Source organism: Geomonas paludis (assembly GCF_014193585.1).
GTDB lineage: Bacteria > Desulfobacterota > Desulfuromonadia > Geobacterales > Geobacteraceae > Geomonas > Geomonas paludis.
The window spans coordinates 1-56271 of record NZ_BLXY01000012.1 but is presented as its reverse complement, the minus strand read 5'-3'; the positions used below and the strand labels follow the sequence as shown (position 1 = coordinate 56271).

General features: G+C 63.3%; 50 protein-coding genes, 1 pseudogene and 1 riboswitch (1 of these 52 only partly in view). Of the genes and pseudogenes, 33 read left to right on the top strand and 18 right to left on the bottom strand.

Going from position 1 to position 56271, the window contains the following annotated elements; translation table 11 throughout:
• Together H7687_RS18470 and H7687_RS18465 are read right to left on the bottom strand one after the other, a co-directional pair.
• A protein-coding gene (locus tag H7687_RS18470; protein WP_183350129.1) for a sigma-54-dependent transcriptional regulator crosses the window boundary here: on the bottom strand, nucleotides 1–879 show its 5' portion. Its footprint begins 489 nt before the window's first position; only the first 879 of its 1368 coding nucleotides appear in the window; its start codon is at nucleotides 877–879; its stop codon lies off the left edge, out of view.
• A gap of 15 nt (nucleotides 880–894) precedes the next feature.
• Nucleotides 895–2367: a sensor histidine kinase gene (locus H7687_RS18465; protein WP_246404995.1), complete on the bottom strand. Its 1473-nt coding sequence runs from the start codon at nucleotides 2365–2367 to the stop codon at nucleotides 895–897.
• Between the two features lie 176 nt (nucleotides 2368–2543).
• Here H7687_RS18465 and H7687_RS18460 point away from each other — a divergent pair, with 176 nt between their 5' ends.
• Nucleotides 2544–2732 (top strand): hypothetical protein, encoded by a 189-nt coding sequence (locus H7687_RS18460; protein WP_183350127.1) that lies wholly within the window; start codon nucleotides 2544–2546, stop codon nucleotides 2730–2732.
• On the opposite strand, the gene H7687_RS18455 is transcribed toward H7687_RS18460, so the two are convergent.
• A complete protein-coding gene (locus H7687_RS18455) occupies nucleotides 2729–3580 on the bottom strand; it encodes an HDOD domain-containing protein (protein ID WP_183350125.1) in 852 nt (283 codons plus the stop codon). The genes H7687_RS18460 and H7687_RS18455 overlap by 4 nt on opposite strands.
• Nucleotides 3581–3728: 148 nt before the next feature.
• Between H7687_RS18455 and yihA the strand changes: the two genes are divergently transcribed.
• The 11 genes and pseudogenes from yihA to H7687_RS18395 all read left to right on the top strand — a co-directional run bounded on the left by yihA (nucleotide 3729) and on the right by H7687_RS18395 (nucleotide 14109).
• Nucleotides 3729–4364: a ribosome biogenesis GTP-binding protein YihA/YsxC gene (gene yihA / locus H7687_RS18450; RefSeq protein ID WP_183350123.1), complete on the top strand. Its 636-nt coding sequence runs from the start codon at nucleotides 3729–3731 to the stop codon at nucleotides 4362–4364.
• A gap of 249 nt (nucleotides 4365–4613) precedes the next feature.
• Nucleotides 4614–4794, top strand: a riboswitch (cobalamin riboswitch).
• 89 nt (nucleotides 4795–4883) lie between these two features.
• A complete protein-coding gene (gene cobU, locus H7687_RS18445; RefSeq protein WP_183350121.1) occupies nucleotides 4884–5405 on the top strand; it encodes a bifunctional adenosylcobinamide kinase/adenosylcobinamide-phosphate guanylyltransferase in 522 nt (173 codons plus the stop codon).
• Between the two features lie 28 nt (nucleotides 5406–5433).
• Nucleotides 5434–6486, top strand: a complete 1053-nt coding sequence (gene cobT, locus H7687_RS18440; RefSeq protein WP_183350120.1) for a nicotinate-nucleotide--dimethylbenzimidazole phosphoribosyltransferase — start codon at nucleotides 5434–5436, stop codon at nucleotides 6484–6486.
• 21 nt (nucleotides 6487–6507) lie between these two features.
• Nucleotides 6508–7254, top strand: coding sequence for an adenosylcobinamide-GDP ribazoletransferase (gene cobS / locus H7687_RS18435; RefSeq protein ID WP_183350118.1), 747 nt, complete (start codon nucleotides 6508–6510; stop codon nucleotides 7252–7254).
• Between the two features lie 60 nt (nucleotides 7255–7314).
• The gene (locus H7687_RS18430; protein ID WP_183350116.1) at nucleotides 7315–7911 is read left to right on the top strand and encodes a histidine phosphatase family protein; all 597 of its coding nucleotides are present in this window, start codon (nucleotides 7315–7317) and stop codon (nucleotides 7909–7911) included.
• Nucleotides 7912–7927: 16 nt separating this feature from the next.
• Entirely contained in the window at nucleotides 7928–9316 is a 1389-nt protein-coding gene (locus H7687_RS18425; protein ID WP_183350115.1) for a cobyrinic acid a,c-diamide synthase CobB, read from the top strand.
• Entirely contained in the window at nucleotides 9313–10620 is a 1308-nt protein-coding gene (gene thiC, locus H7687_RS18420; protein WP_183350113.1) for a phosphomethylpyrimidine synthase ThiC, read from the top strand. Before H7687_RS18425 ends, thiC begins: the two co-directional genes overlap by 4 nt.
• A gap of 119 nt (nucleotides 10621–10739) precedes the next feature.
• A pseudogene (locus H7687_RS18415) lies at nucleotides 10740–11778 on the top strand (energy-coupling factor ABC transporter permease).
• Complete coding sequence (cbiQ, locus tag H7687_RS18405; protein WP_183350110.1) at nucleotides 11778–12539, top strand: cobalt ECF transporter T component CbiQ; 762 nt, start codon at nucleotides 11778–11780, stop codon at nucleotides 12537–12539. Before H7687_RS18415 ends, cbiQ begins: the two are co-directional and overlap by 1 nt.
• 315 nt (nucleotides 12540–12854) lie before the next feature.
• Nucleotides 12855–13700: an energy-coupling factor ABC transporter ATP-binding protein gene (locus H7687_RS18400; protein ID WP_183350109.1), complete on the top strand. Its 846-nt coding sequence runs from the start codon at nucleotides 12855–12857 to the stop codon at nucleotides 13698–13700.
• Nucleotides 13701–13971: 271 nt separating this feature from the next.
• Nucleotides 13972–14109 (top strand): hypothetical protein, encoded by a 138-nt coding sequence (locus H7687_RS18395; protein WP_183350108.1) that lies wholly within the window; start codon nucleotides 13972–13974, stop codon nucleotides 14107–14109.
• 319 nt (nucleotides 14110–14428) lie between these two features.
• Here the strand turns inward: H7687_RS18395 and H7687_RS18390 are convergent, their stop codons facing one another.
• A complete protein-coding gene (locus tag H7687_RS18390) occupies nucleotides 14429–15871 on the bottom strand; it encodes a transglutaminase-like domain-containing protein (protein ID WP_183350107.1) in 1443 nt (480 codons plus the stop codon).
• 372 nt (nucleotides 15872–16243) lie between these two features.
• Between H7687_RS18390 and H7687_RS18385 the strand changes: the two genes are divergently transcribed.
• Nucleotides 16244–18526 carry a sigma 54-interacting transcriptional regulator gene (locus H7687_RS18385; RefSeq protein ID WP_183350106.1) on the top strand — a complete coding sequence of 761 codons (2283 nt, stop codon included), beginning with the start codon at nucleotides 16244–16246 and terminating at the stop codon, nucleotides 18524–18526.
• 246 nt (nucleotides 18527–18772) lie between these two features.
• The gene (locus H7687_RS18380; RefSeq protein ID WP_183350105.1) at nucleotides 18773–18952 is read left to right on the top strand and encodes a ribbon-helix-helix protein, CopG family; all 180 of its coding nucleotides are present in this window, start codon (nucleotides 18773–18775) and stop codon (nucleotides 18950–18952) included.
• Nucleotides 18953–19051: 99 nt separating this feature from the next.
• On the opposite strand, the gene cysS is transcribed toward H7687_RS18380, so the two are convergent.
• From cysS to H7687_RS18350, 6 genes are all read right to left on the bottom strand, one after another.
• Complete coding sequence (gene cysS / locus H7687_RS18375) at nucleotides 19052–20494, bottom strand: cysteine--tRNA ligase (protein ID WP_183350104.1); 1443 nt, start codon at nucleotides 20492–20494, stop codon at nucleotides 19052–19054.
• A gap of 168 nt (nucleotides 20495–20662) precedes the next feature.
• A complete protein-coding gene (locus H7687_RS18370) occupies nucleotides 20663–22351 on the bottom strand; it encodes a glutamine--tRNA ligase/YqeY domain fusion protein (RefSeq protein WP_183350103.1) in 1689 nt (562 codons plus the stop codon).
• A gap of 207 nt (nucleotides 22352–22558) precedes the next feature.
• Entirely contained in the window at nucleotides 22559–23032 is a 474-nt protein-coding gene (gene ispF / locus H7687_RS18365) for a 2-C-methyl-D-erythritol 2,4-cyclodiphosphate synthase (RefSeq protein WP_183350240.1), read from the bottom strand.
• 4 nt (nucleotides 23033–23036) lie between these two features.
• Complete coding sequence (gene ispD / locus H7687_RS18360; RefSeq protein ID WP_183350102.1) at nucleotides 23037–23732, bottom strand: 2-C-methyl-D-erythritol 4-phosphate cytidylyltransferase; 696 nt, start codon at nucleotides 23730–23732, stop codon at nucleotides 23037–23039.
• Between the two features lie 187 nt (nucleotides 23733–23919).
• Nucleotides 23920–25293: an L-seryl-tRNA(Sec) selenium transferase gene (selA, locus tag H7687_RS18355; protein WP_183350238.1), complete on the bottom strand. Its 1374-nt coding sequence runs from the start codon at nucleotides 25291–25293 to the stop codon at nucleotides 23920–23922.
• 659 nt (nucleotides 25294–25952) lie between these two features.
• On the bottom strand, nucleotides 25953–26645 hold the full coding sequence (locus tag H7687_RS18350) for a GntR family transcriptional regulator (RefSeq protein WP_183350101.1): 693 nt from the start codon (nucleotides 26643–26645) through the stop codon (nucleotides 25953–25955).
• A 145-nt stretch (nucleotides 26646–26790) separates the two neighbouring features.
• On the opposite strand from H7687_RS18350, the gene H7687_RS18345 reads away from it, so the two are divergent.
• Complete coding sequence (locus H7687_RS18345; RefSeq protein ID WP_183350100.1) at nucleotides 26791–27843, top strand: potassium channel family protein; 1053 nt, start codon at nucleotides 26791–26793, stop codon at nucleotides 27841–27843.
• The gene (locus tag H7687_RS18340; protein ID WP_183350099.1) at nucleotides 27836–28606 is read left to right on the top strand and encodes a sugar phosphate isomerase/epimerase family protein; all 771 of its coding nucleotides are present in this window, start codon (nucleotides 27836–27838) and stop codon (nucleotides 28604–28606) included. The genes H7687_RS18345 and H7687_RS18340 overlap by 8 nt, the downstream gene beginning before the upstream one ends.
• Here the strand turns inward: H7687_RS18340 and H7687_RS18335 are convergent.
• Both H7687_RS18335 and H7687_RS18330 read right to left on the bottom strand, forming a co-directional pair.
• Nucleotides 28603–29076, bottom strand: a complete 474-nt coding sequence (locus tag H7687_RS18335; RefSeq protein WP_183350098.1) for a DUF2127 domain-containing protein — start codon at nucleotides 29074–29076, stop codon at nucleotides 28603–28605. The genes H7687_RS18340 and H7687_RS18335 overlap by 4 nt on opposite strands.
• Before the next feature lie 177 nt (nucleotides 29077–29253).
• Nucleotides 29254–29583, bottom strand: a complete 330-nt coding sequence (locus H7687_RS18330) for a DMT family protein (RefSeq protein ID WP_183350097.1) — start codon at nucleotides 29581–29583, stop codon at nucleotides 29254–29256.
• 444 nt (nucleotides 29584–30027) lie between these two features.
• On the opposite strand from H7687_RS18330, the gene H7687_RS18325 reads away from it, so the two are divergent.
• The 3 genes from H7687_RS18325 to H7687_RS18315 all read left to right on the top strand — a co-directional run bounded on the left by H7687_RS18325 (nucleotide 30028) and on the right by H7687_RS18315 (nucleotide 35900).
• A complete protein-coding gene (locus H7687_RS18325) occupies nucleotides 30028–31473 on the top strand; it encodes a glyceraldehyde-3-phosphate dehydrogenase (protein ID WP_183350096.1) in 1446 nt (481 codons plus the stop codon).
• Between the two features lie 130 nt (nucleotides 31474–31603).
• Nucleotides 31604–35158, top strand: a complete 3555-nt coding sequence (locus tag H7687_RS18320; protein ID WP_183350094.1) for an AsmA family protein — start codon at nucleotides 31604–31606, stop codon at nucleotides 35156–35158.
• A 67-nt stretch (nucleotides 35159–35225) separates the two neighbouring features.
• On the top strand, nucleotides 35226–35900 hold the full coding sequence (locus H7687_RS18315) for a DUF1318 domain-containing protein (RefSeq protein WP_183350093.1): 675 nt from the start codon (nucleotides 35226–35228) through the stop codon (nucleotides 35898–35900).
• 563 nt (nucleotides 35901–36463) lie between these two features.
• On the opposite strand, the gene H7687_RS18310 is transcribed toward H7687_RS18315, so the two are convergent.
• From H7687_RS18310 to radC, 3 genes are all read right to left on the bottom strand, one after another.
• The gene (locus tag H7687_RS18310; protein ID WP_183350092.1) at nucleotides 36464–36937 is read right to left on the bottom strand and encodes a hypothetical protein; all 474 of its coding nucleotides are present in this window, start codon (nucleotides 36935–36937) and stop codon (nucleotides 36464–36466) included.
• A gap of 69 nt (nucleotides 36938–37006) precedes the next feature.
• Nucleotides 37007–37354, bottom strand: coding sequence for a hypothetical protein (locus H7687_RS18305; RefSeq protein WP_183350091.1), 348 nt, complete (start codon nucleotides 37352–37354; stop codon nucleotides 37007–37009).
• A 15-nt stretch (nucleotides 37355–37369) separates the two neighbouring features.
• The gene (radC, locus tag H7687_RS18300; protein WP_183350090.1) at nucleotides 37370–38065 is read right to left on the bottom strand and encodes a RadC family protein; all 696 of its coding nucleotides are present in this window, start codon (nucleotides 38063–38065) and stop codon (nucleotides 37370–37372) included.
• Nucleotides 38066–38290: 225 nt separating this feature from the next.
• Between radC and H7687_RS18295 the strand changes: the two genes are divergently transcribed.
• Together H7687_RS18295 and H7687_RS18290 are read left to right on the top strand one after the other, a co-directional pair.
• Entirely contained in the window at nucleotides 38291–38908 is a 618-nt protein-coding gene (locus tag H7687_RS18295; protein WP_183350089.1) for a DUF47 domain-containing protein, read from the top strand.
• Nucleotides 38901–39902: an inorganic phosphate transporter gene (locus tag H7687_RS18290; RefSeq protein WP_183350087.1), complete on the top strand. Its 1002-nt coding sequence runs from the start codon at nucleotides 38901–38903 to the stop codon at nucleotides 39900–39902. The genes H7687_RS18295 and H7687_RS18290 overlap by 8 nt, the downstream gene beginning before the upstream one ends.
• Nucleotides 39903–39970: 68 nt before the next feature.
• Here H7687_RS18290 and H7687_RS18285 read toward each other — a convergent pair whose 3' ends face one another.
• Nucleotides 39971–40456, bottom strand: a complete 486-nt coding sequence (locus H7687_RS18285; RefSeq protein WP_183350086.1) for a DUF2062 domain-containing protein — start codon at nucleotides 40454–40456, stop codon at nucleotides 39971–39973.
• A 147-nt stretch (nucleotides 40457–40603) separates the two neighbouring features.
• Here H7687_RS18285 and proB point away from each other — a divergent pair, with 147 nt between their 5' ends.
• From proB to H7687_RS18240, 9 genes are all read left to right on the top strand, one after another.
• Entirely contained in the window at nucleotides 40604–41725 is a 1122-nt protein-coding gene (proB, locus tag H7687_RS18280; protein WP_183350084.1) for a glutamate 5-kinase, read from the top strand.
• A 161-nt stretch (nucleotides 41726–41886) separates the two neighbouring features.
• On the top strand, nucleotides 41887–43143 hold the full coding sequence (locus H7687_RS18275; protein ID WP_183350082.1) for a glutamate-5-semialdehyde dehydrogenase: 1257 nt from the start codon (nucleotides 41887–41889) through the stop codon (nucleotides 43141–43143).
• Between the two features lie 192 nt (nucleotides 43144–43335).
• On the top strand, nucleotides 43336–43986 hold the full coding sequence (gene nadD, locus H7687_RS18270; protein ID WP_183350080.1) for a nicotinate-nucleotide adenylyltransferase: 651 nt from the start codon (nucleotides 43336–43338) through the stop codon (nucleotides 43984–43986).
• Nucleotides 43976–44365, top strand: a complete 390-nt coding sequence (gene rsfS / locus H7687_RS18265) for a ribosome silencing factor (RefSeq protein ID WP_183350078.1) — start codon at nucleotides 43976–43978, stop codon at nucleotides 44363–44365. Before nadD ends, rsfS begins: the two co-directional genes overlap by 11 nt.
• Complete coding sequence (locus tag H7687_RS18260) at nucleotides 44362–44826, top strand: 23S rRNA (pseudouridine(1915)-N(3))-methyltransferase RlmH (protein ID WP_183350076.1); 465 nt, start codon at nucleotides 44362–44364, stop codon at nucleotides 44824–44826. The genes rsfS and H7687_RS18260 overlap by 4 nt, the downstream gene beginning before the upstream one ends.
• An 84-nt stretch (nucleotides 44827–44910) precedes the next feature.
• The gene (gpmI, locus tag H7687_RS18255) at nucleotides 44911–46446 is read left to right on the top strand and encodes a 2,3-bisphosphoglycerate-independent phosphoglycerate mutase (RefSeq protein WP_183350074.1); all 1536 of its coding nucleotides are present in this window, start codon (nucleotides 44911–44913) and stop codon (nucleotides 46444–46446) included.
• 79 nt (nucleotides 46447–46525) lie between these two features.
• On the top strand, nucleotides 46526–47188 hold the full coding sequence (locus H7687_RS18250) for a flavodoxin family protein (protein ID WP_183350072.1): 663 nt from the start codon (nucleotides 46526–46528) through the stop codon (nucleotides 47186–47188).
• Nucleotides 47189–47391: 203 nt separating this feature from the next.
• Nucleotides 47392–48045, top strand: a complete 654-nt coding sequence (locus H7687_RS18245) for a lactate utilization protein (RefSeq protein ID WP_183350070.1) — start codon at nucleotides 47392–47394, stop codon at nucleotides 48043–48045.
• Nucleotides 48046–48213: 168 nt separating this feature from the next.
• A complete protein-coding gene (locus H7687_RS18240) occupies nucleotides 48214–48951 on the top strand; it encodes a ComF family protein (protein ID WP_183350068.1) in 738 nt (245 codons plus the stop codon).
• A gap of 159 nt (nucleotides 48952–49110) precedes the next feature.
• On the opposite strand, the gene H7687_RS18235 is transcribed toward H7687_RS18240, so the two are convergent.
• Nucleotides 49111–51639 (bottom strand): helicase C-terminal domain-containing protein, encoded by a 2529-nt coding sequence (locus tag H7687_RS18235; RefSeq protein ID WP_183350066.1) that lies wholly within the window; start codon nucleotides 51637–51639, stop codon nucleotides 49111–49113.
• A 277-nt stretch (nucleotides 51640–51916) separates the two neighbouring features.
• Here H7687_RS18235 and mnmL point away from each other — a divergent pair, with 277 nt between their 5' ends.
• Nucleotides 51917–52834 (top strand): tRNA modification radical SAM protein MnmL/YtqA, encoded by a 918-nt coding sequence (gene mnmL / locus H7687_RS18230; RefSeq protein WP_183350064.1) that lies wholly within the window; start codon nucleotides 51917–51919, stop codon nucleotides 52832–52834.
• Nucleotides 52835–52876: 42 nt separating this feature from the next.
• On the opposite strand, the gene H7687_RS18225 is transcribed toward mnmL, so the two are convergent.
• Nucleotides 52877–53551 (bottom strand): hypothetical protein, encoded by a 675-nt coding sequence (locus tag H7687_RS18225; RefSeq protein WP_183350063.1) that lies wholly within the window; start codon nucleotides 53549–53551, stop codon nucleotides 52877–52879.
• A gap of 160 nt (nucleotides 53552–53711) precedes the next feature.
• Between H7687_RS18225 and pdxR the strand changes: the two genes are divergently transcribed.
• Both pdxR and H7687_RS18215 read left to right on the top strand, forming a co-directional pair.
• Entirely contained in the window at nucleotides 53712–55154 is a 1443-nt protein-coding gene (gene pdxR / locus H7687_RS18220) for a MocR-like pyridoxine biosynthesis transcription factor PdxR (RefSeq protein ID WP_183350062.1), read from the top strand.
• 82 nt (nucleotides 55155–55236) lie between these two features.
• Nucleotides 55237–56034 carry an FRG domain-containing protein gene (locus H7687_RS18215; protein WP_183350061.1) on the top strand — a complete coding sequence of 266 codons (798 nt, stop codon included), beginning with the start codon at nucleotides 55237–55239 and terminating at the stop codon, nucleotides 56032–56034.
• Nucleotides 56035–56271: the final 237 nt, after the last annotated feature.

Genomic DNA, 56271 nt, shown 5'->3' with positions numbered 1-56271 from the left:
GCGCTTGGTTTCCTGCTCCAGGTCCTTGTTGGTGGCCGAGATGATCCTCACATCCACCGGGAGGTTCACCTTGCCCCCCACCCGGCGGATCTCCTTCTCCTGGATGGCGCGCAACAGCTTCGCCTGCATGGCGACGTTCATCTCGCCGATCTCGTCGAGGAACACCGTCCCCCCCTCGGCCGCCTCGAAGATGCCGATCTCACGGCTCCCGGCGCCGGTGAAGGACCCCTTCTCGTGGCCGAAGAGCTCGCTCTCGATCAGGGCGTCCGGGATCGCGGCGCAGTTGATGGCGAAAAAGGCCTTGTCCCTGCGCGGGCTGCCATCGTGGATGGCGCGGGCCACCAGCTCCTTGCCGGTTCCCGATTCCCCGTAGATCAGCACCGTGGTGGAGGTGGGGGCGATCTTGTGGATGATGCGCGCCACCTCCATCATCTTCGGGTGGTCGCCGATCATGTTGGGCAGCGTCCTGGTCTCCGCCAGCTTCTTGTGCAGGACCCGGTTTTCCTTCAGCAGCATGATGCGCTCGAAGGCGCGCTGCACGGTGAGGATCAGGTCCTCCCGCTCCAGCGGCTTCTCCAGGTAGTCGAAGGCCCCTTTCTTCATGGCCTCCACCGCGGAATCGATGGTGCCGTGGGCGGTCATCATGACCACGCACTGGGTGGGGTTGTCGGAGAGCACCCGCTCCATCAGCTCCATCCCGGAGATACCCTGCATCTTCAGGTCGGTCAGCAGCAGGTCGTACTCCGCCTGTTCCAGTTCCTGCAGCGCCTCTTCACCGCTGGGGACGGGGGTGATCCGGTACCCCTTCTTGGACAGGATGGCGCTCAGGATGTCGCGCTGCCCTTTCTCGTCGTCTACTATCAGGATGCTGCCGCTCATCGCCACTCCAGTCTCTTAATTTCCAGATGCTTCATTCGGGCCGGCCGCGATCAGGGTCGCCTGCCGCGCCTGCTCTTCGCTGCGGGCCAGCGCCGAGGCGGGGAGGATGACCGTGAAGGTGGTCCCTTCCCCCTTGCGGCTTGCCACGCTGATGCGCCCGCCGTGCTCCTTGACGATGCGTTCGGTGATGGCCAGCCCGAGGCCGATGCCCGCCTCGCGGGTGGTGAAGTAGGGTTGGAACACCTTCTCCAGGTCCTGCTCGTCGATGCCCACGCCGCTGTCGCCGAAACTCAGCCGGCATTCACCCGTTTCCGGGGCCACCACGGCGCCCAGGGTGATGACGCCGCCGTCGGTCATGGCCTGCATGCTGTTGCTGATGAAGTTGCACAGGCAGTTGCGCATCAGCTCCGGGTCGATGTACATCGCCGGCAGGTCGGCCGGGATCTCGCGCACCACCTGCATGTTCCGCTCGCTTAACCGGTCCTGCATGATGTGGATCGCCTTGTCGACCAGCTCGGCGTAGCACACCCGCTGCAGTTTCAGCTTGAGCGGGCGGCCGTAGTTCATGAAGTTGAGCACCATGTAGTTGGCCTTGCGCACCTCTTCCTTGATGTTGTCCGCGATGGACTCGAGCTCGCCCCCCTTTTCCGGGCAGGAGGGGAGCAACTCGCTCTTCAGGTGGTCGATGGCGAGGCTTATGTAGTTTAACGGGTTCCTGATCTCGTGGGCGATGCCGGCGGCCAGCTGTCCCACCTTGGAGAGGTGTTCCGCCTCGTAGAGCCGTTTCTCCAGCTGCTCCTTTTCCTTGAGCTTCTTCACCATCTCGTTCAGGTTCTCGGCCAACTCTCCGATCTCGTCGCCGCTTTCCGCCTCGAAGGTGACGCTCAGGTCGCCGGCGGAGACGTTGTTGACCCCGGTGGCCAGGCGGTGAATCGGGCTGGTGTAGCGGCGCGCCAGGAAGATGATCAGTATCATGCCGCCCATGAACACCAGCACCGTGGCGGAGAGGCGGCGCACGAAGTTGGCGTGCTGGATGTCGCGGATGTTGTCCAACAGGAGGTTGATCTGCACGTAGCCCAGCTGTTCGTCGCCCACGATGACCGGGACCACCAGGTCGTACGGCTTGAGCGAGCTGCCGCCACCGCCGCCGCGGCGCTTGAGCCCCTTCTCCAGCTTCTTGATCTCGCGCTTCTTGCCGACCTGGGCCGGGTCGGAGGAGTTGATGATCTCCCCTTCGTTGTTGATGATGTTGATCTCGTTGACGCCCTTGTTTTTCGCGTGGCTTAAGTATTCAGAGAGCCGGGTGGACTCTTCCTCCGAGGTCAGGTCCTCGACGCTCAGCTGAATGGCCTTGGAAACCACGTTGGAACTCTCCTGGATCTCCTGCACCAGGTCGTTCTGGCTGAACTGGTTCAGTATGAAGAGGATCAGCGTGGCGACTACCAGCATGGTGAGCATGATCATCACCAGCTTTGTGTTCAGTTTCATGACGTTGTTTCCGATATATGAGTTTTCACTAAGGCCGCAAGTATACAGTACCCCCCTTGGCTAGACAAGGGCGATATCGGGGTGCCGCAACCTATTAATTGTCTTCCATTAGCTGGGACTTGCTGCTAAGATGCCGGTCGTTGATATGCGCCAGACCAGGAGCGATGGGAGGAGGCATGAGCTACAGCGTCGACAGGATTTCGGGGGGGCTCAGGATCGACCCCGATGCCGGGGGGCAGGAGCATCAGCGCAGGCGCGGCAAGCCGGCCCAGAAGTCGGAGCCGACCGACAGCGTCAGCATCTCCGAAGAGGCGAAGAAGCTGCTTGAGAACGCCGAAGCCGAGGACGCCTCCGACGAGCCCTAGCTGGTGAAAAGGGCCTTGTCCTCGGCGAAGGCCTTGTCGAAGGCCTCCAGCATCCCGGCCGCGTTTTCTTCCGTGATCTTCAGCAACTGACCCGCCTTGGAACCGGCGAGGTCGATCTCTTCCTGGGGTTCCCTGATCCCGATGCCGAGTTTCAGGCAGAACTGGTCGGCCAGCGAGGTCACCGCGGTCAGGTTGATCAGGGCCGGGTCGTCCAGTTCGCTGAAGTCCAACTGGTGGTGCTGCAGGATCGCCGCCGTCAGGATCTCCGGGAAGTTCCACTTCCTGATCACGTACGCTCCCACCTCGTCATGGGTGAAGGGGTAGACCCCCTTCTCCGCCTGCCCGAAGGAAATCCCCTCGTTATAACAGTGCTGCATCACCTCCTGGAACTTGTCCCGGTCCAGGGTGTTCATGATGATCTTGCCGATGTCGTGGAACAGGCCGGCGAGGAAGGCTTCCTCTTCGTTGGCGGCGCGGGTGCGTCTGGCGATGATCCTGGCGGCGAGCCCGGCGGCGAAGGAATGCTCCCAGAGCATCTTTTCGGTGAGACCGTAGGGCTTGTAGACCTGCTTCACCGAGGCGGCGACCACGAGGCTTCTCAGGGTACTGAAACCGAGGATGACGATGGCACTGGAGAGGGTCTGGATCTGCCGGCGACAGCCGTAAAAGGAGGAGTTGGATATTTTCAGGACGCGCGCCGCAACGGCGGGGTCCGATGATACGATCTTGGCGAGCTCTTCTGCGGTGGCGCTGTCACTTTCGATAAGCTCCATCACCTTGATGGCAACGATGGGAATGGTGGGCAGGTCCGCTGCGGTCATGATCGCAGTTTCGAGTTCTTTATTCATGCCTTGGATCCTTCCGTTGGGTGGCCGGGTTCTGATCAGGTTCAAAAATATACCAAAACGTTAGCTTTAAGCAAGCTCGGATTTAATGATTGAAAGGGGGCTCGCCGCGGTCTATACTGCCCTGAAAAAACAGGAATAAGGTTTCGCATTGATCGTAAAAAATACTGAGTTCATTAAAAGTGCCACCCGCCCGGCACACTATCCCGAGGGGAACCTGCCCGAGATCGCCTTCGCTGGACGCTCCAACGTCGGCAAGTCTTCCCTGGTCAACGTGCTGGTGAACCGGAAGAACCTGGTGCGCACCAGTTCCACCCCCGGCCGCACCCAGCTGATCAACTTCTTCCAGGTAAACGACGACTTCATGCTGGTCGACCTCCCCGGCTACGGCTACGCCAAGGTGCCGCTGGCGGTGAAGAAGGACTGGCGCCCCATGATGGAGACCTACCTCGCCAAGAGAAGGAACCTGCGCGGCGTGGTGCTCATCCTGGATATCCGCCGGGTCCCCAACGACGATGACCTGCAGATGCTCGCCTGGCTGCGCGCCTACTCCATCGCCCCCATCATCGTGGTCACCAAGTGCGACAAGCTCTCCAAGAACGAGCGGGCCCGCCAGACCGCCGTGATCAGCGCCACGCTGGGCGTCGACAAGCAGGACCTCACCTTTTTTTCGGCGCTGAACAAGGAAGGCAAGGATGCCGTCTGGGCCCGCATCGACGCGGCCCTGGCCCCCGCAGCGTGCGAACCCGGCGAATTTGCAGAGGAAGCGGCGCCGGTTAGTGATTGACTTTCCCCGCGGCGTCTGTTAGTAAACACGTCGCTGCAAAATAAAACGCGATTTGCATGATCTTCCGCCAAACGCTTCTACATCCCCTCTCCCTCCGGGAGAGGGCTAGGGTGAGGGCGTTTTCCTGGTTCCCAAGCTCCAGCTTGGGAACCCCATGTGACGCAAAGCTCCAGCTTTGCATCCGAGGGAAGTTGGATCTTCGGAGAGGCTTTGCGTTCCCAAGGTGGACCTTGGGAACGAGATCAAAAATACATAGACGTTCGTCTTGGTGCCCCGAGAGGGGTTAAAAGGGAAGAGGGTGTGAATCCCTCGCTGTCCCGCAACTGTGAACGGAGATGAAAGCCGCAACAACGCCACTGATCGCATCGGGAAGGCGCGGCGAGTAAGACGACCCGTGAGTCAGGAAACCTGCCAGGATGAGAAGCTTGTTGCAACCTCCGTGGCAGAGGGGCTAAAGCCGGAACCGCACCTGCAGTGCGTTTTTGACCCGCCTTCCGTCATGGGAAGGGGGGTTTTTTTATGTCCAAAGTGGTCCTGGTCACCGGCGGCGCCCGCAGCGGCAAGAGCCGCTTCGCTGAAGGTCTGGCCGACAAGTACGCGCCGCTGCGGGGCTACCTCGCTACCGGCGAGGCGGGGGACGCCGAGATGGCGGACCGCATCGCCCGGCACCAGGGGCGGCGCGGCCCGGAATGGCAGACCGTCGAGGAACCGCTCAAGGTGGCGGAGGCGATCCGCAGCCACCAGGGGCGCTTCAACGTGATGCTGATGGACTGCGTCACCCTCTGGATCTCCAACCTCCTGTTCCGCTGCCCGGGCGGGGCCGCCGAGGCCCTGGCCGAGGTGAAGAGCTTCGCCGGGGGCTTTAGCTCGCTTGCCACGCCGCTCATCATCGTCACCAACGAGGTAGGGATGGGGATCGTCCCCGAGCACCCGCTCTCCCGCGCCTTCCGGGACCTGGCCGGCGAGGCCAACGAGATCATCGCCGCCGCGGCGGACGAGGTGTACGTCACCATCTCGGGACTGCCGCTCAGGCTGAAGTGATATTGCCATGAAATACAAGGAGGGAACGATGCAACTTCTGGAAACGACACTCGCCAAGATCCAGCCGGTGGACGAGGCGCTGCTCGCCAAGGCCCAGGCCAAACTGGACAACAAGACCAAGCCGCTCGGCTCGCTGGGGCGCCTGGAGGAAGTCGGCCGCCGCTTCGCCGCCATCACCGGTGACCTCGCCCCCGACACCGCCAAGAAGGTCATCTTCACCTTTGCCGGTGACCACGGCATCGTGGAGGAAGGGGTTTCCCTGTTCCCCAAGGAAGTCACCCCGCAGATGGTGCTCAACTTCCTGCGCGGCGGCGCGGGCGTCAACGTGCTCGCCCGTCACAGCGGCGCCGAGGTGCGCGTGGTGGACGTTGGCGTCGACTACGACTTCGAGCCCGCCCCGGGCCTCATCATCCGCAAGGTCGCCAAGGGGACCCGCAACTTCGCCAAGGGTAGCGCCATGACCCGCGAGGAGGCGGTTGCCGCCATCGAGGTCGGCATCGCGCTCGCCGACGAGGCCAAGAAGGAAGGGATCACCATGGTCGGCACCGGCGAGATGGGCATCGGCAACACCAGCCCCTCCTCCGCCATCATCGCGGCCATCGCCGGCTGCACCGTCCGCGAGGTTACCCACCGCGGCACCGGCATCGGCGACGAGGCGCTGGAAAAAAAGATCAAGGTGATCCAGGCCGGTCTCGACCTGAACCGCCCCGAGCCGCAGGACCCGCTCGACGTCCTCACCAAGGTGGGCGGCCTGGAAATCGCGGGCATCGCAGGCCTCGTGCTGGGCGCCGCGGCCAACCGGATACCGGTGGTCGTCGACGGTTTCATCTCCACCGCCGGCGCGCTGATCGCCTCCGAGATGCATCCCTCCGTGCGCGACTACATCTTCACCGCCCACACCTCCGTGGAGATCGGGCACCAGATGATGCTGGAGCGCATCGGCGTGAAGCCGCTGCTCGACCTGCAGCTGCGCCTGGGCGAGGGGACCGGCGCCGCGCTGGCCATGGGGCTGATCGAGGCCGGCGTCAAGATCCTGAAGGAAATGGCAACCTTCGAAGAGGCCGGGGTGGCCTCCGCCTAGGCGAGGCGGCTGAGGTAACGCATGAGGCTATTCATCATCGCCTTCCAGTTCCTGACCATCGTGCCGCTGCCGCTCTCGGTGCGCTGCGAGGAAAAGGACCTGGGCCGCTCCATGGCCCTGTTCCCGTTGGTGGGGTTCGCCCTCGGCGCGCTCCTGGCCGGAGTGGACTTCCTGCTGACGCCGCTCTTGCCCCGTTCCGTGGCCGACCTGCTACTGGTCGCCATCCTGAGCGTCGCCACCGGCGCGCTGCACCTGGACGGTCTCTCCGACGTCTGCGATGGGCTGGCCGCGCGCGGCTCACGCGAGCGCTTCCTGGAGATCATGAAGGATTCCCGGGTTGGTGCCGTGGGGGCGGTCGGTCTGGTGCTGGGCCTCATGCTCAAGTACCAGGCGCTGCTGGCGCTTCCCGCCGAGTACAAGCGGGAGGCGCTGCTGTTCTTCCCGATGGCCGCCCGCTTCGCCCAGGTGCAGATGACCGTCGGCTCGCAGCGGGCCCGCAAGGACGGGCTCGGCCACGCCTTCGTGGGCGGGGCGGGGACGCTGCAGCTGGTCCTCGCCGGTCTCTGCACCGTCGCCGTCGGCGCGGCGCTGCTCCACCTGTCCGGGCTCATCACCCTGCTGCTCCTGTTCCTGCTGACCTGGGGCATCAAGGCGTGGTCGCATGGCAGGCTCGGTGGCGTCACCGGTGACGTGATCGGCTGCGCCAGCGAACTGAACGAGATCTTTTGCCTTATCTTCCTACTGGCCCTTTTAGGCAGGATGGGTTGAGGGCTGGCTCCGCCAGGTGCCTGTCCCCTTAGCACAGTCACCCTCCTTAAGGAGAACTGCATGATCCAACGAACAAGGATCCACCTGATCCGCCACGGCGAGGTGGAGCGTCCCTACTGCTACAACGGCCACTACGACGTCCGTCTCACCCCGCGCGGCGAGGAGATGTACCACCAGTTGAAACCGCGCCTGGACCCGGACCGGATCAGCGCCCTCTACACCAGCGACCTGCAGCGCACCGTGCGCGGCGGCGAGATCCTCGGCCCCTACCTCGGCGTCGAGCCAGTCACCGTCCCCGCCCTGCGCGAGCTGAGCTGCGGCGTCTGGGAAGGGCTTTCCGTAGCCCAGATCCAGGAACAGCGCCCGGACGAGTGGGCGGCGCGCCTGGCGGACCTGGAGAATTTCTGCGCCCCCGGCGGCGAGAGCCTTGGCGAACTGGCCGGACGCGTGCTGCCCGCCCTGAAGGAGATCGTGGAGCGGCACCGGGGCGAGGAGGTGCTGGTGGTGGCGCACGGCGGCGTAAACCGGATCGTACTTCTTGATGCCATCAAGGCGCCGCTGGGCTCCTTCTTCAGCATCGACCAGCAGTACTGCGCCATGAACATCATCGACTACTGGTCCGACGGCAACACCGTGGTCCAGCTGGTCAACGGCTGACGGAGACTTCCCGGGCATGAAGCGTATCGTCATCGCAGCGCCGCACAGCGGCTCCGGAAAAACCACCGTGACCCTCGGCATCATGGCGGCGCTCAGGCGTCGTGGGCTCAAGGTGGCGCCGTTCAAGGTCGGGCCGGACTTCATCGATCCCGGCTACCACGCCCTGGTGACCGGCGTCCCGTCCATCAACCTGGACGGATGGATGTGCCCGCGCGAGTTCGTGAGGGAGAGCTTCGCCCGCAGCACGGCTGGCAGCGACATAGCGGTGATCGAAGGGGTGATGGGGCTCTTCGACGGCATCGACGGCAGTTCCGATGCCGGCAGTACGGCGCAGATTGCCAAGGAGTTGGCCGCGCCGGTCGTCCTGGTCATCGATGCCAGGAGCCAGGCCCGCAGCGCCGCCGCCCTGGTGAGCGGCTTTGCCGGCTTCGACCCGGCTGTGAAGGTCGCGGCGGTCGTCTTCAACAACGTGGCGAGCGCCAACCATGAGCGGATCCTGCGCGAGGCGCTGGCGGCGCACCTCCCCGGAGTCGCGCTGCTGGGGTGCATGCCGAGGGACGCGGCGCTTGCCATCCCGTCGCGCCACCTGGGGCTGACCACGGCCGAAGACAACCCGCTCTCCGCGGAGTTTCTGGACCACTTGGTCGAGGTCGTCGAGCGGCACCTCGACCTGGACGCCCTGCTGGCATTGCAACAGCAGGAAATCCCGGCGCTGCCGCAGTCGGCGCTTTCGGAAGCCGGTGCCGGCGGTGGTGCCGAATCGGTGCGTATCGCGGTGGCGCGCGACGCCGCCTTTTGCTTCGCCTATCCGGACAACCTCAGACTCCTTGCCGAGCAGGGCGCCGAAATCTGTTGTTTTTCCCCCTTGAGGGATGCCGCGTTGCCAGATGGGATCGGCGGTATCTACCTTCCCGGCGGCTATCCCGAGCTCTTCGCCGAGAAGCTGGCCGCCAACGAGTCGATGCGGCAGGCGGTCCGCCAGGCGGTCGAGGCGGGCATGCCGGTTTACGCCGAGTGCGGCGGTTTCATCTACCTCACCCAAGGCGTGGCGGGCGAGGGGGGGACGATCCCGTTTGCCGGCGTCTTCCCGGTGCGGACCCGGATGCTGCCGCGGCGCAAGGCGCTCGGGTACCGGGAGATCGAGTTGATCGGGGACGCCGTGATCGGCCCCAAGGGAGCCACCGCCCGGGGCCATGAGTTTCATTATTCCGAGATGGAGGAGATGCCGGAGGGAATCGAACGCCTCTACCGGGTCAGCAGGAAGGGCGCCGACCTGGGACTGGAAGGTTTTCGCTACCAAAACTGCCTGGCCTCCTACATCCATTTACACTTCGGCAGCTCACCGGGTATCGCACGGGACTTCGTGGGACACTGCAGGGCATACCGGACCAGGAGTCTCACATGAAAACGCAGATTGAAGCAGCGCGCGCGGGGATCATTACGCCGCAGATGACGCAGGTGGCATTCGACGAGCAGTTAACGCCGGAGTACGTCCGGGACAAGGTGGCTGCGGGGCAGATCGTCATCCCCTGGAACCACGTCAGGAAACCAAAGGTGGCCGGTATCGGCACCGGGCTGCGCACCAAGGTGAACGCATCCATCGGCACCTCGTCGGACATCATCGATTACGAGGCCGAGGTGCGCAAGGCAAAGGTGGCGCAGGAAGCGGGCGCCGATACCCTGATGGAGCTTTCCGTGGGCGGCGACCTGGACCGGGTGCGGCGCGAGGTGATCGCCGCGGTGGACCTGCCGGTGGGCAACGTGCCGCTGTACCAGGCCTTCTGCGAGGCGGCGAGGAAGTACGGCGACCCCAACAAGCTGGACGAGGAGATGCTCTTCGACATCATCGAGCGCCAGTGCGCCGACGGCATGGCCTTCATGGCCGTGCATTGCGGCATCAACCTCTACACCCTGGAGCGCCTGCGCAAGCAGGGGTACCGCTACGGCGGCCTGGTCTCCAAGGGGGGCGTCAGCATGGCGGCCTGGATGATCGCCAACAACCGCGAGAACCCGCTCTACGAGAAGTTCGACCGCGTGGTGGAGATCCTGAAGCGTTACGACACCGTGCTCTCGCTCGGTAACGGCCTGCGGGCCGGCGCCATCCACGACTCCAGCGACCGCGCCCAGATCCAGGAACTTTTGATCAACTGCGAGCTGGCCGAACTTGGCCGCGACATGGGATGCCAGATGCTGGTGGAAGGTCCGGGCCACGTGCCGCTGGACGAGGTCGAGGGGAACATCAAGTTGCAGAAGAGGATGAGCGGCGGCGCCCCTTATTATATGCTCGGGCCCATCTCCACCGACGTAGCGCCCGGGTTCGACCACATCACCGCCGCCATCGGCGCCGCCCAGTCCTCCCGCTTCGGCGCCGACCTGATCTGCTACATCACCCCGGCCGAGCACCTGGCGCTTCCCAACGAGGAGGACGTCAAGATGGGCGTCAAGGCTGCCAAGATCGCCGCCTACATCGGCGACATGAACAAGTACCCCGAGCGGGGCAGGGAGCGCGACAAGGAGATGAGCAAGGCGCGCCGGGACCTCGACTGGCAGCGCCAGTTCGAACTGGCCTTGTTCCCGGAAGACGCCGCCGCCATCAGGAAGAGCCGCGTCCCCGAAGACGAGCAGACCTGCACCATGTGCGGCGACTTCTGCGCCTCCCGCGGCGCCGGCAAGATCTTCGCCGCCGACCTGCGCGGGGACAAGATTTGATGCTGGGCACGTTTGTGAATAACCCTCTCCCTCTGGGAGAGGGTGGCCGAAGGCCGGGTGAGGGAGATGCCCTCACCCCGACCCTCTCCCGGAGGGCGAGGGAGGTAGGTGGACAGCCGGTGTGTGGCCGTGCGCTGCTCGCTGGTAGTGTGTTGGTACCTCTTCTGGTTCCGTCCCCCGCCCATGCCATGCACATCTCCGAAGGTATCCTCCCCTTCCCCTGGGCGCTGGCCTGGTTCCTGGTGCTGGTGCCGTTTCTGGCCCTCGGCATCAGGCAGTTGAACGCCCTGGCGCGGGAGGACCTCTCCATGAAGCCGCTGGTGGGGCTCCTCACCGCCGTGGTCTTCATCATCTCCTGCATGCCGATCCCGGTGCCGACCGCTGGGACCTGCTCGCATCCCTGCGGTACTGGGGTATCGGCCATCCTGGTGGGCCCGCTGGTGAGCGTGATCATCGCGGCGGTATCGCTGCTGATTCAGGCGCTGTTCCTGGCCCACGGCGGGCTCTCGACGCTGGGCGCCAACACCCTCTCCATGGGCGTGGTCGGCTCCTTTGCCGGCTGGTTCGCCTTCCGGGCCCTGCGCAAGGTCGGCGGGAGTTTAGCTCTGGCTGGATTTATCGCCGGGCTTGTGGCAGACTGGGCCACCTACGCCACCACGTCGCTCCTTCTCGCCCTCGGCATCCGGGGGGAGTCGCCGCTGTGGCCGCTGTTCGTCAAAATCGTCATCGCCTTCCTCCCCACCCAGTTGCCACTGGGCATCCTGGAAGGGGTGATTACCGCGGGCATGGTCACGCTTTTGTACCGCAAGCGCCCGGACCTGCTGGTAAAGATGAGGGTCATCACGGAAAAGGAGGTGCCCGGCAATGCCTGATAGAAAACGCAGGTGGAAAGTACTGCTGCTGCACACCGTGATGCTGCCGACGCTGCTGTTCGCCTTCTACTTCTTCTCGCTGGCCCCGAAGGCTTACCAGGGGGTGGACGAGGCCGTGGTGGAGAAGATCGCCAAGGAGCACGGGCGGGAAGCGAAGGCGCCGCTCATCGATCCCGGCTCCGGAGATCTGCTGCTGTTCGCTTTCCTGGGGGCGGGCGTCGTGGGCGGGTTCGCCGCAGGGTACTACTGGCGGCAGTTGACCGGCAAAGACAAGAAGGAAGGTTGATGCACCATCACTTCAACGCATACCGCCACCACGCGGCACATCCTCTCGCCTCAGTCGATGCGCGGGTGAAGCTGGTCAGCGCCCTGGCCCTGCTGGTCATGGTGCTGAGCGCGCAGGGAGTGGCCTTCCCCCTGGCGGTGGCGGCGCTCGGGCTCGCCCTCTGCCTGCACCTGGGGACGCCGCTGCGCATTCTCGTGCTGCGCTTCTCCGAACCGCTCTTCATCGCGGTCATGGTGCTGGCGCTGAAGACCTTCTTTTCTGGCACCATACCCATGTTCAGCATCGGTGTGGCGGGGTGGGAACTGGTCGGGCACCGCGACGGGCTGGCGGCGGGGCTCCTCATCGCCGGGCGTATCATGGGCGGAGTCTCCCTGCTGGCCGTGGTCGGTTTTTCCACACCCTTCACCGAACTCATGGCCGCGCTCTCGTGGCTCCGGGTGCCGCAGGTGTTGGTGGACGTCGCGCTCTTCGCCTGGCGCTACCTGTTCCTGCTCCTCGAAGATGCCCAGGTGGTCTACAACGCCCAGAAGAACCGTCTCGGCTACGTCGGTTGCCGGCGTGCCCTCTCCTCGTTGGGGACATTGGCGGGCATCTTGGTCATCAAGGCCTTCGACAACAGCCAGAGCATCACCACCGCCATGGTGCAGCGCGGCTACGATGGCGCCATGCCCGCGTCAGTGCACCGTCCGCTCCGGGCGGTCGAGGTCGGCTCCGCGTTTCTCTTAGTGAGTGCTATCGCAGTGTTGAGATTGATGTCATAAGTTCACGTCCACATCCCCTCTCCCTCCGGGAGAGGGCTAGGGTGAGGGCGTTGCCAAGGGCAAAATAATAGCCACAGCCAAAAGCAGAAGGGACTGGCTCCGTCAGGTGCCTGTCCCTCTAGCGGAACGCCCTTTCAGCTCAGCCACCTTTCTCAACCACAAAGGGGACAGGCACCTAACGGAGCCAGTCCCCTCCAAAGCGCTGCACGAGCCCCGACGTTCCCCCCTTTGCGAAGGGGGGGCAGGGGGGATTTGATGCTGGCAGGAAAAGCCACATAGAGTTGTAGGTAGCTAATCAGGAAAAAGGAACGCAGCGTGGACCAAACCAGAATCTCCGTCAACCTCGAAAGCTATAAATACCCCGACGGCACCGTCGCGCTGGCCGACCTGCGCCTCAATATCGCTCGGGGCGAGTTCGCCGGCATCCTCGGCTCCAACGGCTCGGGCAAGACGACGCTGCTCAAGATCATGGACGGGCTGATCAAGGGGTATCGCGGCGAGGTGCTTCTGGACGGCGACAACGTGCTGCGCCTGCACCCGCGTGACATCTACCGCAAGGTCGGTCTCGTGTTCCAGAACCCCGACGACCAGCTCTTCGCCAGCAGCGTCTTCGAGGATGCCGCTTTCGGCCCGCGCAACATGGGGTGCGCCGAGGCCGAGGTGAAAAGCCGTGTCGAGGCGGCCCTGGCCAGCGTCGACATGTCCGAGTTTGCCGGCAAGGGGATTCACAACCTGAGCTACGGCCAGAAGAAGCGGGTCTGCATTGCCGGGCTTCTCGCCATGGGGCACGAGATCCTGCTTTTGGACGAGCCCACCGCCGGACTGGATCCCATGGGCGAGTACCGGATGATGGAGCTCCTGACCCGGTTGAACCGGGACCAGGGCGTCACCATCGTCATGGCCACCCATAGCGTCGACTTGGTGCCCATCTTCCTGCACCAGCTCCATATCCTGAGCAAAGGTCGTCTGGTCCGCGGCGGCGCTCCCGAAGACGTCTTCACCGCCCCCGAAGAGTTGGCCAACGTAAAGCTGCGCCTCCCCCACATCGCGGAGCTGATCTACCAGCTGAAGCACGAAGAAGGCCTCCCCTTCACCCGCCTCCCCCTGACCATTGGCGAAGCCCGCCGCGAGATGGTGGAGGCGATGTCTCGCAAAGGCTGATTGCTGCACCGTACTCCCTCACAGGGCGACCGCACCGGGTCGCCCTTTTTCGTGTCGCGTCTGCTGCGACGTTAGCTATTGAGACAGTTCGGCGTCCCACTTTCGCACACGTTTCGATTCCATAACCTGGCTACAATGTCGTAACCTCCCGTTTCCTCACGAATAACATACGCTGGACTCGATGCGGCATGTATCGTGCTCATTAGAAGATGCGCCCGCAGCCGAGGAGGTAGCTTGACTGCGGCCAATCCAAATACTAATGGGGTGACAGATGGGTGGTTTCATTATCGCGGTTGGGGTGGTGTACGTAGTGGCAATCCTGGTGCAGATCGGCTGCTACCGGAGCAGCTTGAAGAAGGGTACGGGAGAGAACGGAGTGGGTGTGGTGGCGGCGCAGGCCTGCCACTAGACGGCAAGAAGGAGGGGACTGGCTCCGGCAGGTGCCCGTCCCCTTTCTGCGGAACAGGCACCTGACGGAGCCTGTCCTTCTGCCAAAAAAGCGGGGCGGATCAACAGATCGGCCCCGCTTTGCATTTAAGGATTAGCGACTGTCTTCCGCCTTGCCCATCCCCCTCTCCCTCCGGGAGCGGGGTGGGGTGAGGGCGCTGCAATAGGCAATGATCCCGCTTCGTGGCACCTCCCTCACCCGCCCTTCGGGCACCCTCTCCCGGAGGGAGAGGGAATTAGCGATGTCGCTAATCAGGTTTGTAGGTGGCCGTGGCAAAAGACTAGCGCTTCTCGAGCACCTTGGCCCGCGCACGCCCGATCATGCCGGCGATGCTCCCCATCTCGTCCAGCGACTCTCCTTCGACCAGCTTGATGTGGGTGACATCGGCGGGAACCTGGTTGAAGGTGGGATCGACCGAGACCCACCTCCCTTCCAGGTAACTTTCCGCCCAACTGTGGTACAGGAACCCGTCGCCCTGGTACACGAGCCCGGACACGAAGCGGGTCGGGATGCCGGCGGCCCGCGCCAGCGAGACGTAGAGCCGCGCGTGGCTTTGGCAGTTGCCGCGCCCTTTCTGCAGCGTCTCTAGCGGCGACTGGGAATCGATCACGTCGGCCTTGATCTGCGTGGCAACCCACGCCGTCAGCCGGGCGACCTTTTGGGCTGGAACCTTTTCGTCGCCCACGATGGCCCTCATGCGGGCAATGATCTCGGGGTTGTCGCTGGGGGTGCGCTCGCCGGGCTGCAGGTCCGCCTGGGTGGGCGCTTCTTCCGCGGGGAGGCCGGGGTTGGGGAGGATGAAGATCACGCTGCCGTCAGCCTGGCGCTCAGCACTCTGCCACGTCCCCTGCAGCAGGCGCTGCTGCGCCGGTATCCCGGTTATCTGCACTACCAGTTTCTGCAGCCGCTCGGGGTGCTCCAGGGGCGGCGTCACCCGGATCATGCTGAAGTCGTAGACGAGATCTTTCTTCTCCATGGCCGCTTCCGCAAGCTCGGCCCTCGCGGTCGCCTCGTCCCGCGCCATCGTGACCACCAGCCCGTCCCGCACCGATTCCTTCAAGGTATTGCCAGAGAGATCGACCCAGATGTCGTTGTCCACCATGGTGTAGAGGTCGTTCTTCAGGTGCACCACCTGCTTGCCGTCCAGCGTTTCCGGGCCTACTACCTCGACCTTCGCCTGCTTCACCTTCACCGCTTCCGGATCGAGGTACTGGATCTTGTAGGTCTTGCCCGGCACGGCCCCCTGCATGAGCGGGTACAGGTTCAGGGCATGGGGCGGGTACACCGCACCCTTCACCTTCAGGAGCCGCTCCTTGTTGCCGTTGGCGGAACGGGTGTGCACCGTGATTCCCTTCGGGGTCACCGCGCCCTCGATGTCGACGGGGCTGCCGTCGATGCGGTTTTGGACCTGGAACGAGCGCAGGGTGAGGTCGGGAGCCACCTGGTACGATTCCGTGGAACTGGCCTCACGCGAGAACCCCATCACCTTCATCTTGACGCTGCCGCGCGAGGAAATCTGGTAGCCGTTGGCAGTGCGGGTGACGGTCGTCTGGCCGAAGCCGACCTGCTCGTCGCCCATGATGATGCTGAACCAGCGCTCCCCTTCGGGCGGGGCGGCCAGTTTGGGGAGAGGAGTCGCCGCCAGGAGCTGCAGCGGCAGCAGGACCAGGGCGAGTACCGCCATGAGCCGTAGTGAGAAATGAAAGCGTGCCGTGGTTGTCATGCCATCCTCCTTGGCTGAGATCGCGGTAACTTATACCACATCAATTGCGCCGGGCGCAATGCGCCAACCCGCTCTTTTTCTTATGAAACCCGCTCCGGGCGGGGCTCATGAGGTGGAGACCGTGAAGAATCCTTTGATTAATTACAGTTAAGCTCTTGCAGTCTTTTTAGCGCCTCAGTATAATGTGTTCATAGATAAGAGTTGCGGAGGATCGTAGGATCCTCCTTCCCCTAGCCGACTTGCCCTCCTAGTCGCTAGGGTTTTTTTTTGTACCTTCCGCATCTCAAGTGTGCCAACTGTTGCACACTTTTCCCGATTCCTATACAATCCCACCTGACCTGCAATTTCATCCGGCTGTGCCAGCGAGGAACGATGTATCCTATTGTAACCATTACCGACCAATGCCGAAAATGCTACTCCTGCGTGCGCAGCTGCCCGGTCAAGGCGATCAAGGTGGAGAAGAGCTACACCGAGATCATCTTCGAGCGCTGCATCGGCTGCGGCAACTGCCTGAGCAACTGCCCCCAGCACGCCAAGGTCATCGCGGACAACGTGGTGGTGACCGAGGCGCTTCTTACCTCCGGTGACCCGGTCGTCGCCGTCCTGGGCTGCTCCTTCCCCGCCTTCTTCCACAACTGCTCTCCCGGCCAGCTCTCCGCAGGCCTGCGCCAGCTCGGTTTCGCCGAGGTGCACGAAGGGGCCCGCGGCGTGGAGCTGATCGCCGGCGAGTACAGAAACGCCATCGACAAGGCGGATTTGCCGCTCATCTCTTCCCACTGCCCGGCCGTGGTTGACCTGGTGGAGCGACACTACCCGCAGCTGATCGAGAACCTGGTCGGGGTGGTAACCCACATGGTCGCCATGGGGCGTTACCTGAAGCAGGTGCTGGGAGAGCAGGTCAAGGTGATCTACATCAGCTCCTGCATCGCCGGCAAGTTCGAGGTGCAGGCGGAACAGACCAAGGGGGCGGTGGACGTGCTGCTGACCTACCGGGAACTGGAATCGATCTTCAAGGAGCGCGGCATCGACCTCTCCTCCCTGCAGGAGGAGCCGTTCGACGGCAGGGCGCCGCACATGGGGCGGGTCTTCTCGCTCTCCCAGGGCTCCTTCCAGGCCTTCGGCATCAACCCCGACCCGCTCGATACCGAGATCGTCACCGCCGAGGGCGAAGTGAACGTGATGGGGATCATCAAGGACCTCGCCGCCGGGCGCATCAGTCCGAAGCTGGTGGATCTGCGTTTCTGCTACGACGGCTGCATCGGCGGCCCGGGGCGCAACAAGGAACTGACCGAGTTCTCCCGGCGCAACATGGTGATCAACCACTTCCGCGGCGAGACCCCGTACCGCGTGGCGCCGCACTACCAGAAGGATTGGGACATCAACCTTTCGCGCACCTTCTCGGACAAGTACGCGAAGCTCCCGACGCCCAAGGGGGGCGACGTCAAGAAGATCCTCCAGGCGACCAACAAGTTCACCCAGAAGGACGAACTCAACTGCCGCACCTGCGGCTACCGCACCTGCCGGGAGTACGCGGTCGCCGTCTTCCAGGGGCTTGCCGACCTGGAGATGTGCCTGCCGCACAACCTGCAGCAACTGGAAGAGGAGCGCGGGCGCCTGATCCAGAAGTACGAGCTGGCCAAGAGGGAGTTGGACCGCGAGTACGGCGACGAGTTCATAGTGGGGAGCGACGGCAATACGCTGGAGGCCCTGGACCAGATCAAGCAGGTCGGGCCGACGCCGACCACGGTGCTGATCCGCGGCGAGTCGGGTACCGGCAAGGAGCTGGCGGCGCGCGCCATCCACCGCTACAGCAAGCGAAACGACAAGCCGCTGGTAACGGTGAACTGCACCACCATCACGGACTCGCTGCTGGAGAGCGAACTGTTCGGCCACAAGAAGGGCTCCTTCACCGGCGCCATCACCGAGAAGAAGGGTCTTTTCGAGGCGGCCGACGGCGGCACCATCTTCCTGGACGAGATCGGCGATATCACCCCGAAGCTGCAGGCGGAGCTTCTGCGCGTACTCGACCTGGGCGAGGTGAGGCCGGTCGGCGGCACCGTGGCGCGCCGCGTCGACGTCCGTCTCATCGCGGCCACCAACAAGTCGCTGGAGGACGGCGTGCGCGACGGCTGGTTCCGCGAGGACCTCTACTACCGCCTCAACGTCTTTTCCATCACCATGCCGCCGCTTAGGGAGCGGGTGGAGTCGATCCCGCAGCTCGCGCACTACTTCCTGGAGAAGGCGCGCAACAAGCTGAACAAGCACATCGTGGGCATCGAGGAGCGCGCCATCAACGCCATGGTCAAGTACCCCTGGCCGGGCAACATCAGGGAGATGCAGAACGTCATCGAGCGCGCCGCGGTGCTCACCCACGACGACATCATCAAGCTGGGCAACCTGCCGCTGGCCTTCGCGGAAAGCTATGCCGACGAGGGGGAGGACGTCATCGACCTGCGCTCGTTCAAAAAGGAGCGCGAGCCGCACGTACTGCGGGTCGAGAAGAAGCTGATCCAGCGCTACCTGGCCGACGCCGGGGGCAATGTGTCAAAAGCGGCACAACTCGCCAACATCCCCAGAAGGACTTTTTATCGTCTTTTGGCCAAGCACGGGTTGAAAGGACGCACAATCCGCGCGCGCGAGGAAGATGATGAGTGATTTGCCACACGGACGGTAACGCCGGCGTGGCCAAAATGATACAAATGGGCACAATTACGCACCGTGTGCCAAAAGTGGCGCACTTTGTATACATCATTGGATTATAAATATCTAACGTAAAATTAAGGGTATACGTGAAAACAGTGGGTTACGCGGCAGGGCTGCTCTTTTTTGAGGTTGGCACGCATATAGCAATATTGTAGACATCGTGTCACCAATCTTGAGCAGTACAAGGAGAAGAAGCAGATGGGCAGAATGAGAGAGAACCCCAGGTACAATGTCATTTCCATGAGGATCAGCGACGCAGAGCGTGAGACCCTCGAAGCAATCATGGACTCCACCAAGAAAAGCGTTTCCGACATCATGAGGGAAGCGATGGAACTCGTGAAGGCCAGGAGCGTCGAGATGAACCAGAAGGCGGCCTAGGCCGCCTTGCAACACCCCGCCGAAACATAAAAAACGGCCGCGTTAAGCGGCCTTTTTTTATACCTGCAGTTCCCGGTTTCCCGGGTCCTTCCTGTTACATCATTTCACCTTCCAGGTGGTCCCCTGCGCGCTGTCCAGGAGCACGATGTTCTTCTCCAGGAGCAGGTCCCTGATCTCGTCGCTGCGTTTGAAGTTCTTGGCCTTGCGGGCCTCGGCGCGCTCGGCGATGAGCGCCTCGATCTCCTCGACCGGGATCTCCATCTCCGAGGTCTTGCGGTCCTTCATGCGCTGCAGGTATTCGGCGGGCACGGAATCGCACACGCCCAGCGTCGCGGCGATGCTGGCGATCTCCTGCTTCACCCGGCTAAGCAGCTCCAGCGGGGAGACCGGTAGGGCGCGGTTGATGCTACGCACCAGGTCGAAGACGTGCCCGAGCGCCATGGCGGTGTTGAAGTCGTCGTCCATGGCCTCGCTGAAGCGGGTCGCGATGCTGCGGCACTTCTCGTCCAGCTCGGCGCTCTCCTCGGTGGGGGCATGGTCGGTCCCGGCGGCCAGGCGCTCGTCGATGCCGGCCAGCGCGTTGTAGATCCTCTCCAGGCCGAGCTCGCTCTCCTTCAGGTTCTGGTCCGAGAAGTCGATCGGCGAGCGGTAGTGGGCCGAGAGCAGGAAGAAGCGGAGCACCTCGGCGTCGTAGCGCTCCAGCACTTCCTTGATGGTGAAGAAGTTACCGAGCGACTTGGACATCTTCTCGGAGTTGATGTTGACGAAGCCGTTGTGCAGCCAGTACTTGACGAAGGGCTTGCCCGACGCGGCCTCGGACTGGGCGATCTCATTCTCGTGGTGCGGGAAGATGAGGTCCTTGCCGCCGCCGTGGATGTCGAAGGTGTCCCCGAGGAACTTGGAGCTCATGGCGGAGCACTCGATGTGCCAGCCCGGCCGCCCCTGGCCCCACGGGGATTCCCAGTACGGCTCGCCCGGCTTGGCGCCCTTCCAGAGGGCGAAGTCCATCGGGTGCTCTTTCTTCTCGTCCACCTCGATGCGGGCGCCGGCCTGCATGTCCTCGAGGTTCCTCTTGGAGAGCTTCAGGTAACCCTCGAAGCGGTCCACGCGGAAGAAGACGTCCGAGCCGGAGGCGTAGGCGTATCCCTTCTCGATCAGCCGCTCAACCAGCGCGATGATCTCGGGGATGTGCTCGGTCGCCTTGGGCTGGAAGGTGGGGAGCTGCAGCATGAGCCGCGCCATGTCCTTGTCGAACTCGTGGATGAAGCGCTCGGAGATCTCGTTGTAGGGGACGCCGTCGCGGTTGGCGCGGTTGATGATCTTGTCGTCGATGTCGGTGTAGTTGCGGACGTAGGTGACGTCGAGCCCCTTGGCCTGCAGGTAGCGGTAGATCATGTCGAAGACGACGTTGGCGCGGGCGTGCCCGATGTGGCAGTGGTCGTAAACCGTTACGCCGCAGACATACATGCCGACTTTGCCCGGGTTGAGCGGTACGAATTCTTCCTTGCTGCCGGTAAGGGTGTTGTAGACGCGTAAAGCCATGTCAGATCCTCTTTCTATAAAGTTTTAGAAGTCCCCCTTTGCGAAGGGGGAGGGGGACTGGCTCCGCAAGGTGCCTGTCCCCTTGGGGGTTGGGTAAGCTGGCTGGGGCAGAATGGAGCGTTCCGCTAGAGGGACAGGCACCTGACGGAGCCAGTCCCTTACCCTGCCTTACTTCTTGCCGTCGTTCCAGGAGTCGCGCAGCGTGGCGGTCCGGTTGAAGACCAGCGCGCCGGGACGGGAATCCTTCATGTCGGGGCAGAAGTAGCCCAGGCGCTCGAACTGGAAACGGTCCTCCTGGGTTGCCGCGGCCAGCGAGGGCTCCAGCTTGCAGTCGGCGAGCACCTCTATAGAGTTCGGGTTGATGGAGGTGCGGTAATCCGGCTCGTTCTTGCCGCCCGGGTTGGGCGTGCTGAAGAGACGGTCGTAGAGGCGCACCTCGGCGTTCACGGCATGCTCCGCGCTGACCCAGTGGATGGTCCCCTTGATCTTGCGGCCGTCCGGGGCGCTGCCGCCGCGGGAGCCCGGATCGTAGCTGCAGCGCACCTCGATCACCTCGCCGTTGTCATCCTTCACCACCGACTCGCACTTCACGATGTAGGCGTAGCGCAGGCGCACTTCCTTGCCCGGCGCCATGCGGAAGAACCCCTTGGCCGGTTCCTCCTGGAAATCGTCGCGCTCGATGTACACCGTCTTGCCGAAGGGGACCATGCGGCTTCCCATCTCCGGGTTGTTGGGGTGGTTGGCGGCCTCGAACTCCTCGGTCTGCCCTTCCGGGTACCCCTCGATGACCACCTTGAGGGGGCGCAGCACCGCCATGGCGCGCGGGGCGCGCAGGTTCAGGTCCTCGCGCACCGCGTCCTCCAGGATGCTCATGTCGATCAGGCTGTCGCTCTTGCCCACGCCGATGGTCTCGCAGAAGGCGCGGATCGACTCGGGGGTGAAGCCGCGGCGACGGATCCCGACCAGGGTCGGCATGCGCGGGTCGTCCCAGCCGTCGACCAGTTTCTCCTGGACCAGTTCGAGGAGTTTGCGCTTGCTCATCACCGTGTAGTTCAGGTTCAGGCGCGCGAACTCGATCTGCCGCGGGTGGCAGGGGACCGGGAGCTGGTCCAGCACCCAGTCGTAGAGCGGGCGGTGGTCCTCGAACTCCAGGGTGCAGACGGAGTGGGTGATTCCCTCGATCGCGTCGGAGATGCAGTGCGCGTAGTCGTACATCGGGTAGATGCACCAGGCGTCGCCGGTGCGGTGGTGATCGACCTTCTTGATACGGTAGATGACCGGGTCGCGCAGGTTGATGTTGGGCGAGGCCATGTCGATCTTCAGGCGGAGCACCTGGCTGCCGTCCTCGAACTCTCCGGCCCGCATGCGAGCGAAAAGGTCGACGTTCTCGGCGACGCTGCGGTTACGGTACGGGCTCTCTTTGCCCGGCTCGCTCAGCGTGCCGCGCATGGCGCGGATCTCGTCGGCGGAGCTGCTGTCCACGTAGGCCAGCCCCTTCTCGATCAGGAGCACGGCGTAGTTGTAGAACTTCTCGAAGTAGTCCGAGGCGTAGTACATGTGCTGGCCCCACTCGAAGCCGAGCCACTTGACGTTCTCCTTGATGGAGTCCTCGTACTCGATGTCTTCCTTGGTGGGGTTGGTGTCGTCGAAGCGCAGGTGGCAGCGGCCGCCGAAGTCGCGGGCCAGGCCGAAGTTGAGGCAGATCGACTTGGCGTGGCCTATGTGCAGGTAGCCGTTGGGCTCGGGCGGGAAGCGGGTGACGATGGTCTGGTGCTTGCCGCTTTTCAGGTCGTCGGTGACGATGTTACGGATGAAGTTGGCCGCCTTTTCGACGACCGGGGTTTCTTCTGTAGTCATATCAAGTGTCCTGTCCGCCGCCGGGGTGGGGCCGGCGTGCGAGAGTGATTAATTAACAAATGGCAGCTGTGTTGCCTCCCTCTCCCTCTGGGAGAGGGTCGGGGTGAGGGGTGTCTCCTTGAGGATGGGGTCACGCTGTGGCAGCGCCCTCACCCGGCCTTCGGCCACCCTCTCCCGGGGGGCGAGGGTACAGGCTAAACCCGTTTCTTACTTCTTTGCCAACAGCGCCACCGAATAGGCGGCGATCCCTTCGCCCCGGCCGGCGAAGCCGAGCTCTTCGGTGGTGGTCGCCTTGACGTTGACCCGGTCCTCCTCGGTGCCCAGCGTCTCGGCGATGTTCTGCCTCATCTGCTGGATGAAGGGGGCGAGCTTGGGACGCTGGGCCACGATGGTGGCGTCGACGTTGCCGATCCGGTATCCCTTGCGCTCGGCGAGATCCATCACGTGGCGCAGGAGCTTCCGGCTGTCGGCCCCCTTGTAGGCGGGATCGGTGTCGGGGAAGTGCTTGCCGATGTCACCCTCGCCGATGGCGCCCAGGATGGCATCGGAGATGGCGTGCAGCAGCACGTCAGCGTCAGAATGCCCCAGGAGCCCCTTGACGTAGGGGACCTCGACCCCTCCCAGGATCAGTTTGCGCCCCTCCACAAGTCGGTGTACGTCGTAGCCGTGTCCGATGCGCATCATGTCAGTTCTTCTCCTTCAAAAACGCCTCGGCGAGGATCATGTCCTCGGGCGTGGTGATCTTTATGTTGCGGTAGTCGCCCTGCACCACCCGGACCGGCTGCCCCTGCCATTCCATGAGCGATGCGTCGTCGGTCCCCAGGAATCCTGCGGCGGCGGCCTGGTCGTGGGCGGCACGGATCAGGCCGTAGCGGAAACCCTGCGGCGTCTGGGCGAGCCAGAGCGTTTCCCGCGGCGGCGTGGCGGCTACCACCCCTTCACGCACCACCTTCACCGTGTCCTTCACCGGGACGGCGACCACGCAGGCGCCGGCCTCGCGGGCTGCCGCGACGGCATCTTCGAGCATCTGCACCGAGACGAAGGGGCGCACCCCGTCGTGGATCAGCACGATGTCTTCGGGCTCGATGTCGTCGATGGCGCGCAGACCGTTGTACACCGAGTGCTGCCGCTCGCTGCCGCCGGGCACGATGGCGCGCACCTTGGTGAAACCGTAGCGCTCGACCACCTCGCTGCGGCAGAACGGGATCTCCTGTTCCGGCGAGATGAGATAGATCGCGTCGATGCAGGCGGCTTCCTGGAAGGTCTGCACGGTGCGGGCGAGGATCGGCATGCCGTCCAGCATGAGGTACTGCTTGTTGGAGCCTGCCCCCATCCTCTTGCCCATGCCGGCGGCGGGGATGAGCGCGAATGTTCTGGCCAAAGTTACCTCGTTAAAAGCGGGCGCCCTGAGGGGGAAATCGCCGAATTATACAGTTTGGCTGTGAAAAAACCAGTTAAATATGACCAAAGTTGGCGCTGTCACTGGTGCGTCTACCCGATCTCGAATCAACGGCACGCCCTCACCCTGGCCCTCTCCCAGAGGGAGAGGGGATGTGGACGGAGGAGGCTTAGGCTGCCAGGGCGCTCAGGGCGGCGGCAAGGTCGTCGAGATCGGCGTCCTGCAGGGTCCTCGGGTCGAGCAGGAAGGCGTTCCTGTTGATGCGACCGATCACGGGGATCTCCATGCCGCGCAGCCTCGCCTCGATGTCGTTGGGGGTGAGCCCCTCCACCGCGACCTCGATCAGCATGGTGGGGAGGTTCAACAGCGGCAGCGTGCCACCGCCGGCCTGGGAGAATCCCTCGCTGAGTTTGAAGTTGACGGCGTCCGGCGTACGGTGACGCAGCCGGCCGGCGATCTTCTTGGCCCGGGCGGTGAGCTCGGGGAGGGTGGCGGTCAGCATGCGTAGCGTAGGCACTTCCTTGAGCGCGACCATCTCGTCGCGGTACAGGGCGAGCGTCGCCTCCAGGCTGGCCAGGGTCAGCTTGTCCATCCTGAGCGCGCGCAAAAGCTGGTGCTTCTTCATGGCCTCGATGAACGGCTTTTTGCCCACGATGATGCCGGCCTGCGGGCCGCCCAGGAGCTTGTCGCCGCTGAAGGTGATCACGTCGACCCCGGCGCGGACGAAGTCCTGGACGGTGGGCTCGGGGCAGGGGAGCCGGTTGGAGAGATCGACCAGGTTGCCGCTCCCCATGTCGGCCAGCACGGGCACGCCCGCCTGCCGGCCCAGTTCGACCATCTCCTCGGCGGTCACCTCCTTGGTGAAGCCGAGCACGGCGAAGTTGCTGCAGTGCACCTTGAGGAAAACGGCGGTGTTTTCGTTGACCGCGCCCAGGTAGTCCTTGGCATGGGTCCGGTTGGTGGTGCCGACCTCCTTCAGCGTCACGCCGGAAAGCTTCATGACCTCCGGGATCCGGAAGGAGCCGCCGATTTCCACCAGTTCGCCGCGCGACACCACGGCCTCGCGCCCCGCCGCCATGGCGCTCAGCGTGAGCAGCACGGCGGCGGCGTTGTTGTTGACCACGATGGCCGCTTCGGCGCCGGTCAGCTCGCACAGCAGTGCCTCGACGTGGCTGTAGCGGCTGCCGCGCACACCCTCGTCGAGGTTGAACTCGAGATTGGAATAGGAAAAGGCGATCGTGTTCAGCGCCTCGCGCGCCGCCTCGGGGAGAATGGAGCGTCCGAGGTTGGTGTGGATCACGATGCCGGAACCGTTGATGACCCGTTTCAGGCTGGGCTGGATCAGCAGCCGCAGCTCGCGCGCCACTTCGGCGCATACTGCGGCTTCGCCGAAGGCCGCATCGCTCAGGCCGCCGGCGCGGGCGCCGCTTCTGAGCCGGTCCAGTACCAGCCGCACCGCCTTGAGGACCAGCTCCCTCGGGTGGTTTGCGAGCAGTGCGCGCACCGCCTCCCATTCCAGTACCCGGTCCACTTTCGGGATCATTTTCAGCTGCTGCACGGCGCCTCCCTCTCCAATGAAATGGCAACGCGCTAATTTAGCGCAAAGCGAGCGATGAGGCAAAGAAAAACCACAGCTTGAGAAGTGGTGGAGAGAGGGGACGTGGCGGAAGGGACAGGCTCCGTAAGGTGCCTGTCCCTCTAGCGGAACGCCCCATTCCGCTTAGCCCCACTTACCCAAGCCCTAAGGGGCAGGCACCTGAAGCTCTAAGGGGACAGGCACCTGGCGGAGCCAGTCCCCCTCCTGCGGTGGAGCTTTTCCTGGTTCCCAAGCTCCAGCTTGGGAACCCTATATGGCGGAAAGCTCCAGCTTTGCATCCGAGGGAAGTTGGAGCTTCCGAGAGGCTTTGCGTTCCCAAGGTGGACCTTGGGAACGAGATCAAAGCCCTAAGGGGACAGGCACCTGGCGGAGCCAGTCCCCTCCCGCGGGGGACTTTACTGGCGAAAGACCGTCATGGATTACAGTGGACGGTGGAGCTTGAATAGGTCATGGGTGAGCGGGTAGCGTGGTTGGCAGGAACAAGAGGAGGGGGGCGGACGAAATGATAGGGCGGCGTGGCAATGCCGGGCACGTGCGCCGGCACCGCAAACCTGAGAAAAGACAGGCCCCGCGCCTGTGGTCCAAACGGGGACCTTCTTGAAGTTTTAGAGATCGAGCCCTTTGCTGGTCCAGGCTTCTGCGGCTGCGGTGTCTTCCTCGATGAGGACCTTGCCGCCGTACTCGGCGTTTTTCTGCACCAGCATCTCTGCCATCACCGGATCGCGCTTGCGGAAGGCTTCGATGATCTTCTCGTGCTCCTCCACCGAGAGCTGCATCCGACCCGGCTTCATCAGCGAAGCCAGGCGCAGGCGCTGGAATTTCTTGAGCAACTGGGCGATCATGTCGTGCAGTTTCTCGTTGCCGGCGCCCTTGATGAAGAGGTCGTGGAAGCTGTTGTGCACCTTGAAGAAGTGGCGCACGTCCCCTTCCGCGGCGATCTCGCGCAACTTCTCGTTGATCGCTTCCAGCTTGTTGATTTCCCTGGTGCTGAGCAGGCTGCACGCCTTGCGGGCGGCGTAGCCTTCGAGGATGCTCTTGATGGCGTAGAACTCTTCGACATCCTTGGCGGAAAAGCTGGCGACCAGCGCTCCCTTGCGCGGTATGACGGAGAGATACCCTTCCGATTCCAACTGGCGGAACGCTTCCCGGATCGGGGTGCGGCTGATGCCGAAGCGGGCTGCGAGTTCGGGCTCAGCTACCTTTTCTCCCGGCTTGAGGGCTCCCGACATGATGGCGTCGCGGATGGTCTCAAGTATCCGTTCTCTAAGGGTAAGGTGCTTCTCAACGTTCTTCTTCATGCGGCCCCCTTCAATGATCGCCGTATTGTATACAGTATCCAAAGATTGTCAAGAACTTCCCTCTTCAGAATTGTGGGGTTGCACATGAAAAAGCTTGTAATCTCCCGACTCGCTCTGTATGTTGCGACGCTGAGGGAGTTTAGCTATGGACCCGGTACGCCATTTCAAGATCTCAATTTGTGTGCTGCTGCTACTGCTCACCGTCGGGACCTGCGGCTACATGACGCTGGAGGGGTGGAGCCTGCTCGACGCCCTGTACATGACGGTGATCACCCTGGGCACGGTCGGTTTCCGCGAGGTCCACGACCTGAGCCACGTCGGCAAGGTCTTCACCATGATGCTGATCTTCTTCGGGGTGGGCGTCATCGGTTACATCGTCGGCAGCCTGGCCCAGATCATGTTCGAGGGGCAGTTTCAGCGCATCATCGGGAGGAAAAAGGTGGAAAAGGCGATTGCCGCCCTGGACGGGCACTACATCATCTGCGGTTTCGGGCGCATCGGCTCGCTGATCTGCAAGGAGTTCTCGGCCAAGCCGCTCCCCTTCGTGGTGGTTGAGAAGGACGTCGAGATGATCGCCCAGATGGAGCAGGACGGTCACGGCTACCTGTTCCTGCCCGGCGACGCCACCATCGACGACGTGCTGCTGAGGGCGGGCATCAAGAAGGCCAAGGGGCTGATCTCGGTGGTCACCTCCGACACCGAGAACGTCTATATCACCCTGACGGCGCGGGGGCTGAACCCCGACCTCTTCATCCTGGCCCGCGCCGGCGAGGAGGGGAGCGAGATCAAGCTGAAGCGGGCCGGCGCCAACAAGGTCGTTTCGCCCTACCTGATCGGCGGCTCGCGCATGGCCCAGGCGATCCTGCGCCCCACCGTGGTCGATTTCATCGAGATCGCCACCGGCCGCGAGCACATGGAGCTGCAGATGGAGGAGATCCTGATCCCTCCCCATTCCGGCTTCATCGGCGAGACGCTGGCCAGCTCCGGCTTCCGCAAGGAAACCGGGGTCATCATCGTCGGGGTCAAGAAGCAGACCGGCAAAATGGTCTTCAACCCCGAGTCCCACACCAAGATCGAGGCGCACGACACGCTGATCGTGCTGGGAGAACCGGCGGCGATCCAGAAGCTGGACCAGCTGGTCCGCTGCGACAGCTGCGCCGAGGAATTGATCAAAAAACACAGGAAAAAAGATGAGTAAACGAGTCTTCGTCCACGTCCCGTACAGCCAGATCGGCGAGCATCTCCCCTTCATCCTGGAGCGCAAGCTGAACCCGGAGATCTACCTCTCCGCGGACGCGCTCGACGCGGCCACTCCGGCGCAGTTGGCAGAAACCGCGCGGGCGTTGGCCGGGGAGGGGCTTTCCTGCACCATCCACGCGCCGTTCATGGACCTGAACCCTGGCTCGTTGGAGCGGATGCTGCGCGACGCGACCATGCACCGCTTCGGCCAGGTGCTGGACGCCGCCGCAGTGCTGCGCCCGGAGGTGATGGTGTTTCACCCGGGTTTCGACCGTTGGCGTTACGGGGAGGCGCAGGGGCAGTGGCTCGAATTGAGCGTCGCCGCCTGGCGGGAGGTGTTGCGGCGCACCAGGGAGATCGGCACCGTGGTCGCGGTGGAAAACATTTTCGAGGAGGAGCCGTCGACCCTGAAGGCGCTCTTCGAGGCGGTGCAGGATCCTTCCTTCGGGCACTGCTTCGACGTGGGACACTGGAATCTTTTCAAGCGGGTGGGGATGGAGGAGTGGTTCGAGGCGCTGGGGTCGTGGATCAGGGAGGTGCACATCCATGACAACAGCGGCACCAGGGACGACCATGCACCCCCGGGCGAAGGCGCCATCGACTTCGGGTTGTTCTTCAAACTGATGGAGCGGTACGCGCCGGACGCCGCCTACACCATCGAATCCCACAGCACGCCGCACCTGGAGAGCTCGCTGCAGGTCCTGGCACCTTACCTGGGCTAGCGGCGCGACTTCCGGGAGCGCTTCAGCGCCGAGGCGAGGTAGCCGACCACGCAGACGTTGACCAGGAACACGGCAGCACGGGCCCAGTCCGGTTTGCGAAAGATCTCGTAGACTTCGACGGGGAGGTAGATCGCTCCCGAGAGGAAGCCGAACCACTCCGCCCATCTTTTCTCATGCCACAGGCCGTAGGCTTCCACCAGGCGCACCGCCGCGAAGGCCAGTGCGGAAGCCGCGAGCATCCAGAGCTGCAGGTCGGTAACGCGGTTAGCGGCGTCGATAAAGATGCCCGGGTAATGGCGCGCCGGGTTCATGTGCAGCACCAGCACCAGGCGCACCGCGATGTCGTGCAGGTTCTTGTGCACCAGTGTCAGCACACCGCACCCTGCCAGCAGCACCACCACTCCCTTCAGGGCCTCGAAGACCGCAACCACGCGCAACCCGCGCCCTTTCGCAGTTCTCGCCTTTGCCATCCGCTGTTCTCCCGTTAGCCCAGCGTTGTCCGGACCTTAACATTGATCGAGATCGACCCGCGTTTGCAGCTCCCCCCCCCGCGAGGGGAGGGGCAGGGGGGGTGACCTTGCCATGACCGCAAATGTGGCACCTACCCCCACCCCCTACCCCCCTCCCGCGAGGGGAGGGGGGACTTTTTAACCGCGAAAGATGAAGAAGACGGCCCCCGCCATGCAGACGCCCGCCCACAGGTAGTCCAGCTTGAGCGGCTGCCCCATGTAGAAGACCGCGAAGGGAACGAAGACGGAAAGGGTGATCACTTCCTGCATGATCTTTAATTGTCCCAGGCTAAAGGTTCCGAACCCGGCGCGGTTGGCGGGCACCTGGAGCATGTACTCGAAGAGGGCGATGCCCCAACTGGCCAGGATGGCGACGTAGACCGGCGCGCTGCGCAGGTCCTTGAGGTGGGCGTACCAGGCGAAGGTCATGAAGACGTTGGACAGGATCAACAATACGATGGTTCTCATAGCGGTTCCGAGTAAAGATTTTGCCCCGTTAGGCCGGGGTGACGGGTCCCGCGCCGGTGGGGGGGGCTAAGGCTCGCACACCGGCGGCGCAAGCCGCGACGGGCAAGGATAACACGATAACTGCGTCCGGCGCAAAGGTTGTGGCGGCATAAAAGGGCGGCAAGACATGAGCGGCGCCATTATTTGTCTGTGGTAATTAACAAAAACATTACTTGTTTATCTTCCTGAAGTTTCAATTGTTTACATCACAAAAATGCTGTAGTATGCAGCCGTTTTGGCCGTTCCTGCTACTGTCGTTCTGTCAACCGCGAAATGATTCGGTGTACTCAGGCGATGCCTTGGAGTGCAATTGACAGTGGTGCGTCGGCCGTTATTTGTACGCTGAGTTTTGCGCCGGAGGCGCCTGAAAGTGTCCGGTGTTATTTTCTGCGAAGGGACGGAACTATGAAGATTGAGAAACAGGAAGCTTATTTGAAGGAATGGCAGGGCCACGAGGAACTTGCCGAGCGCATGCTCCCGATCATCGGCCATCTTTACCGCGACAACAACATCGTCACCACGGTGTACGGTCGCTCCCTGGTAAACAGCCCGACCATCGAGATCCTCAAGGCGCATCGTTTCGCCCGTCTGATCCTCGACGGCGAACTGACCGTCCAGGAGACGTTCCCGATCCTGGAGGCCCTCGCCAAGCTGGACCTGGCGCCGGCCCGTATCGACCTCGGCAGGCTCGCCGTCCGCTATGACGCGGTCAAGGACCAGGTCTCCATCGACGACTTCGTTGCCAGCGAGCTCGCTTCGGTCAACACCGGCCGCACCTCGCTGCTCGACGAGCCGCAGGACATCGTGCTCTACGGTTTCGGCCGCATCGGCCGCCTGCTCGCCCGCATCCTGGTCGAGAAGTCCGGCAGCGGCGAGAAGCTCCGCCTGCGCGCCGCCGTGGTGCGCAAGGCCGGACCGGATGACCTGGTCAAGAGGGCCAGCCTTTTGCGCCGCGACTCGGTGCACGGGCCCTTCAACGGCATCATCACCATCGACGAGGAAGAGAACGCGATCATCGCCAACGGCAACATGATCCGCATCATCTACTCGGACGCCCCCGAAAACGTCGACTACACCCAGTACGGCATCAACAACGCCATCGTCATCGACAACACCGGCAAGTGGCGCGACCGCGAAGGGCTGGGCCGTCACCTGAAGGCGCCCGGCGTCTCCCAGGTGCTCCTTACCGCTCCGGGCAAGGGTGACATCCCCAACGTCGTCGCCGGCATCAACAACGAACTGATCGTGCCGCAAGAGACCATCTTCTCGGCCGCGAGCTGCACCACCAACGCCATCGTGCCGGTGTTGAAAGTGGTGAGCGACAAGTTCGGCATCGTGAGCGGCCACGTCGAGACCTGCCACTCCTACACCAACGACCAGAACCTGATCGACAACTACCACAAGGCGGACCGCCGCGGGCGGAGCGCCCCGCTCAACATGGTCATCACCGAGACCGGCGCCGCCAAGGCCGTGGCCAAGGTGCTTCCGGAACTGACCGGCAAGCTGACCGGCAACGCCATCCGCGTGCCGACCCCGAACGTTTCGCTGGCGATCCTCAACCTGCAGCTCGGCACCGAGACCGACGTGGAGACGCTGAACGCCCACCTGCGCGCGATCTCGCTCGATTCGCCGCTGCAGAACCAGATCGACTACACCAACTCGCCGGACGTCGTCTCCAGCGACTTCGTCGGTTCGCGCCACGCCGGCGTGGTCGACTCCCTGGCCACCATCGTCCAGGGGAACCGCTGCGTGCTCTACGTCTGGTACGACAACGAGTTCGGCTACAGCTGCCAGGTCGTGCGCATGGTCCAGAAGATGGCGGGCTTGGAACTTCCGGCGCTGCCGGCCTAGTTCGGCGCAGGCAAAACTTGCTAGACAGGAAAAGGGGCACCCATGCCGGGTGCCCCTTTTCGCGTTTCACCCTCTCCTTGCCCACGGCGGCGAAGCAGGGTAAAGTTCACGCTGCACAGGAAGGGGGCACATGAGAGAGGTCGGCGGCAGAGACTTAATCCCGGAGGGACCGGTCAGGATCCTGGCGTATATCGGCGCCGGGCTCCTGGGCGTGTGTCTGCTCGCCTTCATCCTGCTGCAGATCTACCTCGCCACGCCGCTCCCCGCCCGGCAGATCTCCCACCTGGTCACCTCGACGCTGAATCAGCAATTCACCGTGCAGCGCGTCTCGCTTTCGGGCCGGACGCTGGTGCTGGGCGGGGTCAGACTGATGAACCCGAAAGGGTTTGCCGGCCCCGACCTGGTCGCGGCGGAGACCGTGGCGGTCAGGCCACAATGGCTCGGGCTTTTGCGGGGCAAGCGGCGCTTCGACCTCATCGCCGTCGACGGCGGCAGCATCAACCTCCAGAAAAACGGCGCCGGCGCCTGGAACTTCAGCGACCTGCAGCGCAGGCTGGCCGCCAGGAAGCCGGCGAAGCCCGCGCCCGAGACGGTGATCGGTAAACTCGTGGTGCGTAAGGGGGCGCTGACGGTGCAGGGGGAGGGGGTGCGTGGGGTCGACGTCAAACTCTACAACCTGACCAGCGGCGGTTCGCGCAACGCGCAGGTGGAGCTTGCCTTCGAGGATGCCGGACACAACCGTTACCAGCTGCAAGGCACCGCACGGCCGGGCGACCAGGCTGCGGTGGACCTGACATTGAGTGCACCGATCCTGTCGCTGCGCAAGGTCGCGACGCTGCTGAAGCTCAAGAACCCGCAGCCGCTGGAAAAGGCGGTCGGCTCCCTGACCGTCAACGCGGTGCTGGCCAAGGGGGAGTTGCGCAGTTCGGGCTCCTTCCGGTTCAGGGACGTCCTGCTGCCGGCGGCCCGGGGCAGCTACCCCATCGCTGGAACGCTGCAGTTCAACGGTTCATACACACTTGCCGAGGACCGGGTCGATCTCAACGACGCGACGCTGGCGATCGAGAAGGTGGCGCAACTGCACGCCGAGGGGAGCCTGACCGGGGTGAGCAAGGAGCGGCGCTATGCCCTCCTGTTCGGGGTGGACCAGGTCGATCTGGCCCTGCTCAACGTGCTTCTGAACGAGGAGGCCCGGCGCGGTCTGCTGCTGGCGGGGAAGCTGCGCTGCGAGTCCCTGAGGTTGGAAGGTACCGGTACCGGCGGGGTGGAGAGCGCCGCCGGTCTCCTGCTGCTCCAGGATGGTTCGCTGACAAGGAAGGGGGAACTGCTGGTCACGGGGCTTTCCGGGAAGGCGGCACTGTCGCGCAAGGGACAGGGCGTCGCCGCCGTCGGCACTCTCTCTGCCACTCCAGGGGCGGGCGGGGCGATCATCGAGACCCTGCACCTCCCCTTCGATGTGACCCTCTCTTCTCATTTGAAACCGGTGACGATGGAAAGCCGAGGCTTCGGCTTCCGCGTCTTCGGCGTCCCCGCCGAGGGGGATCTGTCATACGATCTGCAGCGCCCCGAGCCGCTGTCGGCCACGCTCAGGCTCGCGCAGGCGAAGCTCTCCGCCCTGAACCCGTTCCTGAAACGCTACGACCTGCAGGCCACCGCCGGCACCGGGTCGGGCACGGTGACGTTGACGGGAAAAGGGGCGCAGGACCTGAAGCTCTCGGGACGCATCGGGCTGGCCGGTTTCGCTGGAATGCGGGGCAAGGAGCCGGTGGCCGTCAAGGACGGGGCGGTCAGCATAGGCCTGCGCCAGCAGGGGGGACACCGGCAGGCTGCCGGCCAGGCACAGCTGGCAGGGGTGACCGTGGGCTCGCAGCACGGCGACGCCCGTTTCGGCTACCGGGTCGAGGACGACAAGGTCACCCTGGACGGGGTTCAGGCCCGGCTGGGAACAACGAGGCTGGTCGCCAACCGGGTCGCCGGCCGATTGCCCCCTCCGGGAACCCCGGCAGGGCAGACTCCGCTCTTTCTTGAGCTGGAGGGGGGCGCGTTGCGCCAGGGCGACCTGGAGCTTGCCGGTCTGTCGGGGCGGGTTCAAGGCAGGCTGGTCACGGCAGGGACGGAGAAATGGCTGGAGGGATCCGCCGACCTTTCCTCCCCTGCCGTCACCATGAACAGCAAACAGCTAGGGGGCGCGGTGCTGCAGGCGAGCTTCGCCAAGGCGGGGGGGCGCGCGCAGTTGAACGGCACTTTGCTGGGTGGGAAGCTGGCCGCCGAGGCGACCTTCCGTCCCTTTGCTGCCGAGTCCGGCGTCGCTTTCAAGGCCTCGCTACAGGACGGCAGCGCGACCCAGGCTGCATCCCTGCTGCCGCGGTCCGCCACCGTCCGCCCCACCGGCGGCCACTTCGACCTGCGCGCTTCCGGCACCTACTCCGGAAAGAAGGGGCTGGAGTGCCGCTTCGATACCAAGGGGCGCGGGCTGGCCCTGGCCAAGGGCGGCAAGAACGCTCTCACCGGCGCCTCCCTGTTCCTGTCCGGGAGCTATGCGGGAGGGAACCTCGCCATCGGCGAAGGGCTCTTTTCGCCGGGCAAAGGGGTTGCCCTGCGGGCGCGGGGGCAGGTGGCCGCCGCCTTCACCCCCAAGCGTCGCGGGACCATCAGCATTGCGCTCCCCGACACCCGGGTCGAGGAGCTGATCGATGCGACCGCCAACCTGCTCCCCCCGGCGCTCCAGGAGGCGACGCTGAAAGGCGCGCTCGCCGCAAACGCAACGCTCGAGTTACGGGACGGGCGGCAGTTCCTGGAAGGGGGCATCGACCTGCGGGGGGGGAGTATCGAGTCGCCCCCCCAGAAGCTGACGGTTGCCGACATCAACGGCAGGATCCCGGTCTCCCTCGACCTCTCCGGCAAGAGCGCACCCCAGCCCAAAGAGAGCAGGGAGTTCAGCAGGGCGAACTACCAGCGTGTGCTCGGCGAGTTGCGGGCTCTCCCGTCCGCTGGCGAACAGCTGACGGTGGGGAAAACGGTTTTCGGCACCCTGGAACTCGGCAAGCTCACCCTGCAGCTGCGCGCCGCACAGGGACTCATGGAGATCGCCCCCCTGCGGACAACTCTGTACGATGGGGTCATGCTCGGGACGGGGTACCTGGCGGTCAGGGAAAAGATGACCTATCGCGCCGATCTGCTGGTGAACGGCGTTAGCCTGAAGCGGCTCTGCCGCAGCATTCCCAGCGTGCAAGGGTACATCTCGGGGCGGGTGGATGGCGTCATCAGCGTCAGGGGGATGGGAGGCGGCGTCGCGGGGATGACCGGCTTTATCGATCTCTGGGCCCGCGAAGGGGGAGGGGAGAAGATGCTGGTCAGCAAGGAGTTTCTGCAGCGCCTGGCCAAGCAGAAGCTCAGTGGCTTTTTCCTGAGCCGGGACCGCGACTACGACGAGGCGGAGATCAAGGCGACCCTGCAGGAGGGGGACCTGACCTTCAATACGCTGAAGATCGTCAATACCAACTTCTTCGGGGTGAAGGACCTGAACGTGAACATAGCGCCGACCCAGAACCGGATCGCCCTGGACCACCTGCTGGAGTCGATCAAGGAGGCGGCCGTGCGCGGTACGCCCGCGACCGGAGAGGCCCCCGCCGAGAAGACGCCGGCGAAACCGGAGCCGGTGCCGGAGTTCAAGTGGGAAGAGTGATGCTGCTGTGTTATATTCGTGAAGTGCCATATCCAGGAGTAGAAAAACGTCGAGACGGGGGTGTCCCATGAAAACGAGACTGATCAAGTTGCTGCTGGTCCTTGCCTGTTGCTCCCTTGCCGCCTGCGCGGTCATTACGGTCAACGTCTACTTCCCCGAGAAAGCCGCCAAGGAGGCGTACAAGTCGCTGGACGACATGCTCCTGAAGAGCGGTGATAAACCGGCCACCCCCGCGCCGCCCCCGGGCCTGCCGCCGGCCGCGCCCCGGGACAAACCGCAGAGTCGCCTTTTTGACGGCCTGCCGCAGTTCTCGTTGGTGGCCGAGGCCTATGCCGCGGATACCGATGCCGACGCGGAGGCCCTGGCGGTCGAGCTCTCCAGCATGCCGGAGGTCCTGAAGGCCTACGACGAGATGAGCAAGCGGCTCCCCAGGCTGAACGCCCTCTTTGCCAGCGGGGCAGTCGGGCTCTCGAAGCAGGCGCTGGTGGTGGTTCCCCCTTCCGCCAAGGGGAAGCTTGCCCCGCAGGATGAGGCGCTGGTGGCCGCGGAAAACCAGAGCCGCAAGACGGTAGTCATGAGCATGGCCAAGGCCATCCTCAAGTTGCAGAAGCAAAAAGAGAGCAAGGAGGCGCTGAACCTGGTCATGGGTAAAGCGGCTGCCACCTACGCCGAGACCAAGCGGGAAGCGGCCCAGCCGGGGTGGTGGATGCAACTGCCGAACGACCGGTGGGTGCAGAAGTAACAAGTGGAAATATCGGCAAAAACGGCCGCGGGGCTGATGTTCCGCGGCCGTTTCTTTTTATGGGCGCTATAGGGGGTAATCTCCCTCTCCCTCCGGGAGAGGGCCGGGGTGAGGGCCTAGCCACGAGAGAATGACGCAGTCCGCAGCGCCCTCACCCGGCCTGCGGCCACCCTCTCCCAAGGAGAGAGGGGGAGAGGGGGGAGGTTGAACAGGATTGATGACACAGCGGCAGCGGGATTTTGACACCCTGTGCAAACTTTGAACTGCTGCTCAAGACGTGAAAGTGGCTGTTCTCGCGTGGTTTTTGCCGGGTTGAGGGCGCCCGGAGCGGCTTTGCTGTTCAGCCGGTTGATCCGGAGCAGGTGGCGGTGATTGACCTCGAAATGCTAAAAATACCTTGCCAAACAGGGGGTTGAGAAATTTTTCGAGCGCCCAATGAATTTGGCACCGCTCTTGTAATAATGAAAGACAAAGCGGCACAGCAGATGCCGCTTGCCAGAAAACCCAACTTTTGCGCCGATGATGGATCCTCCTTTTCCTCTCGGCGCTTTTTTTTGTTCCGGTCAAGCCAGCAGCAGCCTCCCCAGCGACGCCTTCGCCGCCGAGCCGGAGACATCGGGCATGATCTCAAGTTCCAGCATGGTCACGCCGTCGAGGTCCACCTGGTACTCCTCCTGCTCGGTGGTGGTGCCGGGAGGGGAGAAGGTGAACTGCTGGCGCACGATCTCCCGGAAGTGGTGGCCGTGGTGCTGCGCGTAACGCAGTACGAATTCCTGGGTCCGCGCCACTTCCTCTTCGTTGATCAGCAGGTAGATCCGCTTCACCTTTTGCGGAGCGTCGAACATCAGGCGGATCACCTGCGGCCCCGGCTCTGCCGCCCGCCATCCCGGGGCTCCCGCCGGCTGCAGGGCGGCCTCGATGGGCTGGGTCGGGTCTTCCGACGATATTTCCACCCGGGCGATGCTGTCCAGGTCCAGCCACTCGGCACCTTGGTCGTGGTGCTGCTGAAATTGGCTCTTCGTTACGGTTTTGCGCATCTCGTTCTCCTGTTCCGCCGCTGCGGCGCCCTCACCGGCTGATCCGGCGCGGGGGGTAGTGGTGCGTCTTCAAAGCAGTAACGCGGCAACCCACCAGACGATCAACGCCGCTTCCAGTACGGCGTCCAGCAGGTATACCGGTGCAATGACCTTGCGGGAGGCGTAAATGACATCGGCGGCGGCGAGGGCGGCGGCACTTCCTACCGCCAGCAGCACCAGCGCCTGTGTCACCTGGTCGGCGAGACCGGCCACGAGGAGGGCCGCACCGGTCACGCCCAGGACCGCCCCGACCGTCTTCACCAGCCACAGGTCCGTTTTGGGGCCGGTGATCATCATGAAGGTCCTGATGCTGAAGATAGGCCACAGGCCCGTTGTCAGGAAGTAGGCGCCCTGCACCGAGGCGACGGTCGTTTCCATGGCTCCTCCGGTGGGCTAGATCTGGCCGTGATCGGCAAAGCTGTAGTACTCGTTCTCGCCTATCACGATGTGATCGAGCACCCTGATCCCCATGATCTGTCCGGCCTCGCACAGAAGACGCGTGACGGCAAGGTCTTCGGGGCTGGGAGTGGGGTCGCCGCTTGGGTGGTTGTGCAACAGGATCATGGCCGCCGCCGACTGGCGCACCGCCGCGTTGAAGACCTCGCGTGGGTGCACGATGCTCTGGTTCAGCGATCCTTCGGAGATGAGGGCGCGGCTGATGATCCGGTTCTTGCCATCCAAAAGCAGCGCCACGAACTGCTCGGTGTGCCGGTCCCGGTATTCGTGGTTCAGGTGTTCGAATACCTGCGCCGCCGAGGTGAAACGCTCGAACGACTCGATGGGGCGCCGCTCCTTCTCGCGGATGCGCCGGGACAGGTCGAGCGCGGCCAGGATGCAGGTCGCCTTGGCGGGCCCGATTCCCTTGACCCGCTGGATCTCCGGCAACGAGGCGTCGGCCAGCCCCCGCAGGGACTTGAACTGAAGGATCAGCTCACGGCCCAGGTCCAGCGCGCTGCGGCCGCTGGCGGCATCGCCGCTGCCGAGGATGAGGGCCAGCAGTTCCGCTTCGGAAAGCGCCGATGGGCCACGTTGCATCATCTTCTCACGGGGACGTTCCGCTTCGGGCCAGCACTTTATTCCGCCGTTCATGAAACCGCTCCTGTGGTGGAGTCCCGGGCTGAAAAAAATTAAAGCTTAATAATACACAAGGGCGGCGGCTTCGCCAGACCGAAAGCGGCGAGGGAAGTAAACAGCATCCGCCTAATTAGTTTGAACGAATTACTTATTTCATGGTTTTATATTTGCCGGGGATATGTTATATCTCCACAGTTTGCAACTAGATACCGGCCCACGGCCGGGACTTTGGAGGGACTAATGTTTGGGTTGATGCCAAAAGAGGAAAAGTTTTTCGCCATGTTCAGGGAAATGTCCCACAACATCATCGAGGGGGCCCAGCTCCTGAAGGACATGCTGGACAACTTTGACGATCCTGTGGCCAGCCAGCGCAAGATCAAGGACGTCGAGCACAAGGGCGACACCATCACCCACGATATCATCAAGAAGCTGAACAAGAGCTTCATCACCCCCTTCGATCGTGAGGACATCTACGCCCTTTCCGCGGCACTGGACGACATCCTCGACCTGATCGACGCTTCCGCGCAGCGCTTCGTCATGTACAACGTGCAGAAGCCGACGCCGGAGTCCAAGGAGCTGGCCTTCCTGATCCTCAAGGCCTGCCAGACCATCGACAAGACCGTCGCCGTCCTGGGCGGCAAGCTTGAGCCGATCAGCGCCTACTGCATCGAGGTGAACGCCCTCGAAAACGAGGCGGACCGCGTCTGCCGCGAGGCGATTAGCCGTCTCTTCGCCGAGGAGAAGGACCCGATCCAGCTCATCAAGTGGAAAGAGATCTACGAGACACTCGAGACCGCAACCGACAAGTGCGAGGATGCCGCGAACATCCTGGAAAGCGTGGTGGTAAAAAATGCCTGAGGTCACACTGGTCCTGCTGGTGGCCGTCATCGGCGCGGCCCTGTTGTTCGACTACATCAACGGCTTCCACGATACCGCGAATGCCATTGCCACCTGCGTCTCCACCCGCGCACTCACCGTCAAGACGGCGATCTTCATGGCTGCGGGGCTGAACTTCCTTGGTGCGATGATCTCCACCAAGGTCGCGGCGACCATCGGCAAGGGAATCGTCGACGCCAACAACATCACGCAGATGGTGGTGCTGGCCGGCATCCTGGGTGCCATTATCTGGAACCTGATCACCTGGTACTACGGCCTCCCTTCCTCCTCATCGCACGCCATCATCGGCGGCCTGGTGGGGTCGGTGGTGGCCCACGCCGGCAGCGGAGCGCTGCACTGGGCCGGTCTCAAGAAGATCATCACCGTGCTGGTCATCTCTCCGGTCGTCGGCGCCTTCTTCGGCTTCATGTTCATGGTCGCCATGATGTGGGCCTTCAGGAACAAGGCGCCTTACAACCTGAACAAGGTGTTCCGCAAGCTGCAGATCCTGTCCGCAGCGGTGATGGCCTTCTCCCACGGCACCGCCGACGCCCAAAAGTCGATGGGTGTCATCACCATGGCCCTGGTCAGCTACGGCTCCATCACGACCTTCGACGTCCCCAACTGGGTCAAGCTCTCCTGCGCCATCGCCATGGGCCTGGGCACCGCCGCGGGCGGCTGGAGGATCATCAAGACCGTCGGCCACGACTTCGTGAAACTGCAGCCGGTGCACGGCTTCTGCGTTGAAACCGCTTCGGCGGGCGTCATCCTGGGCGCTTCGGCCATGGGCCTGCCCACCAGTACCACCCACGTGATCACCTCTTCCATCCTCGGGGTCGGCCTGACCAAGAGGATCTCTGCGGTCAACTGGGCAGTCGCCTACCGCATCGTCACGGCGTGGGTAATCACCATCCCGGCTTCGGGCTTCGTCGGTTTTGTCAGCTACATCGTGTTGTCGCCATTCCTGGGCAAGTAACGGGGGGGGACATCGGGAATAGGTCGGGGGCGGTCTGCGGACTGTCCCCGATTTTTTTTGGGGGGGGATTACTCCAGCTCTTCGCCCACCTCGGTCATCTCCTTGGTCAGTTCGGCCTGGGCTGCGTCCCTGGCGCGGAAGCGGATGACGAGGTAGTAGCAGAGGAAGTAGGCGATGACGGCGGCGAAGAAGCCGAGGATGGAGGAACCGAGGATCAGGGACTTGGCGTAGCGCTCAAGGTTGTGCCACTCGAGCCCCGCCGCGACCGGGAGGTCCTTGATGGGACGACCGCGCAGGAAGGCGCCCAGCTTGTAGCTGATCCCCAGGATGGGGACCACGGTGATAGGGGTGTTGACCCAGGCGCCGGTGATGCAGGTCAGTTTGTTGAGTCTCAGGAGAAAGGCGGCGACGATGGCCAGAGGGGTGTGCAGACCGAAGAACGGGGTGAAGCTGATGAAGACGCCGACGGCGAATCCGGCGGCGATGTGCCCGGGATGGCTGTCCAGCGACAGGATGCCGTAGATCCTTTTTTTCCAGAGCTCTTTGTTCAGCAACAGTCACCTCGAAGTGGGCCCCCAGTCTAAAGTCCGCACTGGCCTTTGTCAATGAGTTTGACGGCTGCGGCCTTTTAAGAAAATTGCCACAGGTGGGGAAACGTGTTAGTATCCTTGCCTTTACTAAACAAATAGACGGAATCCGTTATGCGTAAGGAACTGCTCAAAAAGGTAAAGAGAATCGTGGTGAAGATCGGCTCCGGCGTCTTGACCTGCGAGGACAACGGCATCGATCCCGCTTTCCTGGACGGGCTCGCCTCGCAGATCGCGGGGCTGCGCGCCAAGGGGATCGAGGTGGTCGTGGTCTCCTCCGGTGCCGTGGCGGCGGGGCGCCCGGCGCTCGGCCTGCCGGACCGGCCCAGGACCCTGCCGCAGAAGCAGGCAGCGGCCGCCATCGGCCAGTCGCGCCTGATGCGCGCCTACGAGGAGGCCTTCTCCGGCTACGACTTGAAGGTCGCCCAGATCCTTTTGACCCGCGACGACCTTGCCAACCGGCGCCGTTTCCAGAACGCGCGCGGTACGCTGGACACCCTGCTTTCCTGCGGCATCGTCCCGGTCATCAACGAGAACGACACCGTGGTGGTGGACGAACTGAAGTTCGGCGACAACGACAACCTCTCCGCACTGGTCACCAACCTGGTCGAGGCGCAGCTCCTCTTGATCATGACCGACATCGATGGTCTCTACACCGCCGACCCGCGCACCGACCCGGGCGCCACCCTGATTCACCAGGTGGGCGCGGTGACCCGCGAGATGGAGCGCGGCGCGGGGGGGAGCGGCACCAACGTCGGCACCGGAGGCATGGCGACCAAACTGGCCGCCGCCAAGAAGGTGGTGAAGTCAGGCGTCGCCGCCATCATCTTCGCCGGCAAGGGGGACGGCAACCTGGCCCGGGTCATGAACGGCGAACTGCTGGGAACCCTGTTCCTGCCCGCCGGCGAGTCGCTGAACCGGCGCAAGCACTGGATCGCTTTCACCATCAAGCCGGCCGGAAGCCTCGTGGTCGACGCCGGCGCCAGGGGCGCGCTGGCCACCCACGGCAAGAGCCTGCTCCCGTCGGGGATCGCGAAGGTCGAGGGGCGCTTCGATCGCGGCGCCTGCGTCAGGGTCGTGGACCCGGACGGTGTCGAGTTCGCGCGCGGCATCGTGGACTACTCCAGCCAGGAGATCGAGAAGATCAGCCGCCACAAGAGCAACGAGATCGAGCAGATTCTCGGCTTCCGCTACGGCGACGACGTCATCCACCGGGACAATCTGGTTCTGCTATAAAACGAGACTAAAACAAGACGTTTAACAGGGATAAAGGGGATACAGGGGATAAAACCTTGAAAGGATCAAGACGGGTTCTCTCGTCCTTTGCGGCTTTTCGCCCTTATCCCTTTTATCCCTTTTATACCTGTTAATTGCCTTAGGGTTTTACGGAGGTACTCATGTCAGTCGCCGAACAGATCCGCACCATCGCTGCCGAGGCCAGGCAGGCTTCCTTCGCCATGGCGAAACTCTCTTCCGCCGTCAAGAACGAGCTCCTGCTGGACATGGCGCAGGGGCTGGTGAACAACGCCGAAGAGATCATCGCGGAGAACAAGAAGGACCTCGCGGCCGGCAAGGAGCGGGGGCTCTCCTCCGCCATGCTGGACCGCCTCATGCTGAACGAGGCCCGCATCAAGGGGATGGCCGACGCCATCCGCGAGGTGGCCGCGCTCCCCGACCCGGTGGGTGAGGTGACCGGCATGTGGAAGCGCCCCAACGACCTCATGGTCGGCAAGATGCGCATCCCGCTGGGGGTGATCGGCATCATCTACGAGTCCCGCCCCAACGTCACCTCCGACGCGGCCGCCCTGTGCCTGAAGAGCGGCAACGCGGTGGTGCTGCGCGGCGGCTCCGAGGCGATCCACTCCAACCTGGCCATCGCCACGGTCCTGAAGGGCGAGCTGGCCAAGCGCAACATCCCGGCGGCGGCGCTCTCCCTGATCCCGTTCACGGAACGCGAAGGGGTCACCGAGATGCTCAAGCAGGAAGAGTTCATCGACGTGATCATCCCCAGGGGGGGCGAGAGCCTGATCCGTTTCGTGGTGGAGAACTCCAAGATCCCGGTCATCAAGCACTACAAGGGGGTCTGCCACATCTTCGTGGACGCATCGGCCGACTTCGAGATGGCGCGCGAGATCATCATCAACGCCAAGGTGCAGCGCCCCGGCGTCTGCAACGCCCTGGAGACGCTGCTGATCCACAAGGACATCGCCGAGAGCTTCGTCCCCTTCATCTACCAGGCCCTGGACGCGCAGAAGGTCGAGATCCGCGGCGACGAGACCTTCCGCAGCTTTGCTCCGCAGGCCGTGCCGGCCACCGAGGAGGACTGGTACGCCGAGTACCTGGAGCTGATCCTGGCCGCGCGCGTGGTGGACGGGCTCGATGCCGCCATCGACCACATCAACCGCTACTGCTCGCTGCATACCGAGTCGATCATCACCGGGGACTACGGCAACGCCCAGCGCTTCATCCGCGAGGTCAACTCCGGCGTGGTCATGGTCAATGCCTCGACCCGCTTCTCCGACGGCAACCAACTGGGGCTGGGGGCCGAGATCGGCATCTCGACCACCAAGCTGCACTCCTTCGGTCCGATGGGGCTCACCGACCTGACCACCACTAAGTTCATCGTGTACGGTGCCGGGCAGGTAAGGCCTTAATAGAAATCCCCTCTCCCTCTGGGAGAGGGCTAGGGTGAGGGATTGGCTGGGAAAACTCCCTCACCCGCCCTTCGGGCACCCTCTCCCGGAGGGAGAGGGGCCTAGCGGAAGAAGGTCATGGCTTGTCTCTGCGCCTTGGCGGCTTTGCGTTAAGGCCTTTGGTTTTCGTCCACAACCGGAGCCGGGATAGTAATGAAAACGGGGATACTGGGGGGGACCTTCAACCCCATCCATAACGCGCACCTGCGCATCGCCGAGGAGGCGCGCGACCTGTTCCAGCTGGACCGGGTCGTCTTCATCCCGGCTGCCACGCCGCCGCACAAGCCGCAGGTGGGGGAACTCTCCTTCGCCAGCCGCCTGGAGATGGTGCGCCTGGCGGTCGCCGGCAACCCCGCTTTCGAGGTCTCGGACATGGAGGCGGTGCGCGGCGGACGCTCCTACTCCGTGGACACGCTGCGCCAGTTGCACGCGGAGCACCCGGAGGACGAGCTCTTCTTCATCGTGGGGGCGGACTCGTTCAACGACATCTCCACCTGGCACCAGTACCAGGCCATCTTCGGGCTGTGCAACATCGTCAGCGTGCAGCGCCCCGGTTCAACCATCGCCAGTCTCGCCCAGGCCCTCCCTGTTGCCATAAGTGGGGAGTTCTGTTATGATTCGGCGGCTAAACGCCTGAACCACAGTTCGGGTCATTGTGTCTACGCGCTCGATGGGGTGCTGCTCGATATCTCATCCAGCCAAATCCGGCAGCTCGTCAGTGCCGACCGTTCGATCAGGTACCTCCTTCCCGAGGCCGTCGAACACTACATAAAGGAACAAGGGTTATACGTTGATGCAAGATAAGGAAGTAATGATTCCGGCCGTTGAACGCGCCGTGAAATGTGCGGCTTTCGCTCTGGACAAGAAGGCGCTCGACGTCAAGGTGCTCGAGATCAAGAACATCTCCAGCATCGCCGACTACCTGGTGCTCGCCACCGGGCGCTCCGACCGCCAGGTGCAGGCCATGGCCGACTCGGTCAAGCAGGGGCTCAAGCCGATCGACAAGGCCATCGACACCGAAGGGTACGATGAGGGGCGCTGGGTGGTGGTCGACTTCGGCGACGTCATCGTGCACCTGTTCCAGGAGGACGTGCGCAAGATCTACAACCTGGACGACCTCTGGAGCCGCGCCCCGCAGATCGAGATCCCCGAGGAGTACCTCTGGGAGCATAAAGAGAAATGAGACTGAAGCTCCTTTGGGTCGGCAAGACCCAGGAGAGCTGGGTCCGCACCGGCATCGAAGAGTACGCGGGGAGGGTGAAGCGGTACGCACCGCTGGAGATCCTGGAGGCCCGCGAGGAAAAGGGGGCGCAGGCGGCCACCATGCGGGAGCGGGAATGCGAGCGCCTCGCCAAGCTGATCCCCAAGGGGGGGAAGCTGGTGCTCCTGGACGAAAGGGGAGAACAGATGAGCTCCCCGGAACTCGCCTCCTTCCTGTCCAAGAACCGCGACCAGGGGACCCAGGACCTGGTCTTCGCCATCGGCGGGGCCTACGGCTTCACCGACAGCTTCCGGGCCCAGGCTTTCAAGACCATTTCGCTCTCCCGCATGACGCTCACCCACCAGATGGTGAGGGTCTTCCTGCTGGAGCAGATCTACCGCGGCTTCACCATCATTAACGGTGAGCCGTACCATCATGAGTAAGGGTAAGTGATTGTTTTAAAGGTGAAGACGTTCTGCTTCACCTTTTTTAATTGGATCTAATAACTCTAATGAGGGAGAAATGCCATGCCGAGAAAGCCTCTGCTCTTGATGATCCTCGACGGTTGGGGGATCAACCCCGAACAGGAAGCCAACGCCGTCGCCCAGGCAAAGACACCCAACATGAACCGGCTCACTGCCGAATACCCCTCCGGCCAGATCGACGGCTCAGGGCTGGCCGTCGGGCTCCCCTCCGGCCAGATGGGGAACTCCGAAGTCGGTCACACCAACATAGGCGCCGGCCGCGTCGTGTACCAGGACCTGACCAGGATCAGCAAGGCGATCGACGACGGCGATTTCTTCACCAACCCGGCACTGCTGGAGTGCATGGCCCAGGCGAAGGCGGGGAGCGGCAGGCTGCACCTGGCCGGACTTCTCTCCGACGGCGGGGTGCATTCGCACGACACCCACCTCTACGCGCTGATCGAGATGGCCAAGCGGCAGGGCGTGGCGCAGGTCTTCGTCCACTGCCTCATGGACGGCCGCGACACCCCGCCCCAGAGCGGCGCCGACTATATCAGGAACCTGGAAAACCAGATCGCCCGCATCGGTTTCGGCAAGATCGCGACGGTGATCGGGCGCTACTACGCCATGGACCGCGACAACCGCTGGGACAGGGTGGAGAAGGCCTACCGGGCCATGGTGCTGGGCGAGGGGAGCCCGTTTGCCAGCGCGGAAGCGGCCATGAAGCAGAGCTATGCCGACGGGGTCACCGACGAGTTCGTCCTTCCCAGCGTGATCATGGCGGGGGGCGAGCCGGTGGGGAGGCTTTCCGACGGCGACGCCTTCATCTTCTTCAACTTCCGCTCCGACCGCGCCCGCGAGATCACCCGCGCCTTCACCGACCCGCAGTTCAACGGATTCCAGAGGGAGGCGTGGCCGAAGCTTTCCTCCTACGTCTGCATGACCACCTACGACGAAACCTTCGGTCTGCCGGTCGCCTTCGGTCCCGAGGACCTGGTCAACATCTTCCCGGAAGTGATCAGCAAGGCAGGGCTCACCCAGCTGAGGATCGCGGAGACCGAGAAGTACGCGCATGTCACCTTCTTCTTCAACGGCGGCAGGGAGGAGGCCTTCCCCGGTGAAGACCGTGCCCTGATCCCGTCGCCGAAGGAGGTCGCCACCTACGACCAGAAGCCGGAAATGAGCGCGTACCTGGTCACCGAGGAGCTCATGAAGCGGCTGGACGAGGACAAGTACGACGTCATCATCCTCAACTTCGCCAATGCCGACATGGTCGGTCATACCGGCATCTTCGCCGCCGCCGTGAAGGCGGTGGAGGCGGTGGACGAGTGCGTGGGCAAGTTGGTGGAGAAGGTGCGCGCCAAGGGCGGCATCACCATCATCACCGCCGATCACGGCAACGCCGAGATGATGCAGGACGATCAGGGCGGACCGCACACGGCCCACACCTGCGACATGGCGCCGGTGGTGCTGGTGGATGACAGCAGGAAGGGCGTCAAGCTGAGGACCGGTGTCCTCGCTGACCTCGCGCCCACCATGCTGGATCTGCTCGGCCTGCCGCAGCCGGCCGAGATGACCGGGAAGAGTTTGCTGGGGTAGCTTGTGATCCAGTCTGACGTCTGACTGGTCTGACTGGTCGGACTGGTCGGACTGGTCGGACAGAAGAGAAGGAGAAACCATGAAGATAGTTGCCATCAACGGCAGCCCCCGCGGCATGAACGGTACCACGGGACGGCTTTTGGAAGAGGTGCTGGCCGGCGCGGTGCAGGCGGGCGCCGACATCGAGATCGTCTCGCTTTCCGAGACTCCCATCAAACCTTGCGTGGCCTGTGACGCCTGCCACAAGGTCGGCATCTGCCCGGTGAAGGACGAGTACGAAACCATTAAGGATAAGCTGCTGGCTGCCGATGCTTTTATCCTGGCGACTCCCAACTACCTTTTGAGCATCACCGCCCAGTTGAAGGCGTTCCTGGACCGCTGCAACGGCCTGATCCACCTCACCGCGCTGGAAGGGAAGTACTCGGCCCTGGTCGAGACCTCCGGCGGTGGCGGCGACGAAGAGCCGCTGGAGTACCTGCAGCGCATCGTCAACGCCATGGGGGCCCAGAACGTCGGCAGCATCGGCTCTCCCGGAGCGGGCCCGCGCATGTTCCCGGACCAGGAGGCGCTGTTCCAGAAGGCCCGGGCCTTGGGCAAAGACCTTTGCGACAGCGTGCGCGAGAAGCGCTCCTTCCCGGAGCAGGACCCGTTCCGCCTCGGCTTCAAGGAGCGCATGAGCCACCTGATCGGCTTCATGGGCGAGTGCTGGCCTTATGAGAAGGAGTATCTGGCACAAAGGTAGAGCTGAGATCGTCAGATCGTCCCGGTGGCAGCGCCCTCACCCCTGCCCCTCTCCCGGAGGGCGAGGGGAAATGATGCCTTCTCCCTCCGGGAGAAGGTGCCCCGCAGGGGCGGATGAGGGAACCGGCTACCGGGAGAGACAGGGCCCGGGAGATCTTTCTCGGACCTGGTCAACGCCCCACCACATGATCCATTGGAGGATACATGAGCAACACCGAAGAGTTGAACAACTGGGCCTTCGCCCACAAATGCGAGAAGGCGGTTGAGAACCTCAAGAAGAACGGCTTCGACGCGCTCTACTGCCATAACGGCGAAGAAGTGTTCCACTACATCGTCAACGAGGCGGCCCAGGCCAAAAGCGTCGGCTTCGGCGGGTCGCTTTCCATCGCGGACCTGAAGCTCTCCGACAAGCTGAAGGGGATGGGGAAGGAGATCCTGAACCACGGTCTGCCGGGGCTTTCCCCTGAGGAGAAGCTGGCCATCACCAGGCGGCAGCTTACCTGCGACCTCTTTCTGACCGGGAGCAATGCGGTGACTCTTTCCGGTGTCCTGGTCAACATCGACGGCAACGGCAACCGCGCCGCCGCCATGTTCTTTGGTCCGCAGAAGGTGATCGTGGTGGTGGGACGCAACAAGCTGGTGGACGGCAGCATCGAGGACGCAGTACAGCGCATCAGGACCTACGCCTCGCCGCCCAACGCCAAGAGGCTGAACCTCTCCACCCCCTGTACCACCACCGGCTTTTGCTCGGACTGCAACTCGCCGCAGCGCATCTGCCGCGTGACCACCATCATCGAGAGGAAGCCGAGGAACACCGATATCAGGGTGCTGGTGGTGAACGAGGATATGGGACTTTAGAGAAGCAGAAGCCGTTCAACGTTCTACGTTCTATGTTAAAACCAGGACCTTCCGTGCTGATGGCAAAGGGACAGATGCAGCGCGGACTTCATGCAAGGGGCAAGGAGCGTTTCTAACGTCGAACGTCGAACGTTGAACGTTGAACGGGTTTGTTTCTTGGGGGTAGTCATGCTCTTGCGCCCTCTGATCGATCTGCTGTTTCCCCCTTTGTGCCATGCGTGCAAAGGGGCCATACCTGCGACCGGGGCGGAGGAACCTCCGCCCCAGCCTTTCATCTGTGCCGACTGTCTCGGCAAAATCACTTTTCTCACCTCGCCCCTGTGCACCCGCTGCGGTGCCCCCTTTGCCACTGGCGATGGCCGCGACCATACCTGCGGCGCGTGCCTGTCGCATCCTCCTTCCCATACCTGCCGCTCGGCGGCTGTCCTTGCCGGTCCGCTCCAGGAAATGATCCATCGCTTCAAGTACGGCGGGAAAATGCACCTGGCCGATCCGCTGGGGCTGCTGGCGTACCAAAGGCTGGAACAGTTCCTGGACGAGGCCAATCCAGACTGCGTGGTGCCGGTGCCGCTGCACCGCAAGAGGCTCCGGCAACGGGGCTACAACCAGTCCCAACTGATCGGGGAAGTGCTCGGGAAGAAACTACGGGTGCCACAAGTGGTGGGGAACCTGCGCCGGCTGCGCTGGACGGAGCCACAGACGGGGCTGGATGCCGGCGACAGGGTGACTAACGTGAAAGGCGCCTTCGGGGTGCGGGATCCGAAGGCGTTGGCGGGAAAGCGGGTGCTGCTGGTGGACGACGTCTTTACCACGGGGAGCACCCTCGGCGCCTGCGCCGACGCGCTGCGCGACGCTGAGGTCGCCGCGGTGGCGGCGGTAACGGTGGCGCGGGGGCTCCAGCAGTAGTGTGGCGCCCAGTAGAAGGGACTGGCTCCGCTAGGTGCCTGTCCCTCTAGCGGAACGCTCCTTTTGGCTCAGCCATCTGCCAAACAGTAGGGGGACAGGCACCTGGCGGAGCCAGTCCCCCCTGGCGCGGTTGGTCCCCCCTCCCCTTGCGGGAAGGGGCTAGGGGGTGGGGTGAGAGTCAAGGGAGGGGGAGTCCGGGGACGGCGCGAAGAAGGCTTCGAGCCTCCGGCAGATCTCTTCTTCCGGTGCCTTCTGTACGGTGACGCCGTGCAGCGCGGTGAGGAAGATCTTGCCGTAGTTCTTGGTCAGTACCCGCGAATCCAGGATCAATACCGCGCCGCGGTCCTCCTTGCTCCGGATCAGCCTCCCGAAGCCCTGCTTGAACTTGATCACCGCCTGCGGCACGGTGTAGCTCATGAAAGGATCGCCCCCCTTGGCGGTAATGTGCTCGCTCCTCGCCTCCAGGATCGGCTCGGTGGGAACCCGGAAGGGCAGCCGGGTGATCACCACCAACTCCAGCCCCCGCCCCTGCACGTCCACTCCCTCCCAGAAAGAATCGGTACCGAACAGCACAGGGTTGAGCGAGTTGCGGAACTTGGAGAGGAGCATGTGACGGTTGGTCTCCCCCTGGCGCATCGGGGTGAGGCCGGCGGCCTTGAGCGGCTCGGCCAGGCGGTTGAAGACCCGTATCAGGAGGTCGTACGAGGTGAAGAGCACGAAGGCGCGCCCCTGGGAAATCTTTAGCGCGTCCAAAAGGTGGCTGCACAGCCGCGCCTCGAACATGGGTGAGGTCGGCTCGGGCATGTCGGAAGGGACCGCCACCAGCGCCTGGTGCGCGTAGTCGAAGGGGGAGGGGAGCAAAAGCTCGCTGACCCGATCCTTGGCGAGCAGCTCGATGCCGGTGCGGTGTTTCAGAAAGTCGAACTTCTCCCCGATGGCGAGCGTGGCCGAGGTGAGCACCACGGTCTTGAAGCGGTCCAGGATCGCCTTCTTGATTGACTCGGCCACCTCTAAGGGAGAGCAGCAGAGCTTCACCAGCGGGCCCTTTCTCAATTCAAACCAGCGGCAGAACTCATCCTCCCGCGCCATGAAGAACCTCAGCGCATCGACGGCGCACTCGATCCTCCCTTTCACTCCCCTGAGGTCGGTGAGCGGCCCGGCCAGCTTTTCCAGCACCTTGTCGGAAAGCTTCTCGCATCCCTTCAGAAACGCCTGCATGGCCAGGGCGTAGTCGGAAAGCTCTTTGGCCATATTCTCGATGTGCGGCGTCACCTCATGCCAGAGGGGCGTATTATAAATCGCCGGCGTCACGCGCAGCTTCTGCTCGACCCCGTCCTTCTTCAATTTCCTGAACAGCGCCTCGCCGATCTGGTCCATGCCGCGGGTCACCGCCTCCAGCACCGCGACCCTCCTGGGGATCAGGCGCCCTTCCAGGACTTCGGCGATCTCCAGGTAGAGGTCGTCCTGCGATTCCGGTACGGCGGCGGAGAGCTGCGTGGAAAGCTGCGGCAGCACGCCGCGATGCGCTTTCCTTGGGTGTTGCAGTTTGCCCAGCAGCTTGACCAGCCCCAGTCGCGAGACCTGGCTGGAGAGGAAGTTGGTGGCGACATCCTCCAGGTGATGCCCCTCGTCGAAGATGAGCCGGTGGAAGGGGGGGAGGATGGCGGTGGCGTCGTAGCCGGTCTCCTGGCGCACCGAGAGGTCGGCGAGGAGCAGGGCGTGGTTAACCACGAGGAGGTCGGCGCCGGCCGCCTCGCGCCGGGCCTTGTAGAAGAAGCAGCGCGGGTACTCCGGGCACTTCACCCGTCCGCACTGGTCCGACTCGCAGCATAGCTCTTCCCATACTTCATCCTTGGGGATGAAGGCCAGGTCGCCGCGGCAGCCGTCCTCGGTCTTTTTGCTCCAGGCGACGATGGCGTCCAGCTCCTGGGCGGTGTCGTCCTTGAAGAGGGAGGCGTCGGCGGCGTTCACCCGCAGCTTCCTCAGGCAGAGGTAGTTGCCGCGCCCCTTGACCAGCACGGCGCGGAACTGCACGCCGGCGTGCTGCTGCAGAAACGGGATGTCCTTCTGGATCAGCTGCTCCTGCAGGTTGATGGTGTTGGTGGAGATGACCACCCGCTCCTTGTTGCGCACCGACCAGAGGGCGGCGGGAAGGAGGTAGGCCAGCGACTTGCCGGTGCCGGTCCCGGCCTCGACGATGGCAACCTTCTCCTCGTTGAATGCTTCCGAGAGGTTGAGCGCCATCCTGCTTTGCTCGGGACGGTGCTCGTAGCCGGGCAGGGCCTGGGCCAGCACGCCGTCGGGCGCGTAGAAATGCTCGACCTCGGGATAGGAGAGGCGTTCCACCACCTTGCGCGCGAAGGGCGCGACCACCTGGTTGGCGCGGGAGGCGTCGTTGTTGACGATGTAGAAGCCGACCCCTTGGTTGCCCAGGAGCGAGGCGATCTCGATATCGGGTTGCGAAGGGTTGAGGTTGCCGGAGGGGTGGTTGTGGATGACCACGTCGCCGAAAGAGCAGGCGATCATGATGGCGGGGACGGCGTCCTTGTTGCCGCGCGCCAGCGGCTCCACCGTGACGACGATGCGCGCCTCGTCGGTGCGACCCAAAAAGAAGACTTCGTTGCCGTTTGCTTCTGAGATTGCAGTGCGGAGCTGCTCGATGGCGAGAGCTGAAAAGTACTTTTGCATGACCCGGTTGAAGATACAGGGTTTGGGTGGGGGAGGCAACTGAAAAGGCTAGGGGATGGGGGCTAGGGACTGGGGGCTGGTCTCCCCTCGCCCTTTGGGAGAGGGGCGGGGGTGAGGGGTGTCTTTGGCGGTTGGGCCAACCGGAGAGGCGGGCGAATGATTATTCGCCCCTACAGGATGTGCGTGTTTATATATGCCAGCAAAAGGTGAATGTAGAGTGGCAGCGTGATTGATAGATCGGGCCGCTATGTGTTAGAAGGGAAGCCGAGGAGTTTTCATGCTGCGTTACAACACATTTTCGGAAGAGCTCAAGAGGGTGTTCGGCTGCAAGGTGCAGCGGCTCTCGGTGGACGCGGGATTCACCTGCCCCAACCGCGACGGCAGCGTCGGCACGGAAGGGTGCATCTTCTGCGGCGGCAAGGGATCCGGGTCCTACGGGATCCTGCAGGGGGTAGGGGTCGCCGAGCAGTTGGAGCACGCCAAGGAGGTCATGGTCAGGAAGTACAAGGCGGCCCGCTTCATCGCCTACTTCCAGTCCTACTCCAACACCTACGCGCCGGTGGAACAGCTGCGCCGGCTCTACGACGAGGCGCTTTCGGTGCCGGACGTGGTGGGCCTCATCGTCGGCACCCGCCCGGACTGCCTCCCGACCGAAACCCTCGACCTCCTCGCCGAGTACGCCCGGCGCTGCTACTTCTGGCTGGAACTGGGCCTGCAGTCGCCGCTGGACCGCACCCTCTCCGCCATCAACCGCGGCCACGACCTCGCCTCTTTCAGCGCCGCCGTCAGGGAGTGTCAAAAGCGCGGCATTCGGGTCTGCGCCCACATCATCCTGGGGCTGCCGGGGGAGAGCCGCGAGGAGATGCTCTCCGGTGCGGAGTTTCTCAACCGGGCCGGCGTGGACGGCGTCAAGGTTCATCTCCTGCACGTGATGCGCGGCACCCGGTTGGCCGAGTTGTACCAGGCCGGAGAGGTGCCGCTTCTGGACCGGGACAGCTACGTGGGGCTGGTCTGCGACTTTCTGGAGCGGCTCGACCCCAACATCGTGGTGCAGCGGCTGACCGGTGACGGCAACAGGAAGGATCTGATCGCGCCGCTTTGGTCGCTCGCCAAGTTCGAGGTGCTGAACTGTATCGATCACGAACTGGAGCGGAGAAACACCAGGCAGGGCGCGCGGCGGGGACTGGCTCCGTAAGGTGCCTGTCCCCTTTCTACCTCACCCCCTCCCGCAAGCCCTTTAGTTCCACGCGCGCGGCTTGGTGCTCAGGGGACGGCTGCCTTCTGCGCGGGCCAGTATCTTGGGAACTTCAATCCTCTTCGCCAGCGCCGGGCGCCAGAAATACGAGTCCCGCCCTTCTGCGCCGCCAACTCTCGTTATCCTCAGCATCACGCCGGTTTCGGCCGTGGGCTCATAGCTGAACTTGGTCAGCAGCCGCGCCGGCCTTTTGACGTCGAGGCTGTAGCTGCCGTCCCCTTCCTCGGTGAGGCGGTCCTTGGCGCCAAGGGCGACCACGCCCCGGTTCCGCTCGACGCCCTGCCCCTCGCGGCGCTTCTCCAGGTAGCTCAGCCAGATCTTGTTCGGTTGGCCGACTACCGTCCTCAGCCCCACCTCGTCCTCGTAACCAAGCCGCCCGAAGGAAACCGCGGCGATGTCGTCACGGGTCAGTCCCGTGACCGCCTTGCCGCTGCCGTCTTTAACGGTGAAGTCGACGTGCAGGGAGCCGTCGTTGGCGATGGTCACCCAGCCTATCTTCAGTTCCATCCGTTCCGCCTGCTCAGGTGCAGCTGTTTTATGGGCGGCCTTGCCTGCGGCGCCGGATTCTGCGGCAGTAGCAGTCAGCGGAGACGCTGCTAAAAGCGCGGTGGCGATAATGGTCATGACTGTGAGGAAATTTGCTCTGACACTTTTCATAATGTCCTCCTGGGATGGGTGAGTATTTACACCGCTGTCGATCTGGTGTAAGGATAGGACTCAAATAGTATCCTTGTGAAGGGCCACATTTTAGAAATTTTATGGATACACTTCGTTTACAGCTTTGTTCTTCCGCCGAGGACGCTGAGAGAGGGACGGCATGATCTATCTGAACCCCGAGTCAAAAAAGCCTTTATATCAGCAGCTTTATGAGCAGCTGAAACATAACATCATAACCGGCGAATACGAGAAGGGGAGCCGGCTGACGTCGACCAGGGACCTGGCCAAAAATTTATCGATCGCGCGCAACACGGTGGAGGCTGCCTACGACCAGCTCTGCATCGAGGGGTACGTGGAGGGGCGGCACGGATCGGGTTACGTGGTGCAGGATCTCCAGGAGGACCTGCTGAATTTTCCCTGCATCACGGGGGAGGGCGACGATTCGGAGTTCCTTCCGGTGACCGGGCCAGCCACGGATGTGGAGGAACCGGCGCCGGTGCAGGCCAACCCGGTGAAATACAACTTCTCCTACGGCGATTTCGATCCGCACTCCTTTCCCCACGCGCTGTGGCGGCGCCTGAACAACGAGGTGCTGACCTCGCTCAAGGTCGATTCCATCGCCTACTACGGGGATAAACAGGGGGAACTGCAGTTGCGGCGGGAACTGGCGAAATACCTGCGCCAGTCGAGGGGTGTCAAATGTTCCTCGGATCAGATCGTGGTCGGCGCCGGACTCCAGGACCTGGCCATGATGATCTGCCTGCTGTTTCCGCCGGAGGAGCGGATCCTTGGCATGGAGGAGCCGGGTTACGACTTCACCAGGGTCATCTTCGGCAACCACGGCTACCGGGTGCTCCCGATCACGGTGGGGGAGTCGGGCATCGACCCGGCGGAGCTGAAGCAAAGCGGGGCGCGGCTCGCCTACGTCACCCCGTCGCACCAGCTCCCGACCGGCGTGGTGATGCCGATCCAGCACCGCATGCGGCTGCTGCAATGGGCGGAGCAAAGCGGAGGGGTCATCATCGAGGACGACTACGACAGCGAGTTCCGCTACCGGACCCGGCCTATCCCTGCCCTGCAGTCGATCGACTGCCAGGAGCGCGTGATCTATCTCGGGACCTTTTCCAAGGCCTTCGCGCCCGGGCTGCGCATGGGGTACATGGTGCTGCCGCAGTGGCTGCTGGCCCGGTATCACACCGTCTTCGAGCGCTACAAGTGCGCCGTGCCCCGGCTGCAGCAGTACGTCGCGACCAGCCTCTTGTCGGGGGGGCACTGGGACCGGCACTTGAGGAAGGTCTGCCTGGTGAACAAGAAGAAGCACGAGGTGCTGGTGCAGTCGATACAGAGGGAGATGGGGGATCGGGTGCGGATCTACGGGTCCCACGCGGGGCTGCACGTCCTTTTGGAGCATTGCACCGGCGAGACCCAGGAAGCGATGGTGGCGCGGGCGGCGGCGTACCAGGTCAAGGTGACGCCGACCCGGCAGTTCTGGCAGAACCCGGCGTCCGCCCCGGAGAACCTGATCATGATCGGCTTCGGCGGCCTCTCCGCGGAGGAGATCGCCGAGGGGATAAAGCTGTTGCGGCAGGCGTGGTTCGGCTGATCGCGTGAAGGATGCCGCAAAGATTATTTATGGTTAACTCTTGTGGTGCTTCGGCTTGTTGGACCGGACAACGGAGGGGGCCATGGATATCTCGGGCGAGATTACATCTTTTGACGACTTCCGCAGGCTGATCATCAAGACCGCGCCGGGCTCGTGGAACTTCTTCCGGGGCGAGAGCCGCGACTTCTATACCCTGATCCCGAAGATCGGACGGCTCACTCCCGATCCGGGCGGCGCTGGGCGGCGTCCCGCCAGCGAGGTGATGCCGGCCGACATCTACGGCGAGTACCAGGCGTTGCAGGAGTTCAAGAAATCGGGGCGCCACCTGGTCGAGGTGCAGCCGGCCACGGAATGGGAGTGGCTGGCGCTGGCGCAGCATCATGGCCTGCCGACCCGGCTGCTGGACTGGTCGGTGAATCCGCTGATCGCCCTGTACTTCGCCGTCGCCGCGCCCTACGGCGACCTGGACCTGCGGCGGGACCGGCTCAACAATCCCGACTACTGCGGCGGCGCCGCGCTCTACATCGTCCATACCATGTACGGGCTATCCGACATCGACGAGAGGGCCAACCCCTTCGAGGCCGACACCTGTTTCTTCATGGCGCCGGTGATCGCCTCACGCATCAAGGCGCAAAGCGGGGTGTTCTCGCTGCTGAGGAACCCCTGGCGGCCGCTGGAGCAGCAGCTTTCACCGAGGGAGCATATCCGCAAGTACCGCATTCCCTTTGAAAACCGGGGATTCCTAGCCCAGGAACTGAAGCTTTTGGGGATCAACCATGCCTTCGTGTTCGCCGACCTGGACGGGCTGGCGAGGTACATCCAGGAGAAGGTTTCCGACAAGATAGATCCCCAGCAGTCGCTGGCGCACCGGCATACCTAGAACTGCGGGGCTGGGGGCTAGGGACTAGGGGCTAGTGAAAAAGGGACAACGTAAAAAGGGGACAGGCACCTGCGGAGCCAGTCCCCTTTGATTTGTAACGTAGAACCTAGATGTTGAGTGCCACGACATCGTGGACAGATTTTGATGCCAGGACATCGTGGACACTCGTTCCCTCAACGTAATTTGTAGTCGAATTCCTCGACCTGGATTCGGTCTTGGAAAACTTTCAGTTTCTGC

What these genes read in the sequence shown, in the direction of transcription:
- H7687_RS18465 (WP_246404995.1), bottom strand. Translation starts at nt 2,367, where the DNA reads ATGAAACTGAACACAAAGCTGGTGATGATCATGCTCACCATGCTGGTA.
- H7687_RS18460 (WP_183350127.1), top strand. Translation starts at nt 2,544, where the DNA reads ATGAGCTACAGCGTCGACAGGATTTCGGGGGGGCTCAGGATCGACCCC.
- H7687_RS18455 (WP_183350125.1), bottom strand. Translation starts at nt 3,580, where the DNA reads ATGAATAAAGAACTCGAAACTGCGATCATGACCGCAGCGGACCTGCCC.
- cobU (WP_183350121.1), top strand. Translation starts at nt 4,884, where the DNA reads ATGTCCAAAGTGGTCCTGGTCACCGGCGGCGCCCGCAGCGGCAAGAGC.
- cobT (WP_183350120.1), top strand. Translation starts at nt 5,434, where the DNA reads ATGCAACTTCTGGAAACGACACTCGCCAAGATCCAGCCGGTGGACGAG.
- cobS (WP_183350118.1), top strand. Translation starts at nt 6,508, where the DNA reads ATGAGGCTATTCATCATCGCCTTCCAGTTCCTGACCATCGTGCCGCTG.
- H7687_RS18430 (WP_183350116.1), top strand. Translation starts at nt 7,315, where the DNA reads ATGATCCAACGAACAAGGATCCACCTGATCCGCCACGGCGAGGTGGAG.
- H7687_RS18425 (WP_183350115.1), top strand. Translation starts at nt 7,928, where the DNA reads ATGAAGCGTATCGTCATCGCAGCGCCGCACAGCGGCTCCGGAAAAACC.
- thiC (WP_183350113.1), top strand. Translation starts at nt 9,313, where the DNA reads ATGAAAACGCAGATTGAAGCAGCGCGCGCGGGGATCATTACGCCGCAG.
- cbiQ (WP_183350110.1), top strand. Translation starts at nt 11,778, where the DNA reads ATGCACCATCACTTCAACGCATACCGCCACCACGCGGCACATCCTCTC.
- H7687_RS18395 (WP_183350108.1), top strand. Translation starts at nt 13,972, where the DNA reads ATGGGTGGTTTCATTATCGCGGTTGGGGTGGTGTACGTAGTGGCAATC.
- H7687_RS18390 (WP_183350107.1), bottom strand. Translation starts at nt 15,871, where the DNA reads ATGACAACCACGGCACGCTTTCATTTCTCACTACGGCTCATGGCGGTA.
- H7687_RS18385 (WP_183350106.1), top strand. Translation starts at nt 16,244, where the DNA reads ATGTATCCTATTGTAACCATTACCGACCAATGCCGAAAATGCTACTCC.
- H7687_RS18380 (WP_183350105.1), top strand. Translation starts at nt 18,773, where the DNA reads ATGGGCAGAATGAGAGAGAACCCCAGGTACAATGTCATTTCCATGAGG.
- cysS (WP_183350104.1), bottom strand. Translation starts at nt 20,494, where the DNA reads ATGGCTTTACGCGTCTACAACACCCTTACCGGCAGCAAGGAAGAATTC.
- H7687_RS18370 (WP_183350103.1), bottom strand. Translation starts at nt 22,351, where the DNA reads ATGACTACAGAAGAAACCCCGGTCGTCGAAAAGGCGGCCAACTTCATC.
- ispF (WP_183350240.1), bottom strand. Translation starts at nt 23,032, where the DNA reads ATGCGCATCGGACACGGCTACGACGTACACCGACTTGTGGAGGGGCGC.
- selA (WP_183350238.1), bottom strand. Translation starts at nt 25,293, where the DNA reads ATGATCCCGAAAGTGGACCGGGTACTGGAATGGGAGGCGGTGCGCGCA.
- H7687_RS18350 (WP_183350101.1), bottom strand. Translation starts at nt 26,645, where the DNA reads ATGAAGAAGAACGTTGAGAAGCACCTTACCCTTAGAGAACGGATACTT.
- H7687_RS18345 (WP_183350100.1), top strand. Translation starts at nt 26,791, where the DNA reads ATGGACCCGGTACGCCATTTCAAGATCTCAATTTGTGTGCTGCTGCTA.
- H7687_RS18340 (WP_183350099.1), top strand. Translation starts at nt 27,836, where the DNA reads ATGAGTAAACGAGTCTTCGTCCACGTCCCGTACAGCCAGATCGGCGAG.
- H7687_RS18335 (WP_183350098.1), bottom strand. Translation starts at nt 29,076, where the DNA reads ATGGCAAAGGCGAGAACTGCGAAAGGGCGCGGGTTGCGCGTGGTTGCG.
- H7687_RS18330 (WP_183350097.1), bottom strand. Translation starts at nt 29,583, where the DNA reads ATGAGAACCATCGTATTGTTGATCCTGTCCAACGTCTTCATGACCTTC.
- H7687_RS18325 (WP_183350096.1), top strand. Translation starts at nt 30,028, where the DNA reads ATGAAGATTGAGAAACAGGAAGCTTATTTGAAGGAATGGCAGGGCCAC.
- H7687_RS18320 (WP_183350094.1), top strand. Translation starts at nt 31,604, where the DNA reads ATGAGAGAGGTCGGCGGCAGAGACTTAATCCCGGAGGGACCGGTCAGG.
- H7687_RS18315 (WP_183350093.1), top strand. Translation starts at nt 35,226, where the DNA reads ATGAAAACGAGACTGATCAAGTTGCTGCTGGTCCTTGCCTGTTGCTCC.
- H7687_RS18310 (WP_183350092.1), bottom strand. Translation starts at nt 36,937, where the DNA reads ATGCGCAAAACCGTAACGAAGAGCCAATTTCAGCAGCACCACGACCAA.
- H7687_RS18305 (WP_183350091.1), bottom strand. Translation starts at nt 37,354, where the DNA reads ATGGAAACGACCGTCGCCTCGGTGCAGGGCGCCTACTTCCTGACAACG.
- radC (WP_183350090.1), bottom strand. Translation starts at nt 38,065, where the DNA reads ATGAACGGCGGAATAAAGTGCTGGCCCGAAGCGGAACGTCCCCGTGAG.
- H7687_RS18295 (WP_183350089.1), top strand. Translation starts at nt 38,291, where the DNA reads ATGTTTGGGTTGATGCCAAAAGAGGAAAAGTTTTTCGCCATGTTCAGG.
- H7687_RS18290 (WP_183350087.1), top strand. Translation starts at nt 38,901, where the DNA reads ATGCCTGAGGTCACACTGGTCCTGCTGGTGGCCGTCATCGGCGCGGCC.
- proB (WP_183350084.1), top strand. Translation starts at nt 40,604, where the DNA reads ATGCGTAAGGAACTGCTCAAAAAGGTAAAGAGAATCGTGGTGAAGATC.
- H7687_RS18275 (WP_183350082.1), top strand. Translation starts at nt 41,887, where the DNA reads ATGTCAGTCGCCGAACAGATCCGCACCATCGCTGCCGAGGCCAGGCAG.
- nadD (WP_183350080.1), top strand. Translation starts at nt 43,336, where the DNA reads ATGAAAACGGGGATACTGGGGGGGACCTTCAACCCCATCCATAACGCG.
- rsfS (WP_183350078.1), top strand. Translation starts at nt 43,976, where the DNA reads ATGCAAGATAAGGAAGTAATGATTCCGGCCGTTGAACGCGCCGTGAAA.
- H7687_RS18260 (WP_183350076.1), top strand. Translation starts at nt 44,362, where the DNA reads ATGAGACTGAAGCTCCTTTGGGTCGGCAAGACCCAGGAGAGCTGGGTC.
- gpmI (WP_183350074.1), top strand. Translation starts at nt 44,911, where the DNA reads ATGCCGAGAAAGCCTCTGCTCTTGATGATCCTCGACGGTTGGGGGATC.
- H7687_RS18250 (WP_183350072.1), top strand. Translation starts at nt 46,526, where the DNA reads ATGAAGATAGTTGCCATCAACGGCAGCCCCCGCGGCATGAACGGTACC.
- H7687_RS18245 (WP_183350070.1), top strand. Translation starts at nt 47,392, where the DNA reads ATGAGCAACACCGAAGAGTTGAACAACTGGGCCTTCGCCCACAAATGC.
- H7687_RS18240 (WP_183350068.1), top strand. Translation starts at nt 48,214, where the DNA reads ATGCTCTTGCGCCCTCTGATCGATCTGCTGTTTCCCCCTTTGTGCCAT.
- H7687_RS18235 (WP_183350066.1), bottom strand. Translation starts at nt 51,639, where the DNA reads ATGCAAAAGTACTTTTCAGCTCTCGCCATCGAGCAGCTCCGCACTGCA.
- mnmL (WP_183350064.1), top strand. Translation starts at nt 51,917, where the DNA reads ATGCTGCGTTACAACACATTTTCGGAAGAGCTCAAGAGGGTGTTCGGC.
- H7687_RS18225 (WP_183350063.1), bottom strand. Translation starts at nt 53,551, where the DNA reads ATGAAAAGTGTCAGAGCAAATTTCCTCACAGTCATGACCATTATCGCC.
- pdxR (WP_183350062.1), top strand. Translation starts at nt 53,712, where the DNA reads ATGATCTATCTGAACCCCGAGTCAAAAAAGCCTTTATATCAGCAGCTT.
- H7687_RS18215 (WP_183350061.1), top strand. Translation starts at nt 55,237, where the DNA reads ATGGATATCTCGGGCGAGATTACATCTTTTGACGACTTCCGCAGGCTG.